Raw genomic sequence first — 56572 nt, forward strand, 5'->3', positions numbered from 1 at the left:
ATTTGGGATTGCTTATAGAGTTCTTGCACATGCGGTGCAGGTAAAAAATCTAATGGCAAGCGCAAATGCCTATCACCAAAATCCATATAATCAAAATCGATACCATAATCTGCAACATTCCAATTTGTGCGGACATTCTCGCCTGTAAAAAATATTCGCACACATTCATATCGCAAATGTGTGAAACCAAAGGGACCATAGAGCAAAAACTCCGGATCTTCACTATAACACACATCATATTTTTGAGATAGAATCTGCACAAAAGGATTGGCAAAAAAATTCTCTTTTGTATCAGATGAATGCCAATCTACCACACGCATATATACTATTGGTTTCATACTTCTCCTTATGTTGGCATAATATTATTTATTTTGCAAAATTTGCAAAAGCAAATCCCTATTGTGCAAAGATGCACGCACTCTCACTGCTGGAATCTCCAAAAGCGTACGCTCTCGCACAGCACTATCGCGCCATAGATTCTCATCGCGCAACAATACTTCATGAGCATATAGACAATCTAGCACTTGTTCTTTTTCTCGCCTCAAAAGCGCAATGATAAAAAACGCCATATCATCTGTAATATCATAATCTCCCACATTGATAGCACAGCTAAAAACAGGGGTATTTGGTTTAATCTGCATTGCCATAGCAACGCGATAGCGCTCCCCAACTGGGATAGAATCTCGCAATTCCAGCTTATAGGATACAATGGCTTCTACCTCTATCCCTTCAAGATTCTCATTATATTCTAATTCATCAAGGCTTTGTGCTGCCCACACATTTGTAGCAAGCAATAGCCAAAAAACACTAAGGCTTTTGCAAATCTTTAACATGCTGCTCAAGTTCTATGACACGATGACTAATCCCAGCACTCGCATCAATTTGTGTCATTATCATATAAAGATTAAGCACACTAAGCACCAAAACCAAACACACACAAAAAAGGCTAATTTTTACTGCCCTCTTGGCAATCTTTGATGAATCTTCCTCGCGTATGGACATATTTAAACCTCCTTTTGTAAAAGATATTTGCACCCTAGTGCAATAAGCATACCCACACACATCAAAAGCACGATACATGCACCAGGACTGATATTAAGCCAATACGCAAGAAAAAATCCAACCCACATAAACACCAAGGAAAGCACAAAACCAATAAACATCATCGCTCTAAGCGATCTCACAAATAATTGTGCAATATAGGCAGGAATACACAAAATTGCAAGTACAAGAATAAGCCCTGCCACACTCATACTCATCACAACCCCAATCGCGATAAGCACAAAAATTATCCGATTAAGCCACATCGTGCCCACACCCTGCACACGACAAAATGCCTCATCATACAAAAACCCAAGAATCTGCCTATAATACACGCCCACAAAACACAACAAAATCACATCATACACAGCGATAGCCTGTGCTTCTTCATCACTCACAGCGATAATTGAACCAAAAAGATAGCTTGAAATATCACTATTATATCCGGGTGTAAAGTCAATAAGCACCACGCCTAGCGCCATACCAAATGCCCAAATTGCCCCCATATATGAATCTAGACGATCTTGATAATGCCTATTTGCCCACGATAAAAACAATGCCAACAAAATTGCAAACAACATTGCACCCAATGTGGGTGAGAATCCACAAAATAATGCCAATCCAACACCACCAAATGCACTATGTGCCACACTTCCTGCAACAAATACCTTCTTATTTGCTACAGCAATAGATCCTATCACGCCACTTACAATACTTACCAAAAATGACACCAAAAGAGCCATCCACACAAATTTCAAGCTCATAATTTCAAGCAAAGATTCTATCATGGCTCAGCCTTGTTGTTTGTTGCCTGTGCATTTGTGAGCTGATAAAACAAATCAATTTCACAAAAATGCTCGCTAGAAGAATTTTCTGGGACTCCAATATTTGGGACATCATGAAGTGTCGCGGTTTTGTTGATATAAATAATTTTTGTAGCATAACGCAAAATCGATGACAAATCATGGCTAATCACGATGATACTCATACGCGAACGCAAATCTTGGAGAATCTTAAAAATCTCATCTTGTCCCTTCACATCAATACTTGCAGTAGGTTCATCAAGCAACAAGATATCGGGTTTGGCGCATAACGCCCTTGCAATCAGCACCCTTTGGCGCTCACCTCCGCTTAATTGTCCGATTTTTCGCTTGGCTAAATGCGCGATCCCAAGATTATGCATAATCTCCATTGCATACGCCTTTTGTTCTTTATTGGCGCGTAAAAAACCTTTTTGCAAAAATCCCATCATCACGACTTCATAGGCACTTATAGGAAAATCCAGATGCTCCATTGTGTTTTGCGCGACATAGCCTATGCGTGGATTTGGAGAAGTATAGCGGATATTGCCCATGTGTGGTGTGAGCAATCCAGCTAAAAGTTTGGCAAATGTGCTTTTGCCACCACCATTTGGACCTATGATAGCCACAAATTCGTGAGGCAAAAGTGTAAAATCCACAGATTCTAAAATAGGCTCACGCCCATAACAAAAACAAAGCTTTGAAACTTCAAGTAATGGTGTCATTGTTATTTTTGTGTAGCTATAGCCTTTGCATATCCCAACATAGCCTCCGCCCAATTCTCTTGCAATGAATCAAGCTCTACAATCTGCAAACCAAGCTCCGTGCTTAATGCCTGCACTTGTTTTTTTGCAAATTGTGGTTGCAAAAAAATAGTATGAATACCCTTTTGCTTAATTAGTGCAATCACTTCTTGTAAATGTGCACTCTTAGCTTCTTTGCCTTCAAATTCTATTGCAATCTCCTCTAACCCATATTCACTAGCAAAATAATGCCACGCAGGGTGATATACCACAAACACCTTTTTGGCATTAGGCTTAGCAAATATCGCCTTAATCTCAGAATCTAAGGCATCAATCTCGTGAAGAAGTTCCTCATAATTTTGTTTATAAAAATTTTTGTTTTTAAAATCAATACTTGCGATGGCACGAAAAATCTCCTTAGCTTGAATCTTCATAAATGTAGGAGAGAGCCAAATATGTGGATCATGTGCGACTTTAAAGCCGTATTTATTAAGGGCGCTTGGCATATCAAGAAAATACAATTTTGGATTTGTAGATTTAAAGCGATGAAGCCATTTTTTTTCAAACGGCATACCCACGCCGACATAGATTTGTGCTTCTTTGATATCGCGCATCTGCAATGGTAGCGGCTCATAAATCTCTGGAGATTTCCCATTTGGCACCATTACTTTAACCTCAACAAGATCTTTTGCAATTTTTTGCACCAAATAACTTTGTGGCAACACACTTACCATAACCGTAATCTTTGCCTGCGCAATAGATCCAAACAACAATACAAACAACACAAATATATATCTCACAACTATACTCCCTTAAAATTTTACTATTTTTGTATCTGTCCTTGCGCGATATTTTGAGATAATATTGTCATATCCGACATCGCACCTATACGCTCTAACAAGGTTTTAGAATGCCTAAACATACCATTATATTCTTCGCCAACATGCAAGGTAGTAATCACCACACCACCAAGCATATTTTCATATCTCTTACCGCTTGTAACACTCCACGCGCTGTGGGCAACAATCACTCTGCCTTGTGAATGCCCCAAATAAATCATAATATGTCCTTGTAACCACAAAATCGTGTAAAACGGCGTAGCGTTGGCGATAATATAAGCTTCCTTATCTGCGGGCGACATTTTACTTAAATCTACGCTGTTTTTTCCATAAAAAACCTGTGTCTTGGAATTGCGTGGCAAAAAAATGCCATTGTGCGCAAAAATATCTCGCACCAATGCTGAACAATCTCGCTCTTCATACATACCTCCCCAGCCATATGGTCTCCCCATAAGCTGCGTGAGAAAATCCGCTACAAGTGCTTGGTCAAGCTCTGAAGGAAATGGAATAAAATCTTGCTTTTTTACCTTGAGGGTGTGAATCTTTGCTCTGCCATCATCTTGACGCACAATATTGTATATCTCATAAAAATCTCCTACCTTAGCCTTGAGCGCAAAAATCTGCCCTATTCTTGCCTGTGTTACAAAATATTTTTTAGAATCTAGTAATGCGATTTTATCCCTATTTGGCGTGATATATGATCCCCAACTCATAATCTGCTTGACATCTGCATCACTTAGGGTTGCTACATCTTGTGCTTCCACCCACCCATACACAAAAGCAGATTCTATATGTGCAAAGCGCCGTGAGCTATCATAATGCGTAATGAGCACAGGTGTGCCACTAAAAATCAGTGAATTTTGCCATCTATCAAAAGGGTATCCATCGCGCTTAGAAAATTTTGGTAGCATACTAGGGACTGCTCGAACATGCGTATTTTTAGTAATGATAGCCTTTTGATTTGCACTCGGATAGAGATCAAGCTGCATAGAATCTAATATCTTTTGCCCATCGGCTAATGTATAAGGTTTTAGATTCTCGCCCCACCCATGTGATTTTAGCAATGAGGGACGAATCCAAAATACCTCATCAACATTTGGATTGGGTCCTTTTTGTAACCACGGAGAAAAAAACTTTTGAAGATAATCTTTTTGCAACGCCTTAGAATCTAGCTTAGTAAATTCTAGTGTATCTTGAGGGAGATAATAATTGGCATTTTGAGGAAGTGTGCTAAGATCCTTTGGTGTGAGAATCGTAACCTTTTTTTGCGAACATGCCCCAAGGATACACGCACACAGCGCCAAAACACAAAATTTGCCAACTCTATTTGCAAGATTCATCACTGCATATTACCACTACAATAAAACTTGCAAAACATTTTCATCATAACCCACGATGACTACATCGCCAGATTCTATCACAGGGCGTTTGATAAGCGTAGGATTTTGGAGCATAGCTTGGATTTTTTGCTCATCATTGAGATTTTGTTCTTTTAAGCCAAGTTTTTTGTATGTCGTGCCTTTGGTATTTAGCAAAACTTGCAAGGAAGTTTTTTGTATCCAATACACAATTTTATCTCTACTTGGTGGCGTTTTTTTGAAATCCACAAACACATATTCCACGCCATGAGATTCTAAAAAACTACGAGCCTTTTTGACACTGCCACAATTTGGTATACCATACACTTGCACCTGCATTGCCACTCCTTATAATCTTTAGTCTTTTTTGGTTTTTTTGTATTTCCAATACAATACATACGCCACACTTATAACACATACAAACACAAGCAATGAATATCCTGCAATCCTTGTCCAACTTTTAATCTCACTCTCTTGGGTTGTTACATCTTTGGAGGTAAAAGCGTGTATGATGTTTGTAATCTCAAAATCCGCCCCAAATGTCGCACCAATAGCATATCCAATCCACACAAGGATAATAACCCAAATCCCAGCACCAAGCGAAGTATAAAAACAAAATTTTGCAAGATTCATACGCGCAAGTCCTGCAGGTAGCGAGATGTATTGTCTCACACCCATAATAAGTCGCCCTACAAATGTACTAATCTCTCCATGTTTGGTAAAATACGCTTCCATTTTTTGCATACTTGATTCACCAAAGAAAAAATACTTCCCAAATCGGATCAAAAACTCGCGCCCAAATTGCAAAGCAAGCCAATAATTTAATAATGCCCCAACCAATGAACCAGCCACTCCAACAAGCGTAGCTATCACAGGATTCATATCACCTCTATATGCTAAGTATCCAGCGGGTATCATCACTACTTCTGAAGGAAAAGGGATAAAGCTAGATTCTATAAACATCATCACAAAAATCCCCAAATATCCCATATCACCAATAAAATTTACAATCGTTTCAATGATTTGCCCAAACATTACATTCCCTTACATCAAGCTAGAGCCAACTAGCCTTACAAAAATTAAAGCCAATATTATACTTGCTTTTGTTATAATCATCCCTTTAAAAAATCACAAAAATTTTAAGGAAAACATGAAAGAATTATTTGAGGGAGCTATCAAGTTCCAGGAAGAAGATTTTGTAGCTCACCAAGAGCTATATGAGAGTCTCAAAAAAGCACAAAATCCACATACATTATTTATCAGTTGCGCAGATTCACGCGTGGTGCCAAATCTCATCACAAATTCCGATCCAGGAGATCTCTTTGTTGTGCGCAATATTGGCAATATCATTCCACCATATACAGAATCTAATGGTATGCGTCAAGGCTATCTCGCTACCACATCTGCCATAGAATACGCTATCACCATTCTTGATGTGCAAAACATCATCATATGCGGGCATAGTAATTGTGGTGCTTGCACGGCAATCTATGAACCACCACAAAAACTAGAAAAAGCGCCATATGTGCAAAAATGGATCGAACTCCTAGAGCCCGTGAAACAAAAAGTGCTCGCACTCAAACCTAGCTCCAAATCCAAGCGTATGTGGCTGACTGAACAAATCAATGTCGAGCAACAACTTGAGAATCTTATGACATATCCATTTGTCGAGGAACGCTTTGATCGTGGTGAGCTAAATATTTATGGTTGGTATTACATTATCGAAACTGGGGAGATTCTCAACTACAATATGATTAAAAGAGAATTTAAGCCCATAATCCAAAAAGAAAAGGAAAAATAATGTCTGAAAAAATGATCCTTATGAGCGGACCTTGCGTTATTGAAAGCTATGAAAATCTTAGCCAAACCGCAAAAGCACTCGCACCTATCGCACAAAATCCTAATATTGATTTTTATTTCAAAGCAAGTTTTGATAAAGCAAATCGCACAAGTTTAGATTCCTACAGAGGACCGGGTTTGCAAGAGGGCTTAAAACTTTTAGCCCAAATAAAGCAAGAATTTGGATATAAAATCATTACTGATATTCACGAAAGCCACCAAGCCCAAGCTATCGCTGAAGTAGCCGACGTGATTCAAATACCGGCATTTTTATGTCGCCAAACCGATCTCATCGTAGCAGTGGCAAAGACTTCAAAAATTGTCAATGTCAAAAAAGGGCAATTTATGAATCCTGCTGATATGAAACACACGGTGCTAAAAGCTATAAAAACGCGTGGTGGTGATGCAGCCACATATGAGCAAAGCAAACATTATGGAATCTGGCTTACTGAACGCGGTAATAGCTTTGGGTATGGCAATCTCGTAGTAGATATGCGATCGCTTGTTATTATGCGTCAATTTGCACCTGTAATTTTTGATGCAACCCATAGTGTGCAAATGCCTGGAGGACTTGATGGCAAAAGCGGTGGTGATAGGCGTTTTGTCCCATACCTCGCGCGTGCAGCAGCAAGTATAGGAGTAGATGGATTTTTTGCAGAAACACATCTAAATCCAGAATCTGCTCTTAGCGATGGCGCAAATATGGTGCCCACACAAGAGCTTTTTGGATTGATAGAAGATTTATTACGCATACGATCGCTGCTTCCTAGCTTACAACCACTCACATTATCATAAAGGAGAATACGATGAATACGATAGAAGGTGTGCTACAACTACGCGGAGATGAAAAAGTAGCAATCATTAGCTCACGATTTAACCATATTATCACCGATAGACTTGTAGAAGGCGCTAGAGATTGTTTTTTGCGCCATGGAGGCAATGAGGATTTACTAGATTTGGTGTTGGTGCCTGGTGCATACGAAATACCCTTTGTCCTACAAAAACTTTTGACACAGGGAGATTATGATGGAATTTGCTGTCTTGGGGCAATTATCAGGGGCGATACACCACATTTTGATTATGTCGCTGCAGAAGCCACAAAAGGCATAGCAAATGTGACACTCAAATATGGCGCAGCAGTAACTTTTGGTGTGCTCACCACAGATTCACTTGATCAAGCCATTCAACGCGCTGGTAGCAAAGCAGGTAACAAGGGTTTTGAATCTATGAGCGGACTTATAGAACTCATCAACTTATATCAGAATCTAGGAGTGTGATATGGCGACACGCACACAAGCACGAAATGCAGTGCTTGGGATTTTATACGCGTATGACATTGGCAATCACACAGCCATAGAGGAAGCCACACAGATTCTAGAAGAAAAAAAGATTCGCCACAAACAACAAGATTTTGCACTAGGACTTATTCAGGGTGTGCTTACAAATCTCGAAAATCTTGATACGCTTATCAACACACATTTAAAAGAATGGGATATTAGTCGGCTTGGGCGGATTGAATGCTCAATTTTGCGGCTTGGTGCATATGAGCTTTGCTACACACAAACCGATGCACCCATTGTCATCAATGAAGCAATTGAGCTTGGCAAGATATATGGCGATGAAAACGCACCACGACTTATTAATGGTGTGCTAGATTCTATACAAAAAATAACCAAAACCACAAACATACAAAACCTAGAGGACACAAAATGAAAGCACCAAAGCTTTGTGTAGCGCTTGATTTACCAACAAAAGAATCTAACCTTGTCTTAGCACAATCCCTCAAAATCCATAGCACAAACTTGTGGCTCAAAGTGGGATTACGAAGTTTTGTGCGTGATGGCAAAGAATTCTTAGAAGAATTACGCAATATTGGGGATTTTAAACTTTTTTTGGATCTCAAGTTGTATGATATTCCAAATACTATGCTTGATACGCTCGATGAGATTCATAAACTTGGCATAGATATGCTGACAATCCACGCTAGTAGCGGTGTTAAGGCGATGAAGGCTTTAGCACAATACAAGCAAGAAACTCCCAACGCACCGCTTATTCTTGCGGTTACAGCACTTACAAGCTTTGATGAAGAAACCTTTATGCAAATCTATAACGCACCTATTCTCAATCATGCGCGTAATATGGCAGTTTTGGCATATACAAGTGGATGTGATGGTGTGGTGTGTTCGTGCTTTGAAAGTAAGGCGATAAAAGAAGCGACACACGAGTCATTTCTTACGCTTACACCTGGCATTCGTCCATTTGGAGAAGAAAGTAGCGACCAAAAACGCGTGGCAGACTTGGCATTTGCCAAAGAAGCTAAAAGTGATTTTATTGTCGTGGGACGCCCTATTTATAAAGCACAGGATCCAAAAGGCGTAGTTACAAAAATTTTAGAATCCCTCCAATCATAACCCAAAACAATGTAGTAACAAGGCATAGCAAATTTGCTATGCACACACCTTGTTATACTCCTGCTTCCTCTTTGCGTTGCAAATACTCCCAACGTGCATCGACATCTTTTTGGAATTGTTCGATAATATGTTCATTTTCTGGCTTGAAAAGATGTTTAAAGCGTCCTTGCGCACCTAGATAATCTCGCACTGGTATAATATTTTTTGGTCGATAGGTAATGTGTAATTCTGTTCCATTAATCACCTCAAAAAGTGGAAATACAAGTGAATCTACCGCTAAATCACTAATCTCCACGGTTTTATGTGAATCAAATCTCCATTCAGTCGTGCAAGCACTCATCGCATTAATAAATGTCGGTCCCTCTGTTTCAAGCGCAGTCTTAATCTTTTTGTTCATATCTTTCCATTTATTAGGTGCAACTTGCGCAACATAAGGCGATCCATGCGCTGCCATAATCATAAGGAGATCTTTTTTCTTCTCTTTTTTACCATAACTCGCGCTACCCGCTGGTGTCGTAGAAGTGCTAGATCCAATAGGCGTAGATCCACTTCTCTGCCCTCCTGTGTTGGCATATACTTCATTATCAAGACAAATATAAGTCATATCATGCCCACGCTCAAAGCACCCACTAATCCATTGAAACCCTATATCATAAGTCGCGCCATCACCACCAAAAGCGACAAATTTCGGCTTTTGGCCATTATATTTACCTTTTTTTACCAAAGCCTTATACATCGCTTCTGCACCTGCAACTGCTGTAGATCCATTTTCAAAACCAATATGAATCCAAGGCACATCCCAGCTTGTATGTGGATACACTGCTGTAGAAACTTCCACGCAACCAGTGGAATTTCCTATAAGAATAGGTCCATCAGCGGCATTAAGCACTTCACGGATAATCATACCATGCGCACAACCAGGGCACAAAAGATGCGCGCCTTCAAACTTTTCTGCAGATTTAGAAAATTGTTTAAGATTTTTAATTTCTTTTACCATAATGTATCCTTCCTAAAAAAAGCTTAGTTTAGGACCGCGAAGTCCGATAAATTGCTGTGTTGGGTGTGTAAGCTTACCTGCTTTGGCATTTTGATTAAGCTCTTCATACACTTCAGTTAAATGCGCCTGTGTCAAATCGCGTCCTCCCAAACCATAAATATAATTTGAAACGACTGCCTTGCCCCCTGCAGCATGAATAGCGCTTGTAGTTTCATTAAAGAGCATACCCATAGCACCTGCTGGCAAGCTCCTATCCAAACATGCTATAGCTTTGAGATGCTTAAGTTTTTCACCAAATTGATCAAATGGGAAAGGACGCAATGTGCGCAATGACACAACACCTGCCTTGATACCTTTTTTGCGCGCCTCTTTAGCAGCGATACGAGCAGATTCTACTGTGGTGCCTAGCGCTACAATCGCAACTTCTGCATCATCAAGATCATAAGTTTCTACAAAGTTATAAACGCGTCCTGTGAGTTTTGCAAATTCCTCAAAAACCTCTTTAATCACCTTGTGAGATTCCATAATAGCGTGGTGAAGTTGAGCTTTATGCTCAAAATGCCAATCCTCTTCAGTTTGAGAACCATAAGTCACAGGGCGATTAAAATCTAGCATAGGATTTTTGCTCTTATATTCTCCCACAAAAGCATATGCCTCTGCATCACTAAGCGGACGCACGGTTTGGGCAGTATGCGAACAAATAAAGCCATCTTGATTGACAATCACAGGCACACGCACACGCAAATCCTCCGCGATTCTAAATGCCATAAGATTGAAATCATACGCTTCTTGCGGATTATAGGTGCAAAGATTTATCCAACCAGTATCACGGCTAAGATACATATCAGAGTGATCACCATTAACATTGAGTGGACTTGCTAAGGCACGATTTACGAGATTAAGCACAATTGGCAAACGCATACCAGAAGCTTGATAGAGAACTTCAACCATTAATGCAAAACCTTGCGAACTTGTAGCAGTAGCCACACGACCACCAGCAGCAGCTGCACCCACACACGCACTCATAGCAGCGTGTTCTGATTCTACCATTACAAACTCTCCATCAATATAGCCATTACCCATAAATGTGCCGTAATTTTGCACAATAGGCGTAGAAGGGGTGATAGGATAGGCAGCTACCACATCGATTTGGGCTTGTCGCATCGCGTGAGATGCAGCCATATTACCATCCCATACCTCAATTTTTTGCAATTCCATAACTTTTGACATAGTTTCTCCTTAGCTTTTCTTTTTGTCTTCTTTTTGTGGCCATGCACTCAAAGCTTCTTGATTATCCTTATGATCTTCAAACATTAATAAGGATTTTGGATTCGTAGGGCAGACATCTACACACACACCACAACCCTTGCAATGCACATAATCCACACCGGCTAATTTTTCATCTCGTGCCAAAATAGCGCCATCAGGACAATACACCCAACAATTAAAGCAATTAATACATACTTGAGAATTATGCACAGGCTTTTCTACACGCCAATGTGCTACACTCGCGGTAAAAGAGCTATCTCGTGTATATTGTCGTTTGTCATTGTGTTCCTCGATTTGGACTTGCGCATCACTACCAAAAGGGAAAAGAGCCGATCCGATCTCTAATTCATTCCAGCCTCTATTATCCATACTGCCTCCTTATGCGTTATTGCACTTCATCATAAGCGCGTCTAATGGCTACCATATTGCCATCAATGACTTTTTGTGGAAGTTTTTTACCAAGCACTTTTGTAAAAGCTTTGAGAAAAAATTCCAACTCTAAAATCCCAGATACTTTCATTAATGCACCAAGCATAGGAGCATTAGGAATAGGTTTGCCAAGTTCTTGGAGAGAAATCTTGATACAATCAAGAGTGTGAATCTTTTTGCCCTGTAATTGTGGCTTTTTCTCTAACAATTCATCTTTAGAAAGGTGTGTTGTAATGATGTATTGTGTCGTAGGTTTTTCATGCTCACAAATATCAGTGATAAAAACAAGTCCAGGATCTATCACAAGCACATAATCAGGATTCATAAATTTCTCGTGGTTGAGTATAGGTTCTGAATCTATACGATTATAAGCTGTCATCGCAGCCCCTCGCTTAGCTGAGCCATAAAATGCAAATGCTTGCACTTCTTTGCCTGTCCCAGCAACCACATCGGCTAGACCTTTTGCTCCTGTCACCGCACCTTGACCAGCGCGCGAATGCCATCTAATCTCTAGCATTTTTACTCCTTATTTCTTAATAAAGTGCTTTGAGAGAATATCTTCTTTCAAGTAGCGTAATTATAAAGAAAAAGACTAAAGTAAAAGTAAAACTTTACTAAATTTTAAGTTTTTTATAGCAAAATGTGTGTATTTGTATCATCTGCACACTATATTCCTTCTTTTGGTAATATTTATTTTTAATTTTATACTCTAATGTATAGAAATGCAGCATACAGGGGAATTACATGATTTGTGGGATTGATGAGGCTGGTCGTGGATGTATATGTGGCAGTATGTTTATGTGTGGTGTGCTGGGCACAGAAGAAACCTTAGAGAATCTAGGTATCAAAGATAGTAAAAAACTCTCTGAATCTAAGCGTAAAGCCATTGCACAAGAGTTACAAATCCTTGCCAAACAACATCATATCGCATATCACATAGTCGAAAAAACTGCTACACAAATAGATTCACAGGGATTAAGCGCCTGCTTAAAAAGTGCGCTTACAGAAATCACAACATATTTTTCCTCACAAACTCATGCATTTATCTTTGATGGCAACACTACCTTTGGACTTACGCTCAAAGCCCCACAAACACTACAGACACTCATCAAAGGAGATTCTAAACATCTACTTATTGGTGCGGCATCTATCTTAGCCAAAGTGGCAAAGGATACGCAAATGCACCAACTCCACGAACAATACCCACATTATAATCTAGCTAGCAACAAAGGCTATGGCACCAAAGCTCATATACAAGCGATCTCGCGATATGGCTATACACCATTTCATCGGCGAAGTTTTGCAATCACGCCAACTCTTGATCTCTAAAACCACGCTCCAGCCACTAGCCTTAAAACCCTACACATGTCGATAGGAAAGTGCTTCCAAAATATGAGGCTTCATAATCATTTCACTTTTAGCTAAGTCCGCGATTGATCGCGCCACTTTTTTGAGTTTATTTTGCGCACGCATACTTAAACCAAAGCGCACGCTTGCTTGTTGCAAAAGTGCTTGACTTTCAGAATCTAACACACAAAACTGCTCAATCTCTCTTTCACTTAGCTTACCATTAAAGCCCTGTTGTCCTCTATTTTTGGCAAATACAAATGCCTCAAACACCATTTCTTGCATGCGCTTAGAATCTACACTGGATTCTGCGTGTGTTGCAGATTCTTCTGTCATTTGCACAAATATATCAATCCGATCCAAAAATGGCTCACTAAGGCGATTTTTATACGATTTAATCTCTTTTTCTTGGCAACGACATTCTTTTATAGAGCTTAGTAAATTACCGCAAGGACAAGGGTTTTGCGCTCCTATAAATAAAAATAGTGTCTCATATTCAAGCTTAGAATGCACCCTAGAAATACTAAGTTTATGATTTTCTAAAGGCTCACGCAGAGATTCTAAAATATCGCGCTTAAAATGTGGCAATTCATCAAAAAACAAGATTCCATTATGTGCAAGTGCCACCTCACCGGGCTTTGGCTCAAACTGCGTAGCAGATCCCAAAATACTTGCTTTTGAGGCACTTTGATGAGGATTTCTAAATGGACGCAATGGAGAATATGTGCATTCTTGCGCACTTAAAGATTGAAGTTTTAGCGTATGCATAATTTCTGTAAGACTCATGGGTGGAAGAATGTAGCGCATTCTTTGGGCAATCATACTCTTACCACAACCAGGACTACCTTCAAAAATAATATTATGCAACCCCACAGCAGATATAAGAGCCGCGCGTTTAGCTATCTCTTGTCCGCGAACTTGTGCGAAATCTAGCGCAAAATCCTGCATATAATAATACCGCTTGCCATCTATTTCAAGGTGCATAAAATCTAGATTCTTTGGTGCATTTGTGGGCTTTGTGTCTTTGGTATCTTGCATATTCCATGTAGAATCTTGAGCATCTAAAATTTCAAGTGCTTGTGACAAATCCTTGGCAAAATGCAAACAAAGATTAGGGATAACGCCTAAAATCTCTTGTGCGCATTCAGGGACAATGACATTGGCATTTGGCGATAACACGGCAAGATCAAAAAGCAATGGAAAAATACTTTGAGTATATTTAATCGTTCCATCAAGTCCCAACTCCCCAAAAGCAAACCACGGCTCCCTAAGCTCTAGATTCATAGAATGCAAAATAAGTGCAATAGGCAAATCAAAATAGCTACCACTTTTGGCAATATCTGATGGTGAAAGATTAATGGTAATTTTTAGCGGTGGGAGTGCAAAACCTGTCTTGACAAGTGCGGATTGAACGCGTTGTTTAGATTCTTGGATAGAGCTTGTCGCAAGCCCCGTGATACTAAAACTTGGCAATCCTCTTGTAAAAGCGGATTCTATCTCGATAATCTTTGTTTGGGTGCCAACCAAGCTTGCACAAAAAATTTTATTTGTCATGCTTAGAATCTAGCAACACTTATTTTGTCTTTTTATGCTCTTTCTCAAATTTCTTACGCTTGAGAATAGGAAGCTTATCGACAAAAAGCATACCATTGAGATGATCAATCTCATGCTGCAGTGCCACACTCAAAAAATCATCGGCTTGGAGGACTTTATCATTTCCAAAACGATCCTTATACGCGAGTGTAACATGTGAAAAACGCTTCGTTTCTTCATAATATTCTGGCACAGACAGACAGCCTTCATTCCATACAATCTCGCCCTCTTGTTTCAAAAACACAGGGTTAATAATCTCAAGCATATCTTCTTTGTGTTGCTCATTATCTTCTTGGCGTGGAATATTAATAACAAGAATCTGCTTATCCACACCCACTTGTATTGCCGCCAATCCCACGCCATTATGCTCAATCATCGTCTCATACATATCATCAAGTAATGTATGCAGAGCCTCATCAAACACCTCTACAGGCTTTGATTTCTTGCGGAGCCGCTTATCAGGGTATTTCAAAATTTCCAAAATCACTATCAAAATCCTCTTCTTGTGTATCCTCGCTAGAGATTGGCTTAAAGATCTCAAGTTTTTTGTTTTCTGATTTTGCGATTTCTAAAGCCGATCTAGCGTTTTGTATATTTTCTTGTGGCGTGCTATTTGGATCAAATTTTGTCGCACCTACGACCACATCTAAGGCAATTTGCACATCATCTAAAAATACCGTGCTTTTTTTGAGTGAATCAATAAGTTGTGTGCCCACATCACGAATATTAGCATAACTCACATTTTTCATAAAAATAGCAAGTTCTGTGTCATGTAGCGCACAAATACTATCTTCTTTCCCAATTTTATCAAGCAAGATTTTAGAAATCATCTTGATAGCACTGATAAGTGATTTTTTACTTTTTAGGCTATCTAAAAGTGTATTGCTAAGTGCCACGATAAAAAGCGCGTTTTCTCCAGCAAAATCTTTCCCAATAAGACACTCGCGATCAAGTTTTTGGAAAAAAAACTGCTTGTTATAGATACCAAGCACGACATCAAACATAGATTTTTTTTTGATATTCAAAAAATCCTCATACATTTTGGTGTAGTTTTCCACCACAACTTTTGTTTGATCAAAGATTCTTTTATATGTTGTATTGGTGCTATTGAGAAGAATCGTGACAGCATTTTTCACTGCAAGAGGGTTTTCAATCTTATCAATCTCTCCAAGCTGCGAAAACATCTTGGCTTCAAAACTTTCTAATTGTTTGCAAAGCACCCCAACTTGCTCAAAAATGCTCTTAAGATTTGTAAAACTTTTATTTATGGCGGTTTCAAGCGCAATCACATTCGCGTTGTTATGCCGAGATTCCAATACATTACGAATCTTATTTCTAACATCTTCGTTTTGCTCTTCATTGAGGTTGCGCTCAAAAATACTCTCAAAGTTTTCTGGAAATGGAAAGATATGCTCATCATCAAGCATTTGAAATGTTTTTCTAGAAATTTCGCTAAGTTTTTCTTTTGTAATATTATCAGTAGTATCTGCACTCTCATCAGCATACCCACTAGATACATCACTCTCTAGCTCTAATCCCAAACTTCCAAAAAAATCATTGTTGTTATCTGGCATATCTCACTCTACTTCAAACTTTTGTTTAAAATCTCATCAATGAGTCCATATTCCTTAGCCTGCGCGCTACTCATAAAAAAATCTCGCTCCGTATCTTGCGAAATTTTCTTGATATTTTGCCCAGTATTGTGTGCCATAATTTCATTAAGCGTTTTTTTAAGGCGCAAAATCTCTTGTGCTTGAATCTCAATATCCGTGGCTTGTCCCTGCGCTCCACCCAATGGTTGGTGAATCATAATGCGAGAATTTGGCAATGAATAGCGTTTGCCCTTTGTGCCACTACTAAGCAAAAAAGCTCCTGCACTTGCTGCTTGTCCGATACAAATTGTGCAAACATCAGGGCGAATATAATTCATCGTGTCATAAATACTAAAAGCACTTGTAATAACACCACCTGGAGAGTTAATATAAAAATTTATGTCCTTTTCTGGATCTTCTGCTTCCAAAAATAAAAGTTGCGCTACGATAGAAGACGCAACATAATCATTAATCTCGCCACTTAATAAAATAATGCGATCTTTTAGTAGGCGAGAATAAATATCATAACTTCGCTCACCGCGTCCTGTGCGCTCTATCACATAAGGAATATATCCACTCATAACTACCCTTTATGCTGAAGTGTCTGGTGTTTGTTTGCTAGACTTTGATTTCGAGGCTTTTGGTTCTTTGGTACTTGTGCTTTTTTTATCTGTGTTAGATTCTAATTTAGAATCTAGTAAAAAAGTTAGCACTCTATCTTCTATCATAGCCATTTTAATTGCTGGTAAAAGATTATTTTTTTGATAATACTCAATAGCCGCTCTTGGATCTTGCCCCATCATCATTGCTTCATAATAGATTGTTTGCAATGCTTCATTATCTTGAATCACAATATTATGTTTGCATGCTAAAGCGTCCATAATAAATGTGATTTGCACGCTCTTTTTTGCATCTTCTTTGAAACTATCGCGCTTTTGTCTTGCTTTTTGTTCATCATTTTTGAGCGATTCAAACTCTTCTTTTGACATAGTATTTAGTGCATTTCTAAATAAAATATCCATTTCTTGTTCAACAATCAATTCAGGAAGATCAAAAGTAATTTCTTTTAGCAAGGCTTGAAGCAATGTTTCTTTTAGCTCCTTGTTATAGAGATCTGTTTTGCGTTCCATCTCAAGCTGTTCTTTTATGGCATCTTTTAAGCTCTCAAGTGTCGCATCTTGACCCAACATACTTTTTGCAAACGCTTCATCAATTGCCACTGCATCTTTTTGCATAATTTTATGCAATGTGATAGCAAAAGTCGCTGGTTTCCCCGCCAAATGCGCAGCTTGATAGTCTTTTGGGAATGTTACTTCAATATCTCGTTTTTCGCCCTTTTTCATACCAATAAGCGCATCTTCAAAACCTGGAATAAATTGATTTGATCCAATAGTAAGATTAAAGTTTTGTGCTCTACCACCATCAAAAGCTTTCCCATCAACAAAGCCTTCAAAATCAATAACTGCCGTGTCATCTTTTTGCAATGCTCTATCTTGTGTTGCTTCAGAAAGTGGGGCACGAGATTTAGCAATCTCTGCTAAACGCTCATCAATTTCTTTAGCACTTACGGATTTAAGTTTTACTTCTGGCACACAACCTTCAACTTTATCAAGGCTAAATTCTGGTGTTGTGCTAATTTTTATCTCTACATCAATAGTGTTGTCCTTACTCTCAAATTTTGAAATAAGAGGATTCCCAAGCATTGCTTGAGGCTCTATACCAAGATCTTTTAAGCCTGCTTGCAAAAGGTCTTGCACCGCTTCTTGCTTAGAATCTTTATCTATTTGATCTTTATATCGTGATTGTATAAGATGTGCTGGAACCTTACCTTTTCTAAAGCCATCGATTTTCACGCTCTTGGCGATTTTTTTAATCACATCTTGTGTTTTTTGCTCCAACACATCTTGTGAAATCACACCACTTACCACAGCATTCGCACTATCTAGTCTTTTTGTTTGTAGATTCATACAATTCCTTAATTTAATATTTGCTCGAGTATAATTTGGCGATTGTAACTAAAAAAACCTTAAAAAATTTAGGATATTTATGTCATTACAAGAAATTCGCCAAAAGCTTAAAAACACTAACCTTTCTCCAAGCTATGGTAGTATCATAAAAATTATGCCAAATATGATTGTGGCAAGTGGTATACGTCCAAGCGTGGGAGATATTATCGAATTTTCTAACCCTCTAGATTCTCTATCAGAACGCAGCACCAAAGATTTGGGTATGGTGAGTGCAATCGAGAAAGATCATTTTTATATCAATCCTTTTTCGTTTGTCGAGGGGCGAAAAAGTGGGGATTATGTCCGCGTTATTACACAAGGTTTGCAGATTCCTGTTGGAAATGCCCTTTTGGGGCGTGTGATAAATCCACTTGGAATCCCTATAGATGACAAAGGAGCGCTACATGCAGAATCTAGCACTCCTCTTATGCGAGAGCCTATTAGCGCACTCAAACGAGGCGTTATTGATGAAGTCTTTAGTGTAGGTGTCAAAAGTATCGATGGCTTACTCACCTGTGGCAAAGGACAAAAAATGGGAATCTTTGCTGGGTCTGGTGTGGGTAAATCTACACTTATGGGCATGATTGTAAGTGGTTGCAAAGCGCCTATCAAGGTAATCGCTCTCATAGGTGAGCGTGGTAGAGAAGTGCCAGAATTTATCCAAAAAAATCTCAATAACAATATGGATAATACTATTATTGTTGTAGCCACAAGCGATGATTCACCGCTTATGCGTAAATATGGCGCATTTAGTGCTATGGCTATTGCCGAGTATTTTAAAGAGCAAGGGCATGATGTCTTGTTTATTATGGATTCTATCACACGCTTTGCTATGGCACAACGCGAAATAGGCTTGGCACTTGGTGAGCCACCTACAAGCAAGGGCTATCCACCTTCATCTCTCACGATTTTACCCCAACTCATGGAGCGTGCCGGAAAAGAAGAAGGCGTGGGATCTATCACGGCATTTTTTACCGTGCTCACTGAAGGCGATGACCTTAATGATCCTATCGCTGATCAAAGTCGCTCTATCCTCGATGGGCATATTGTGCTTTCACGCGAACTCACAGATTCTGGAATCTATCCACCAATCAATATCCTAAACTCCGCCTCAAGGGTCATTAATGATGTTATCACACCGCCACACTTACAAGCAGTAAGAAAGTTTCGACGACTCTATGCGTTATTAAAAGAAAATGAAGTTTTATTGCGCATTGGTGCTTACCAAAAGGGCAATGATCCTGAACTTGATGAAGCACTAGGAAAAAAACTTCTTATGGAGGAATTTTTAAGCCAAGAGTTTAAAGACATTTGGGAATATCAAAAAATCATAGAACAACTTCAAGTCATTATGAGCTAAGACTAATATATGCTACAATCTCAAAAGAAATTCTCTTATGTCTTTATAGAATCTAAATAAGCTTAAAGGATTGGTATGAAAAAATTTCTCTTTACTGGGGCAAGTGGCTATATAGGATCACATACAGCATTTTGGTTTCTCACTCAACAGCTAGATTCTCATATTGTGATTTATGATAATCTAAGCACAGGTTTTGAGGAAAATTACGCATACATTACAAAGGTTTTTGGGGATCGCGTGCGATTTGTAAAGGGTGATGTGGGTGATACACATACCCTCTCTAGCCTTATGGCGCAAGAACAATTCGATGCAATTGTGCATTTTGCTGCCTCGCTTATTGTTAGCGAATCTGTAACCCTGCCACTTACATATTACAAAAATAATACACTAAACACTACCCTACTTATCGAGCTTTGCATAAAACATAACATTAATACCTTTATCTTTAGCTCTACAGCAGCGGTATATGGCGAACCAGATGCAAGCCTTGTGCCTGTGCGAGAAAATGCTCCACTAGCTCCTATTAACCCATATGGTGCGAGCAAAATGATGAGTGAGCGTGTGCTTATGGATACACATCGCGCCTATCCACAATTTAATTATGCTATCTTGCGGTATTTTAATGTCGCAGGAGCAAGTAGCGCTAACACGCTAGAACTTTTAGAATCTGCGCAAGGTTTGGGACAAAGATCCAAAAACGCAACCCATCTCATCAAAGTTGCGTGTGAATGCGCGTGTGGTTTAAGAGAGATGATGCATATTTTTGGCAGGGATTATGCGACCAAAGATGGCACTTGTGTGCGAGATTATATCCATGTCGATGATTTAGCAAACGCCCATTTAAGCGCACTAAAATATCTCCAAACACATAATGAAAGTGAAATTTTTAATGTGGGTTATGGACAAGGCTATAGTGTGCTTGAGGTTATCCAAATGGTAAAAAAGGTAAGTGGCGTGGATTTTGCAGTCTTAGATTCTGATCGTAGAGCAGGAGATCCTGCTATTCTTGTTGCGGATAATACCAAAATCTGCACTCTTACAGATTGGAAACCGCAATTTAATGATCTCGCCTACATCATCAAAAGCGCATATGAGTGGGAAAGATTCAGTAAATAATGTTATGTGCCTAAACAATACAGGTGGGAGTATTTGGATACAAAAACAATAAGAATCTAATTTTTTAGACTATAGCTTTTTTAGCCACTTTTTGTAGTGTTTTTCTATTTTGCATGGCGTAAATGCTAGAATCTGTGGCACCTCATAGCTATGATGAGAGCGCAAAAATTTGCGAATTTTCTTATAATGCTTTTTGCGTGTCTTGATACTTAGGGCAATTTCAGATTCTGCGCATATAGCGCCCTGCCAATGATAATAGCTTTGTATTTTATGCGTTTGGACACAAGCAGCAAGGCGTCGCTTACAAAGCTTTTTGGCTAATCGTTTGGCTTCCTTTTTGTTTGGTGCGGTGCTTAAGACTACAAGCGCCATATTAATCCTTTGGCGTATAATTTTCTATCGCTATTTTTTTGATAAGTTTTGCAGGATTTCCGCCCACGATAGAATTTGGCGGGACATCTTTGGTAACGACTGCATTAGCACCCACGATAGAATTTTCACCAATCCTAACACCCGGACAAATAGTTGCTGCTACACCTATCCACACGCGCTTTTGGATATAAATAGGCTTGCAAATGGTAGTAGTGCGATTATAGGGATTAATGTCGTGGTTAATAGTGATGAGATTAACTTTTGGTCCGATAAACACCTCATCATCAATATAGATTCCGCCCCGATCCATAAATGTGCAAGCGGTGTTAACAAAAACATTTTTGCCAAAATATATATTACGACCAAAATCCGTATAAAAAGGTGGTAAAAGCCACAAACTAGAATCCACCTCTCTTCCCATAATTTGACTTAAAATCTCACGCACTTGCTCCTCGCTTTTTTCTCCATTATTAAGCTTGGCGATGAGTTTTTGTGTGTGCTTAATCACTTCGATGATAGGTGCGACTTCAGGATCTCTAGAATCTAGTGGCACACCAGCCAAATCTTTCTCAAAAACATTCATAATCCTATCCTTACTTTAACCAAACACTTTTTGCAAATGCGCTTTATACTCTTGTATGTATTGTTCTACTTGTGGGTTTTTGACCACATCATTGCAAATAAATGTTGGCAAAGCCTGCATACCCAAAAACTCGTGTGCCTTATGCAAATGCAAATACACGACATCTACACCCACGCCACCAAAAAACTCATCTTTGTCTGTAAATGCCTCAATGGGTGCATTCCAAGTAAGACTAAACATATATTTCTTATCGTGTAATAAGCCACCTTTGCCATAATTTTTGCTTGGATTATCGCGATGTCGCCCATCACTAGCACAAAACTTTCCAGCTCCTGCCATAAATACTTTATCTATATATTCTTTTACTATCCAAGGCTCACCCATCCACCAACCAGGCATTTGATAAATCCATACATCAGAATCTAATAACTTTTGCACTTCAGATTCTATATCATAGCCCTTATCTATATGTGTTTCTACGATATTGCACCCAAAAGATTGCAATGTTTCTTTAGCCACTTCTTGCAAAGTCGCAGAAAGCCTACCTTCACTACTACCAAACTTTTTGCTTCCATTAATCAGCAATATATTTTTCATGCATTCTCCTTTTTGCAGTCTTTTTTACAACCTCTGTATTGTTTGCTTTGTGGATTAAATCCATCGATATTATTATGCAACATTTCATCATAAACACCAAGCTTATAATCTAGCGTTTCAAGCACAGATTGTAGCTCCTCAATAGTATCTGTAACAATCTCTTTTTGCCTAGCAATCAATTCTCGTCGCTCTTTTGCTGTGCAATCGCCCTTATTTGCAAGCTCTATGTAATATTTAATCGTCGGAATATCCATTTGAGCTTTACGAAACCAATTAATCCAACGCACCCATTCCACATCGCGCTCACTAAAATATTTAACTTGATTGTCATCTTTTTCTACAAAAGGAAATAAGCCTTTCTTTGCCCAAAAACGCAAGGTATGTGAAGACACTCCTGTCTTTTTTTCTACCTCAATAATTGTATAAGCCACAATGCCTCCTTAGGATCACCTGCTGATAAAACCTAAATCCACAAAACATATGAAATTATAAAACATGAGAGTTACTCTAAGTCAAGACTTACCATAAAATTATGTATCACAAAATAGCAGAAAATACGAATCTAAAACCCCAATATCCTAAGAATCTACAGAGGCTAGTAAATGCCTAATAACCTCCCTATCATCAAAAGGCAAAACCTTATCACCAATAATCTGGTAATTCTCATCACCCTTGCCAAGCACAAGCAAAACCTCATCATCTTGCAATGATTGTATAGCAAGCTCTAACGCTTTTTGGCGATTAGATTCAATGATGAGCTTGGTAGTATCACGCACGCCTTGAGCAATTTGAGCGATTATAGAATCTGGATCTTCACTGCGAGGATTATCGCTTGTGAGATAGATTCTGTGCGTATAAGTATCTGCTATAGCTCCCATTTTTGGTCTTTTGCTTGTATCACGATCGCCACCCGCACCAAAGAGCACGACGAGCTTACGCCCTGTGAAGCTTTGAAAAATTTGCTCCATACCATCGTGAGTATGTGCAAAATCCACAATAATAAGCGGTTTGGTAGAAATAACTTCCATACGCCCACTCACACCGCCAAAATGCGCAATAACTTGCGTGAGTGAATCTAAAGGTGCATGTGTGAGAAGCTTTAGCGCACCAAGTGCTGCTAGTGCATTATAGAGATTATGTTTGCCAAAAAGCTTAGTTTGGAGTTGCGCAATCTCTAAGGGCGCATTTTCATCATTCCAAGCCACTTGTGCATGCACACTATGAGATACATCATAAGATACCGCATACAAATTTGCCTTAGATTCTATACTATAGGTATAAGCATTGGCAAGATTGTAGCGTGCCTTTGGCTCATCGGCATTAAGAAGCTTTATGCTATCGCAAGCAAAAAAACTATTTTTCACACGAATATATTCCTCTAAGCTTTTGTGAAAATCTAAATGATCGCTTGTGATATTGCTTAAAATCTTTAGTCCAAAATGCACGCCCGCGATGCGCTCTTGCACAATGGCATGTGAACTTACTTCCATAATAAAATATTGGCATTCCTTGGCAGATTCAAAGTTTTCATATAATTCTAAAACGCTTGGCGTTGTCAGCCCTTTTGGCTTTAGCGTTTTTCCATTTACAAAAAATCCACGCGTCCCTAGCAATGCTGTGCTATACCCAAGCTCACGAAGCGCCTCATAAATAACTGTCGCAGTCGTAGTTTTGCCATTTGTGCCTGTGATACCCACGATACATTTTGGCATAGCAAATATTTCCTTAAGATTTTGTGCCTCAATATATGGTGGCTTTATGTCTATGGTAGCAAAGTAGCGTTCATTTTGTTTTGTGTGGACAAAAAGCGTGTGTGAATCTATGCATGTCGTATCATCAGTGATCGCGCTAAAATGTTGATTATTATAAGTTATGTTTTTTGTTATGCGCATCAAGAGCCTTTTTTAAGATTGCATCTAGGCGTGCATCAAAGCGTGTATGCTTGAGTGCTTTAAAAGATTCTATATATTCTAGCCCTATTTCTGTAAAGCCGTTTTCAATAAGCTGCTCCAAGAAATCATAAAATTCTTGTGGCGAGGTAAAAGCTATTTTTGTGCTAAACATAATGTCTTCAAAGGCTTCCTTGAAACTAGAGCGATTTTTGATAGAAGCCAAAAAATCTTGATACAAAATGCCATCAAGCTCTTGGATTCTCTTTTTCTCAACTCCCTTAAACATATCTGAAAGACTAAAACTTGCCCTATCTACAGATTCTAAAATCTCAAGAATCTGCTTTTGGGCTTTTTGCTTAGAAATTTTGGAAGACAAAAGAATTTGATAATACTCAAAAAGCGAATACGCATTTTCTGGAAACTCACGCGCACTATCGCATAATAAGATTCCAATCTTGGCATCTTTGTTTTTTGGCGCTATGGCAAGGATACGCTCAAAACTCTTAAACGCACGCTCATATTGCTTGGTGCTAAAAAGTTCAAAAGCACTTTTTAAGGCTTTGTTAATTGCGTATCGTGTGTTTTGGGAGGTGAGCTTTGGCATATTTATCCTAATGGATTTGGCGTATCGTGCGCAACATTGATAATGGCAATATCTGGGTGAATCTCTTCTTTAAGCCTACGCTCAATGGCATATTTCAAAGTATTAGAGCTACTTGGACACCCATGACACGCACCCTCTAATCTCACATATACCTTTGCGTCTTTGATACCCAACACACTAATATCTCCACCATCAAGATGCAATGTCGGACGCACCTTTTCAATCACAATATTGACGGGATCTTTAAGCTCTTCATCACTAAAAGGAAAATTTTCCATTCTCACTCCTTATTTGTCTTTTTTAAAATAATCTCTATTGCGATATATAAGAAATATAAGATAACTCACCATCACCAAGGCAACGATAACTTTTTCTGATATGCTCATGAGTGCTCCTTATGCACAAGATGAGAGAGAATCTCGCCTTCTTGTAGCAATGTGTCATCATATTTGATGATTACAACGCCCTGTGTGGTATTGGTATACCATTCTATGATACCAGAAACAGCACTAAGGCTTTGCAAACTTTCTTGTGTATAAGAATCTATCGGCAAGTAAAGGTTTTTTTCATTATTTGGATTATGTAATCGCACCGCCATAAGTATAGCCCACAACACACACGCTACTACAACACACATACTTAAATCTACAAAACTAAGAGATTGATATAATACACCACCACACAAAGCCCCTAATGCTGAACCCACAAATCCAAGTGTGGTTAAAAATCCAAGTGCTGAACCTTTTTGATGTGCCTTTGGATAACGACTAGCTAGAGTTTGCATAATTGGCTCATGTATAGAAAACCCTACAAAAAAGATCATAACCCCAAGCACAAAAAGCCATAAACTCCCAATATAACTAGCATATGCAATAAGAATATACGCAAGTATAAAAGCAATCACCCCAACAAGCAAAACTTGTTTAAAGTATCCTTTTTTTTGTGCCAAAATCGAAGCAGGAGCAAGACTAAGGAATCCTAAAATTGCACCTGGTGTGTAAATCTTCCACAAGCTAGATTCATGAATATCAAATAAATCATTGAGCACCAAACCCACAATCACAAAGGTAAAAATCATCAAAAACTTTTGTAACAATGCGCTAAGGTTTAGCACCTGCAAACTTGGATTTTTAAGGATATTGATAAAATCCGTATTTTGATAGGTATAAATAATCTTTGGTGTAGATGGCACACGCACAAGTAATACAATCAATGCGATTGTATTAAGCAATGCGGTAAGTAAAAAAATCGCTTGTAAGCCTATATTTCCAGCGATCAATGGACCCAAAATCATCGCAAAAATAAAACTCATAAAAATCCCAGCACCCATCATCGCCATAGCTTTGCTGCGCTTCTCTTCTCTCACCAAATCCGCAATCTGTGCGCTAATAACCCCACCAATTGCTCCAGCACCCTGTAAAAACCGACCTATGATAAGCCAAATAATATCATTGCTAAATGCGCACACAAGCGACCCTATGATAAAAATCACAAGCCCTATAGCAATAACAAGTTTTTTATCAGATTTATCACTCCAAATTCCAAAAGGAGTTTGAAAAATGATTTGTGTGATAGCATAACCACCCGCAGCAATCCCTGCAAGAAACGCACTTGCACCAAAGGCATCTGTATAAAGCCCAATAGCAGGCAGCGCAACAAAAAGCCCAAAGAATCTAAAAGACGAAACAAGTGTGAGCGCAAAAACATCTTTAAACATAGTATTCCTTAATTGTGTTTGTAGGGGTGCAATTATATAGTGATTGTGTTACATTTGCAAAAATACATAATCCTATGATTTACAAACCTTTATACTGCGCGAGTATGTTTTGTAATGTATCAAACAACACCGACACATCACAATCCCCAATCAATCTCTGCAACACTTCAGCGTGTGAATCTATAATCACTAAAGTAGGCGTAGCTAGCACATTGTAGCGTGTCATAAGTTCGTTGGTTTTGAGTGTTTTGGGCAGATTTTGCACAGAATCTTTAGATGTTGAGACAAATTCATAAAGATGAGGATGTGCAATATCAATATAATGAGCTCTAAATTTTGTCTGCAAAAGCTCTTGGAGTGCTGTATGTGTATGCAAAGATTCTAAGAGTTTTTGGCAATGCACACACCCCTGTGATCCAAAACATAAAAAAAGTGGCTTATCCCCAATCTCTAATATAGTGGTATCTAAAAAATTCTCCATAAGTGCTTTTTTTGCAAGAGTAGTTGTAGTTTTTGGAGTGCTTAAACTTGTTAGTATAGTATGCAAAGATTCAAAGGTTGGATTTTCAAGAATACTATAAAACTTCCCCGTGCTATCAAAAAACGCTATATTTGAAGTATGTGCTATGGAGTATTGCATTGCCGAATTTGGAAGTGCTATCTTTTGGTATTTGAGTTTATACATTGGCGCAAGTTTTGCCAACTCATCTTCTGTAAGCCATAAACCATAAGAATGCGGAAAAAAATGTGCGATATACTCTTGTGTGTCTTGTGGGCTATCTCGCAACGGATCGAGTGTAACAAACATAAGCACAAAATCTGCCAAATCTATCTCGCCGTGCTCTTGAGCTTGTGTAAAAACATCTGAAATAAGCGAAAGCGTGATAGGGCATACATCAGGACAAAATGTGTAGCCAAAATACACAAGGACATTTTTCCCTTTAAAATCACTTACGCATACTTCGCCTTGTGGAGTTTTACCACATAAATCATATGTTGTATGTTGGGGTTTTAGATAGAGATATGCACTCATTGCGCCAAATCCAAGGAAAAACAACACAAAAAAACCTAAAATCTTAGATTTCATATATTATTGCTCCACATCAAAATCTATAAAAGCTCCCAAAGGTTTTGCGCCCTCATACAATGCGAGGCGATAGCGCATTGTTTGCAAGGAACATGTCCCAAGATTTATAGTCGCTTGATAGGTATCACCTTCCTTTGTGGCTTGTGTGATTATCGTGCCCATCTCCATATTTAATCCATATACTTTCAACACTAAATCATCGCTAAGATTAGAAAATCCCTTGATAAAAAATGTCACTGGGCGCATTGCTTGAATAGGGCGCATAGAAGATTCTATGCTAATTACTGAATCTTGATAGGTAATTGTGCAAACAGAAGCATTGAGTGAACAAGGCAATGGCGGAAGTGGTGTGTTAGATTCTTGATAGACAAGCTGTGAATCCTTTGGCTGCAAAACCATAAATACAATCCACGCACACGCCACCCCGCTTATCAACGCTATGCACAAAAGTATCAAGACTCGCATATTCATCTTAGCCTCTAATCGCACCAAGTGCACTAATCTTGTATTTGTATGTTGTTAGAGATTCTATACCCATAGGACCGCGCGCATGGAGCTTGTTTGTTGAGATTCCCACTTCCGCACCAAAGCCAAACTCCCCACCATCGCTAAAACGCGTGGAAGCATTAGCATACACACACGCACTTTGGACATTATTGAGAAATTCCTCCATTGCCAAAACATCATTTGTGATAATAGAATCTGAATGCTGTGAGCCAAATGTGTTGATATGCCTAATCGCTTCATTAAGATTCTCTACAATCTTTAGATTCAATGTATTAGTGCCATATTCTTTTGTGTAATCCGCCTCGCCATCAAGGCTAAGAATGCGCGCAACTTCTGTATCTCCCATAAGATTTGTGCCTGTTTGTTTCAAGGCATTGGCAATATTAGGCAAAAGATTACTTGCAATCTCACGATCAATAAGCAAAGTTTCTATTGTATTACACGCCGCAGGGTAGCGCACTTTAGAATCTAGCACGATTGGAATCACATAAGCAGGGTTATAATTGGTATGAATATACAGATGACACACGCCCTTATCATGCTTGATGATAGGAATTGTAGAGTGTTGTTGGACATATTTGATGAGATTTTCCCCACCTCGTGGAATAAGTAAATCAATATATGCGTCTTGTTGCAAAAATTCCGCAACCTCTTGATGTGTGGCAATCATATTGATACACTCTAGTGGCAAATCGTGTAGCTTTAGGGCTTCATGCAGAGCGCGTAAAATTGCAGTATTAGAATGCAAGGCTTCCTTGCCACCCTTTAGCACACAAACATTGCCACTTTTTAGACACAAAGCACTTACATCGCTTGTAACATTAGGGCGAGATTCATAAATCACACCCACCACGCCAAGTGGCACACTAACTTTTTCAATCCTAATGCCACTAGGCATTTCCCAACCATCTAAAATTCTATTCAGAGGATCTTTGAGTGTCGCAATGTGTCGCAATGAATCTGCCATAGATTCTATCTTTTCCCTGCTAAGCTCTAAGCGTTTTTGGAGCGATGAAGAAAGGTTAGTGGCATTTTGCATATCTTGTGTATTGGCGTCCAAAATCTCATTGGCATGTGCAAGAAGTGAATCTGCCATAGATTCTAAAAGTGCATTGCGTTTTGTGAGATTTAATCCCGCAAGAATATGCGTAGCGGACTTGGCGTTTTTAAGAGTTTGGATTAGAGACATATTATGCCCCTTTCGATTGTGCGTCTGCACGCTCCAGTGCAAGAGTTTCTACCTCTTTGATAAAAACTTCTAAAATCTCGCTCTCTTTGTATTTACCCAAGATCTTGCCTCCTTTGATAATGAGTCCATCTTTATTGCCAAATGCGATTGCAATATCAGCGTGTTTTGCCTCCCCTAACGCATTTACAGCACAGCCCATTACGCTCACTTGCAAAGGTGTGGTGATATGTGCTATTTTTTTCTCAACTTCTTTCACAGCACTTACCAAATCCACCTCTATTCTCCCACAAGTAGGACAAGAAATAAGCGTGATACCATTTTTTTGACGCCCACTATATTGCAAAATCTTACGCGCAAGATGAATCTCTTCTTCAAGCTCACCTGTGATAGAGCAACGCATTGTATCGCCAATGCCCTCCATAAGCAATCCACCTAATGCCATAGAAGACTTAATAGCAGAATGCATAAGTGTGCCAGCCTCTGTCACACCTAAATGAAAAGGATATTCCACAAGTGGGCGAAGCATTCTATATGCTTCCATGGTGCGCAACACATCACTTGCTTTGAGAGAAACTTTGATATTAGTAAAATCAAAATCCTCTAAAAGCTTGATATTATAGAGTGCAGATTCCACCATGCCTTTTGGTGTTGGACCATATTTGCTCTCAAATTCTTTTTCTAAACTCCCACCATTGACACCAATGCGAATAGGAATATTGCGCTCTTTACACGCGTTGGCTACAGCTTTTATACGATCTTTAGAACCGATATTTCCGGGATTTATGCGTATACAATCTACAGATTCTGCGGCAATAAGCGCAAATTTGTAGCGAAAATGAATATCAGCAACAAGTGGCAATGGAGAAACCGCCTTAAGGCTTTTTAATGCCTTGGCGTCCTTTTCATCACTCACTGCCACACGCACAATATCCGCTCCTGCAAGTGCTAGGCGATCAATTTGTGCTTTTGTCGCATCAATATCGCAAGTCTTGCTAAAAGTCATACTTTGTATAGAAATAGGTGCATCACCACCAATGGGGACATTACCGACAAAAATTTGTTTCGTTGGGTATCGTTGCATAGGGATTCCTTGCATACATAAAAAATCTTAAAAAGCAAGGATTATAACATACAAAGAGTGCATAAAATCTTATGGCACTCTAAAAACATACATTTGGGAAGGCAGTTTAAATGTATTACCAACATTACTTAAAGAATGATTAATGCCTAATTTTTGAAGAACATACGCCCCCAAACTCATAAGGTTATATGAAGGCATATAACCAAAGTTATTTGTTACAAACAATAATTCGTATTTTTGATGTAGAGCTTGAATATACTCTGGAGTAATAGGTTTATCACTAAAAAATGTTACAATTACCAAGTCTCCACTCTGTGGCTCACTCACTTCATCACTATTATAAAAGCTAAATTTTGCTTCTGGATTTGCCATAAAAGCCTTGCCATTTGGCTCTTTGGACTTGATATCAAAAATCTGTGTATTATAAAGATTAGGGAGTATAGAAAAAATCGCTCCATATGACGGAAAATAATAATACCTATCCAAGCCACGACCAAAGCCATCAAAATACAATGTTGTCTGAGGATATTCTGTAAGATAAGCTTGTAAAAATCCAAACATATGCTCAAAATTACGTATTTGAATCTTATTGATTGTGAAATAATGTATGCCTTGGGGAATTGCATTGGTTATTAAAATAAATCCAACCACTACGCTCACACACCAAAACACTACTCTTTTTATCAATAATTTTCCATAAAGTGATATAACATACAATGTATATATATATGCAAGAATATTTGCAGGCATAAAATAATTAAAACTTCCCATATCAAGTATAAGAAATGCCACAAAATATGCAAATGCAACAAGCCCAATGCTATCCCAAAATGGATTTGGAAACTGCCTATGTTTATAAAGCAACACAAATCGCACCACTAACATACAAGGCAATACAATACTCACAAATGGTGCAGCAAGCACAGAAACCACAAATGTTCGTAGAGGTGTAAAAAACAACTCCTGATTTGCATAGTTTGAATGTGCATTAGCGGTAACATACATATAAATGAGTAAAAACACTACACCACTTATCATTAGTGCAATATCAAAACCAATGAGCTTGGCATTCAGGGTTTTAAAGCTCTTGTTACTAGATAAAAAACTAAAGAAAAGATGGAAAAAGCCAAAACCACCAATAAGGATAAAAGAAACCTCTTTGAGATAAATAACACAATTCCCCATAAGCACCAACAAGAAGATATATATATATATATATTAATTCGGTGAGTGTCATTGGAGAGCTTCATATAAACATGATATGCGCCAAGGAAAAAGAGACACAAAAACATAATTTGTGTAAGCTCCGGATAAATAATTTGTGTTGTAATCTTAACATAGCCAACGGTGAGAGAAAATGTAACAAAAAATACAAAGACAAGTGCCCTATGAGCTTTTGTATGAATACTAAGTTTATAAAAACAAAAAGCAGTAACAACAAACACAAGAGCATTGCCTATCATAAACGCATAAGGACTAGTAGAAAACAAGGCGATAAGATTAAGATTCCAACCTGCAAGTGGGAAAAATCTTCTATTTTGAACATCAAGCCCATGCCAGGCATCTTTACCTTGCACCAAAGCTGTATAAAAATTTATATCATCGGTATTCATAAGTGGCATACTAGATTTATAAACGATACAAAATACATATACTCCAACAAAAAGCCAATACAATATGTCCCAAATATTACTACGTAAATACGAAGTACCTACTTGCGCCTGTTGTGTGTGTAGATTCATAATGTTCCCCTAAAAATACGATGTTTAAAAAAGCACGATTATACTTATAGATTTATAAAATCCTCATAAATCTCTATAATAGTGCGTTATAATGCTCATAGATAAAAACACATAAAAGAGGATAATATGCACGAATTATCTATCGTCAATGCACTTTTGGATCAAGCGTGTGAGATTGCCACGCAACATCAAGCAACCAAAGTGCATAAAATTGTCATTAGTGTGGGTGAGCGTAGTGGCGTAGATATTGGACTGCTGAGGCGCACTTTTGAGACTTTTAAAAGTGAGTTTGCCCTCTGCCAAAATACACTTTTAGAATCCACCTATGAGCCCGTGGAGATTCTATGCAAAGAATGTAATACCCAAAGTCTTGCGCAAGATATGCAATACGCAATATGTCCTAAGTGTCAATCACAAAATGTGGAGATTGTCAAAGGAAGGGAATTGCTTTTGCTAAGCTTGGAGTTAGATTCTTAGATTGTTGGAGCGTAAAATGAATCAAGACATTGATGCACGAATTTTCAAAGAGTTTTTGCAATACGACCTCACAAGCGGGAGTTTGTGGGAGATTGTAGAGATTTTTGAGCGACATCGCACAAATTTTAAACAAGAAATTAGCCAATACCAACAAGAAATTACACAAGCCAAACAAGAATTAAGCAGTTTGCGAGAAACTATTAACCAAATCAAAACAGCACAAGAACATAAAGATTCTATAAAGCCAAAACCCAAAAAATCCCCAAAACCACAGACCAAAAACAAAACCGCATTGGAAGATATACCAAAAGACTATAAGCAAAGAATCTTAGAGCTTGAGTTAGAAAATCGCCGCCTAGAAATCGAACTTAGAGATCTCAAGCAAGAAATAGAGTTAAACGCACGAGAATCACTATCTAATACGCTCGATAAAAAACCCACAAAAGATCGCGATTAAACGCCAAATATCTCTAAATAAAAGGCTTGCTATGGTTTCATCACGTACATTATTTATAAGCGCTATTGAACCAAGTGCAAATATCCACCTAAAAGCACTTGCACAAGAAATGGATTGTATAGCAAAGCAGCAACATATCACATTAGAGATTGTAGGGATTTTTGATAATGATGTTTTTAGTGGTTGTAGTAATATACAGGCACACTCTAGCTATGATTTACGAGCATTTTCAGCAATGGCTTTTATTGATGTGATAAAAAAAATATTTTTTTATAAGCGTGTGAATCTAGAGATGGTAGCCCTTGCTAAAACTTGCCAAAAAGCCTTACTTATCGATAGTTCAAGCTTTCATATCCCATTAGCAAAAGGGCTTAAGGGAAGTGGCGTGGAAGTAGTGTATTACATTTTGCCTCAAGTGTGGGCGTGGAAAAGCTGGAGAGCTAAAGAAATAGAGCGAATTTGTAATAGGCTTTGTGCAATTTTGCCCTTTGAGCTTAGTATGTATCCAAATGCTGTGCGACAAAATCGCGCGCAATATGTCGGACACCCACTTCTTGATGAATTACCCATAGATTCTCCACTGCCACGCACACAAGAAATTGTCTTTATGCCCGGAAGTCGCCAAGGAGAGATTAAAAAAATATTTCCGATCTTTGCACAAGTCGCCAAACAACTGCATGAACCAAAGATTTTAGTCGCACCATCACATTTTGCAAACCTTTCTAAAGAGGAATTACAAAATATCTATGGTGAAGAAATCAAAGAATTTACGCTTAGCTTTGATGCAACAAAGGCATTACAAACATGTAAATTTGCCTTTATTTGCTCTGGCACCGCTACCTTGCAAGCAGCGTTGCTGCAAGCACCATTTGTTCTTGCCTACACAATGCGTCCGATTGAATACCACATCGTGAAGTTTTTTGTTAAGCTTAAGGTCGTGGGATTAGCAAATATCTTATATCAAGGGGCTTGTAATCAACAAGCCGGAAAAAGTGATCAAAAGCTACATACAGAACTTATCCAAGATGATCTCACACCACAAAATCTTTTAGATTCTTATCATAATTTTGATTGTGCGACATACATAAAAAATGCACAAACACTACGCGCCTATCTTCAACATGGAAGCTCACACAATGTAGTTAGGATTTTATTGACAAACCTCACGCACTTAAGGTAGCACAAAAACGCGTATCTACACAACAAAATCTAAGGTATTAGTGCCTTTTAAGTTTTGATTGACTACAATTTAGGCACTTTAAAACAGCAGGAGATAAAGCGCGATGAAATACATAAAGTTTTTTAAAGAACTCAACAATAAAGATGTGCCTATCGTTGGTGGGAAAAATGCAAGTATTGGTGAAATGTTTCAAGAACTTGTATCAGAGGGCATAAAAGTCCCAAATGGTTTTGCAATTACAAGCGATGCATATTGGTATTTGCTAGATTCTGGCGGAATTAGACACACGATAGAAGAGTTACTAAAAGGCGTTGATGTAACTGAAATTGATGTCCTTAAAACACGCTCAAAAAAGATCAGAGAGCTCATTTTTGGCACGCCATTTCCTGATGATTTGCGCGAGGAGATTTTCCAAGCTTATAAGATTCTGAGTGAAGAATATGGTATGAAAGAAACAGATGTGGCAGTGCGTAGCTCCGCAACCGCCGAAGATCTCCCTGATGCGTCATTTGCTGGACAGCAAGACACTTACCTTAGCGTGAGAGGCAAAAGTGAACTTATACATTACATAAAGTCTTGTTTTGCGTCACTTTTTACTGATAGGGCGGTAAGCTATCGTGCTTCTAGGGGGTTTGATCACTTTAAAGTCGCTCTTTCTGTAGGTGTGCAAAAAATGGTGCGCGCAGATAAAGGTAGCGCTGGTGTGATGTTTAGTATCGACACAGAAACGGGATTTAAAGATGCTGTCTTTATCACGGCTGCTTGGGGGCTTGGAGAAAATGTTGTGGGTGGCACTGTGAATCCAGATGAATTTTATGTTTTTAAACCCACACTTAAGGATGGCAAAAGACCTATCATCAAACGCCAATTAGGGCATAAGCACCAAAAAATGGTATATGCTCCACGCGGTAGCGAACACCCTACAAAAAATATCAAAACTACACAAAAAGAACTCAAAACATTTGCAATCACAGATGAGGACATTCTCACTCTTGCGCGCTATGCTATTAGAATCGAGGAGCACTACACAAAAGAAGCCGGAGAATATCGCCCTATGGATATGGAATGGGCAAAAGATGGCGAGAGTGGAGAGATTTTTATCGTTCAAGCAAGACCAGAAACCGTGCAAAGCCAAAAGTTTAAAAACCAAACAGGCAACCGCCTAGAAGAATTTACATTCACTAACCCTAGTGAATCTCGAGAGGTAATCATTACAGGACGTGCCATTGGTAATAAAATCGGTGCTGGAAAAGTGCGCATCATCAATGATTTAGAGCATATGAATACCTTTAAAGAAGGGGAGATTCTCGTTACAGACAACACAGACCCAGATTGGGAACCTGTGATGAAAAAAGCAGCAGCGGTTATCACAAATCGTGGTGGTAGGACTTGTCATGCGGCTATTGTCGCGCGTGAAATTGGTGTGCCTGCAATCGTTGGTGCAGTAGGTGCGACTGATAGACTCTATACAGGTATGGAAATCACTGTTTCGTGTGCTGAAGGCGAGGAAGGCTATGTATATGCAGGTATTTGTGATTATGAAGTAAAAAGCGTAGAGCTAGATAATCTTGGCGAAACCAAAACAAAAATTTATATGAATGTGGGCAATCCAGAAAAAGCTTTTGGTTTTGCAAAACTTCCAAATAGTGGCGTGGGACTTGCTAGAATGGAACTTATTGTCCTTAACCAAATCAAAGCACACCCACTTGCACTTCTTGATATCCAAAATGGCAAAGACAAAGACATCAAAGAGCGTGCGGAGATTGAAAAGCTTATGGCAGGATATGAAAGTCCTAAAGATTTCTTTGTCAAGAAAATTGCTGAAGGGATTGGTATGATTTGTTCAGCATTTTATCCAAACCCTGTGATTGTCCGAACAAGTGATTTTAAATCAAATGAATATCGCGGTATGGTTGCAGGAACATATTATGAACCACAAGAAGAAAACCCTATGCTAGGTTATCGTGGAGCAAGTAGATATTATTCTGATTTATATCGCGTAGCATTTGAATGGGAGTGTGAAGCATTAGCCATGGTGCGTGATGAAATGGGACTTAACAATATGAAAGTTATGATACCATTTTTGCGCACACCAGAAGAGGGTAAAAAAGTGCTAGAAATTATGCGCCGCAATGGCTTAGAATCTGGGCGCAATGGCTTAGAAATTTATGTAATGTGCGAATTGCCTGTGAATGTAATTTTGGCAGATGAGTTTTTAAGTATGTTTGATGGTTATTCTATCGGCTCAAATGACTTGACACAGCTTACTCTGGGTGTGGATAGAGATGGGCAACTTGTAACACATATCTTTGATGAGCGAAACCCTGCTATGTTTGAAATGTTTAGACAAGCCATAGCAGCGTGTAAGCGACACAACAAATATTGCGGGATCTGCGGACAAGCCCCAAGTGATTATCCTGAAGTTACGGAATTTTTGGTCAAAGAGGGCATTAGCTCAATCTCACTCAATCCGGATTCTGTAGTCAAAACTTGGCGTTTTGTTGCTGAATTAGAAAAGAAATTAAATAAATAAAAGACACTAGGGGAATAATATATGGAATTTATTTTATTGCTTATAGGTGCTGGTGTAGCATATTTTTTATATGTTACACTCCAAGATTACCTCAAAAATCCATTGCATCAAGACATAGTCCCACAAAAGCAGGATTTTGGATTTACACAAATAGAATCTATAAGCGAAGAAGAAAGAGCACAAAACAAGATCCGAGAAAGCGAATATGGGATTTTAAGCGCAATTTTAGGGATTTTTGCTCGCAGTGATGGGAAGATGTGTGAATTTGAGCGTGTCCTCGTGGAGGATATGATCGAGGAAATGGCACGAGATTCTAAAAATTCCAAAATCACCAAAGAAGCATTGCTTGATATTTATGAACATGGCGATGATAGAAGCTTAGAGCAATTATGTATAGACTTTGATAATGCCACAAAAGGCGAATACAAAAAACGCCTCAAGGTCGTAGAATTTTTGTTTGTCCTAGCCTATGCTGATGGAGAATTTGACAAAAACGAAGAAGCAATGCTTATTGACATAGCAGCCTTTTTTGAACTTGATAATGAGGATTTTAATAAGCTTTATGATGAATTCTCCACTCTCTATAGCAACAACATAGAAATGACCAAACAAGAGGCTATGCAACTTTTGGGTGTAGAGGATACATATGATGCACAAACACTGCAAAATGCATATGAAAAAGCTATCAAAGAAGCTAAGGGCGCGATTTTGGATACGCAACACTTCAATAAATCTATGCTAGAATCTAACGCGCCAAACCTTCGTCGTATCAAACGCGCCTATGAGATCCTTAACCAAAACATATAGCAACAAGGAATACAATATGCTTCATAGCTAAAAAGTTACAAAAGGAGCATAATCATGAAAGTAGATGGGCAATCCTTGTTAAGCTCTGTCTATTACCAAAATCAAGCAGGTGCTAGAGAGGATGTTACTGATTCTAAATTACATAACATCAAACCTCTAGAGGAAATCTCCCAAACCCAAGTTGCTCACGATATTTCTAATCCCAATACCTCATTTCGTATCAAAGACTATTTTGAACCTTCCTCTATGCTTAAAAAAGCTAAAGAATTGCAAGAAGTGGCTACAGATGCTTTTGGCTCTCAAGAACATTTTGATCATCTTGCTAATACCTTACATAAAGCCTCTATCATTAACTACAATGAATTAAGCGCCATGCATTACTTACGCGATAATGCCCAAAAGCTTAGTTTTGATGAATTTGAAAAAATCGCTACTAATGACACCCATAGTATGCAAATGAAAGGTTTGCTCAATAGTGTAGTGCATAAACTACACTATATTGATAGTATTAATGGTGGTATTATGTAAGGCTTCTTAGCTCCTATTATTTTGCAATAAAGCTCTGCACACCAAATACTCTTGCATAACTTGTATTTGGCCATTGTGTAGGATCTGATCCGGGATTACCCCAGTCTGTATATCCTTTATAATATGACACAAAAGTTTGTTTATCTACTATTATTTGTGTGGCTCCCATTGCTTTTTGTGTCACAATAGATGCCAACATACGCTCCCATTTAAGTCGCATATCTACACAAGCCATCAAGACAAAAAAAGTATAAGTGTAATTGTTGCAAGATCTACAAGCACGATATTAGGAAATCTCCCAAAAATTAACACAAAAAAGAGGTAAAGAAACGTGGCACCAAACAATGTATTAATAAAAGGAAAATATGGTGTGTGTGCAAGATATGAACCAAACCAAACTTTGAGAAGCTCACCTATACGACCATTCCAATGCATGTATGAGCCAATCATGGAATCTAAATTACCAAGAGGAGCGCCAAGATCATCACTCTGAATAGGAAACATGGCATTAAGTGTAAAAAAGAAAATATAAAGACCAAAAAACAAGAGCAATGAAGCTTGTGAAAAGCCTAAAGAATAAATGCGCGAAGGACCACTGCGCGCTCCTATGTCACATATAGGGCTATTATGGGGGGGGGGTAAACATAAAAATCCTTAAATATTAGAAATAAAAACACATAAGGCAATACATCTACAATATATATGAGAGAATCCACAGCCTATCATCTGTAGATTCTAAAATATAGAGCTCCTATCACAAGAATGACATATTAATCAAAGCTTGCAAGGAGATTCTTTAAGAAGCGGGAATTACTGAAACTTTTTTATGCTCTTTGTCTTTTTGTTGAAACTTCACCACACCATCAATAAGTGCAAAAATTGTGTGATCTTTGCCCATACCTACATTATCACCAGGATGCACTTTTGTGCCTCTTTGGCGAATGATAATATTTCCAGCTCGCACAAATTGAGAACCAAATTTTTTCACACCTAAACGACGCCCTGCTGAATCTCTGTTATTCTGGGTACTACCCTGACCTTTTTTGTGTGCCATTGCAACTCCTTACAATTTAAAATTTATTTAGTGATTTTTAGGATTCTCACACGCGTGAAATCTCTTCTAAATCCGCGTTTAGTCTTGCTATCCTTGCGTCTGCGCTTTTTGAAAGTAATCACTTTTTTGCCTCGACCCTCGTTAATCACCTCAGCTTCAATCTTAGCACCACTTACAAATGGTGTGCCAACCGATAGATTAGCCCCATCATGTAGTGCCAAAACTTCGCTAAACTCCACTTTTGACTTTGGCTCAAGGCTTAGTTTATCAAGTAGCACGATACTACCTTCACTTACCTTGTATTGCTTGCCTCCATTCTTAAATACTGCATACATACGCATTCCTTAGTTTAGATTTGAAGTTTTGTAAAAAACAAGTGGGGATTGTATCTTAAAAAAAATTAAGATAAGCTTTGTGATATTTATTTTGCCTAAGAACAAAACCTCCCCCTACAACACAAATGGCGTGACTTGATACACCGAAAAATTTAACCAATTAGCAAAAAATATACTTGCACTCGAGCGCCACGACCACACTATATTGCCATTGGCATCATAATAATGCTGTGGAGCGTCAATAGCTACTCCCTTATTTTGATCGCGAATATATTCTTGCTGCAAAGTCTCACGCGCATACTCTAAATGCCCAAGCACAAACACATCTTGAGAATCTTTTAAAACACTTATACCACTCTCTTCTCCAGCCAAAAGAATTTTTAACTCTTTGGTTTGTTGCACTTGTGTTTCATTAATCCCGCTATATCGAGAATGCGGAATCCTTACAACATCATCAAGCCCCGTAAGCAACAAATCTGTCTGAACTATGCGATGATCAAAAACACCAAAAAGTTTTTTGTCCAATGAGGTTTTTGCTATATTGTGAAAATGATATAACCCCGCCATAGCTCCCCAACACAAATACAAAGTGCTTGTGCAATGACTCCTAAGATAATCCATAATCTCTACTAGCTCTTGCCAATACTTCACTTCCTCAAAAGGCATTTGCTCAATGGGCGCTCCCGTAACAATCGCTCCATCAAAGCGTCTCCCCAAAATATCACTAAAATTGACATAAAATTTATCTAAATGACTTTTAGGTGTGTTTTTACCTACATAACTAGAGGTCGCTAAAAGCGTGATATTCACCTGCAATGGTGAGTTAGCAAGCAAAGAGAGAATCTGGCATTCTGTCTCTATCTTTGTGGGCATAAGATTGATAAGCAACACTTCTTGCGGACGAATATCTTGATGTGTCGCACGATCCACGCCCATAATAAACGCATTGTTTTTGAGAAAACTATAAGCTGGAATATCTTCTGAAAGCACTAATGGCATATACCTATCCTTAAAATAATATTATCCCTCTATGGCTCGTTTCAAATCCGCTATCAAATCTTCCACAGATTCTAATCCAACACTTAAACGAATTGTTTCAGGCGTGATACCCGCTGCCCTCAATTCTTCATGGCTAAGTTGAGAGTGGGTCGTAGAAGCTGGATGAATAATAAGCGATTTAGAATCCCCAATATTTGCAGCAATAGCAAAAAGCTCCAAGGTATTGCAAATTTTTTGTGCTTCCTCAAAACTCTGTGCTTCAAAACTCAAAAGCCCACTAGAAAGAGAATCTCTATAATATTTTGTCAAAAGATGATGATATGGATTCTCACGCAACCCCGGATATTCGACATTTTTTATCTTAGGGTGTTGAGAGAGAAACTCCGCAATTTTTTGTGCATTTTGGCTATGTTTTTGGATTCGCAACTCTAGTGTTTCTAAGCCTTGCAAAATAACCCACGCATTTTGTGGCGAGAGTGTCGCGCCAATATTTCGCAACCATTCTGTAATAAGGCGAATGCAAAAAATTGGCAACGGCAATGAAGCATATACCAAGCCATGATAGCTTTCATCAGGTGTATTAAATGCTGGGTAGCGTGGATTATCCTTGATAAAATCATTTAATCCATTGCGTTCAATCACAGCGCCACCCAATGCGCTACCTTGTCCATTGACATATTTGCTGATACTATACACGCTAATATCCACACCAAAATCAAGTGGCTTATGCAAAAATGCAGTTGCCACAGTGTTATCACAAATCGTAATAACTTTGTGTTCTTTGGCTATTTTTGTGATAGCAAGGGTATCTGCGATAGATATTTGAGGATTTGAAATGCTTTCAAAAAAGATTGCTTTTGTATTTGAATCTATAGCTTGTGGCAAAGAGTTCTCTATATCATCAATATCAAATGTTCGAGCTTGTATGCCAAAACGCTTTAGTGTATGCACAAAAAGTGTCTGTGTGCCACCATAAATTTTATTGGCAAACACAATGTTATCACCTGCTTGGGCACAATTTACGATCGCATAAAAAATCGCTGCACTTCCGCTAGAAGTCACTACCCCAAAAGCTCCACCTTCTACAGCCGCTAAGCGAGCTGCCAAAACATCGGTTGTGGGATTTGTAAGACGCGTATAAATATTACCAAGTTCTTGCAAACTAAAACGCGCTGCGGCTTGTTGAAGATTCTCAAAACTATAGGCGGTATTTTGGTAAATAGGCACACTAATGGTGCGTTGTGAATCATATGTATAACCCGCATGTAAGGCAAGTGTTTCTTGCGCAAAATGTGTATGTGGTAAATTTGCCATATCTTACTCCTTTGAGTGAATAATAGAATTTCACGTTTATGATACACAAATTTTTTAAAACACAACATGTGTTTTTATAAATTTACATATCTTTTTTGTGCTATGTTACCTTTTTGCAAATTATGCAAGACATATCAAAAAAGCTTTTATATACACAAATACTAGATGTTGGCATATGAAATTTAAGAGAATCTAGTGCATAATACCAAATGTATTTCTAGATTCCATAGGGTTTTGATATGCGTTTAATATTAGCTTGTGTGTTTCTTTTTATCATTTTTTTACAAGCATCTGATATTACCATCACCCCTCCTCCATCTGCTGTCCAAAATCTTGAAATCCATAAAGATAAATTTGGGATACAAGGGGGTGGGTTTTCTTCATCAGGCTATTCAGAGCTAGAGCTTAATAATAAAACATTCCAACAAAATGAAATTGATACAAGCTTGTGGCGTGCTGTGGCTGAATATCGCGTGTTTTATGAGTTTCATCCATTTACACATACCTCTATAAATCTCTTTTTTGGCACTAGTCTTGAAATCACCCAATATCGCGCAGGTGGCAAGACAAAAACTTATAATGATGGAATCTATCATGAAGATAATTCCTATGATTGGGGTGGAAAATTCTACTATGGTGGGCGCGTCAATAAGCTTGGTATTACTATTAATATCAATGGGCTTCATAAATTTCACATTGTCATTAGACAAGCATTTATAGATGACTTCAATTTAGGGGCTGTTGGATTACCATTTGCAAATACACTTTGGGTCGATGCACAAAATGCACAGCTTTCTTTGGGTGGCAGTCGCACACTCCAAAACACGCAGATTCTGCTCACCTATGATTTTGTATTCTAGCGACTATATTTTTCTTGAAACGACAATACTCTTTTCCCATCGGCATTGAGGGTGTATTCTTTGTCATATCCTTCTTTTATGCGCTCATCAAAAGCTTGGAGTAAATGCGCAAACATAGGATCATCAAGAATATCAATCACCACACTATAAAGCTGAATATTTTGCAACACAATATCAAAAGCCTTGGATCTATCTTGAATATAATATTTTTCATCATTTTTATACTTCAATAAACGCATGATGATTCTATCAAGGATTCTGGGCAGCATATAGGTATTTTGTTTGAGATATTTTTTAAGCACTTCTTGAGTGCGCGCAAGCAAAATATCGATTCTAGCCTTGTCCGCATAAATCACACAAGGCAAAATCGCTATAAGCCTATCAATATCAGCACCTAGAGATCTTGTCTCCCATTTGATGATAAAACGCTTAATCCGACTAAAATGACAATCGGCAAATTTTGGTCTAGATATTTCCATGATTTTGGATTCCATTACCTTGTGCGTGGTTTGGCACATCGTGAGAATCTTGTGTGTTTTTTATTTCCCCACAAGGCGTGTCATTATGTTGGTGTAAGTCTTTTTTGGCAATAGCCACTTCTAAACTCATAGTAGAATCCAATCCATATACTTTCAGCATAGGCGTATCAAATTTAGAATCTGTATACAACATTTGTGTGCCATTGTGGTAGCTTGTGATATGTAGCACGACTTTATCATCTATGTGTCCTACCTCTTCACCTGCCAAACCCACAAATGCACTCCCAATAACAGATCGCCCCTCTTTATCATACACTGCTACATCATTTTCGCACACAACCAATGTCTTTGGAGTATCACTAGATTCTATACTAGGTGAAGTGGTAGCCACATCACTAGTTTGCGCTTGGGGTAAGGAATGTGAATGCGGATTAGAATCTGCGCTAGATTCCTCTTTAATCTCTAAAGCTTCAGGGGATTGCGCCTCGCTATCATTGCTCTCTTGCATAGATTCACTCACCGCCTCCTCTGTGAGTGTGCTTATAGTGCTAGATTCTTGTGTTTTTGGTTGGCTTAACACAAAAACTGCGCTTACCACAACAACTGCTACGACACCAAAAACCAATCGCTGAAAAATTTTATTTTGTGTTTTCATCAAAACTCCTGCAAAATGTTTGCAACTTCTTTAGCATGATAGGAAATGATAATATCTGCACCAGCACGCTTAAAGCAAAGCATAGTTTCCATAAGCACTTTTGGATAATCAATAACCCCTGCTTTTTGTGCTAGCTTAAGCATTGCGTATTCTCCACTCACATTATACACAGCCAATGGTAGCAGTGTGCGTTCGCGTATATCACGCACGACATCAAGATACGCCAAAGCAGGTTTTACCATTAAGATATCCGCACCCTCACTCTCATCATTAAGACTTTCTAAAATTGCCTCACGCCTATTAGCTGGGTCTTGTTGATAGGTTTTGCGATCCCCAAAACTTGGTGCGGATTGAGCGACATCACGAAATGGTCCATAATATGCACTAGCAAATTTTGTAGAATACGCCATAATCGGTATATGTGAAAATCCTGCCTTATCTAACCCAAAACGCAAAGCCTCCACACAACCATCCATCATACTGCTAGGAGCTATCATATCCGCGCCACTTACACAAAGCACGATAGCTTGTTGCACGAGAATCTCCAAAGTCGCATCATTATCTACAATGCCATTCTTATCCAAAATCCCACAATGTCCGTGATCTGTATATTCACAAAAGCACAAATCCACACTCACAAACATTTGCGGTGCGTGTTGCTTAATGGCACGCAAAGCCTTGGCAATAATGCCATTATCACTCAATGCTTCACTGCCACAAGAATCTTTGTGATCTGGAATCCCAAAAAGGATAATATGATAGATTCCAAGCTTACATAATACTTCGATTTCTTTAAGCACCTCATCAATACTCATCTGAAATACATCTGGCAATGAAGGCACTTCACGCTTTATACCGCTACCTTCTACAACAAAAAGTGGGTAAATAAAATCACTCACACTCACGCTATTCTCACGCACCAAATCTCGCAAATGCGCATGTAATCGTGTGCGTCTTAATCGTCTAAACATACTCTCTCCTTTATGTTAAAGTGTGCTTTGAGTAAGCTCTGGTTTTGCAGGGCGGTTTTTGAGATCACAAAAGTTTTCAACCACACAACCTTTGATAATAAAAATATTTTTACCTTCCTCATGGATATATTTTAGCCTAAAGTTTTGGTTATCCAAAATATTTTTAATAATATACATACCAAGTCCAAATCCTTGGATATTTTTTTTAGAATCTCGAAAATAAGGCTTAAAATACTCATCTAATCCAAACTTGAGAGGATTCCCAAGATTCTCTATGCACAAACCATCTGCTTGAGTATAAATGCACACCTTGCCATCATTGCCATACTTCATGGCATTATCAATCATATTTTTTATAGCAATAGCAAAAAGCTCAAAATCCGCTTTGATAAGGGCATAAGGAGATTGGAGTGTAATAGGATTTGGGAGTGTAGAATCTACAAGCAACATATGTCGCGTTTGTTCAATCAAATCCTCTAACACAAACTCGCTTTTTTTAATCGTATACATACGCGAAACAAGCTGCTCTATCTTAGCAAACTCCGAAATAAGCTCATTGAGACGACTAAAGACTGAACAAAGGCGATCTTTTTGTTGTGGATTCTCAACCATTTCAGCAGTAATACGCCCCTTAGTGATAGGAGTTTTAAGCTCATGCATAATAGATCGCAAAAACAAAAGGCGCGATTCATTAAGTGCCTTGACTTTATTGGAAAACTTATAAAATTCATTTGCCAAAAGCTCGATTTCATCTTTTGGATTGCGTTTGGTGCGAATATAATCCACTTGCATAGAATTAATGTTGGCAATTTTTGATCGCAATGTATTAAGTGGGATAAGCGCCTTTAATAAGAGCACATAGAGAAATGTTAGCATCAAAATCCCTGCAAGAGTGATAAGATAAAAACGATCATAAGAGCCTTGCGTCCCGTCCCGATACAGAATCGATTCTGTGTTATCTTGGATTAAAATATAAATTCCATTTTTGGTATTGCGAATCTTGGCTATCGTGCCCACAAAACCTTGTGGAATCTCATCTTCCTCATATAATTGCTCTCTAAAACTTTCTTGCACCTCGACAAAACCCAAATCATGCAGATATTTTTTCACGACATCACCGCCACCGCCAAGTTGCCCAATCTCATTAAGCATCATCACAATTTGGTTATATTTGATAGCATTAAGGTGTTGATCTTCTTCGATTTTATCTTTGATAAAAAAATATGAGAGTGCAAAAAACCCTAGTAATGCTGCACAAAACAAAAGTGTAATTTTAAAAAATATAGAATTCCAAAAATGCTTCATTTCTTAATACCTCAAGTTTTTAGGTTTTGTATTGTAACAAAATGCCTCTATTTCTCCCCTAAAAAATACCGAATCGATGCAAAACCATACAGATTGTGTATCTTTGTTAATTGCTTGACCTTAAGCGGAGTATCAATTCCTCCGAGTGCAAAAGTGCGAGAGAGCGTGTGTGAATCTAAAGTTTGCAATATATGCACACCAAGTGGCGTGCCTTTGTTGGGTGTAGCAAAAATAGGACTTAACATAGCATAGTGTGCGCCATTTTGCAAAGCATCTTGCACCTCTTGTGGCGTATGTGCGCTAAAACCCACCATACACCGCGAGCTAAAATGTTTGATAAGAAAAAAGGCGCTACTTTTTAAATGAATCCCATCAAAATAAGGCAACACAGAATCTAAAGCCTTATCATCAAAACCTTGTGAATTTATAAAACAAGTAATCTTTCGCGCACGACAAAGCAGGGCAAAATCTTTGGCAAATGCTCTATTGGTGCTACGATACATCGCATAATCAGGAGAAAAAGATTCTAAAATAGAAGGGAGAGTTTGAAAATAAGAAAGTGTAACCTCTGGCGTAATAAGATAGGTTTTCAAGGTAGAAACGACCATTAATGGTCAGAATCTACAATAACAGCTCCGTGCAAATACACATATGTGAGTATCATAAATACAAAAGCTTGTAAAAATGCCATAAATGTCAAAATTGCAAAAGGTAGCACAGGCACTACCCAAGGCACAAGCACAAGCATAATAAGCAAAAACATATCATCACCCTTGATATTCCCAAACAAACGAAACGAAAGTGAAACGATACGAGAGAAATGCGAAATAATCTCCACAGGTAACATAAGAGGAATAAGCCACCAAACAGGTCCGGCAAAATGTTTGAAATAATTTTCCACACCTTGTGCTTTAATTCCCTCGATGTGATAATACACAAACACAACAAGCGCTAAGACAAGCGTAAAGCTAAGACTTGATGAAGGTGCTTCAAAACCCGGAATAATCCCAATAAGGTTAGCCGCCAAAACAAATAATCCAATAGTTGCCGCAAGTGGGAAATATTTACGCGCAACCTCTTCACCTACAATATCCTTGGCAAAATTAATCACGCCACTTATAAGCGTTTCAAAAACATTTTGAATACCGCTAGGCACAAGCTGCATTTTACTAGTAGCTAGTGATGCACAAATGAGTAATATAAAAGTAATAAGCACAGTATAAGCTGCCACAACAAAATCATGATGTGAGAAAATGTGCTCCCAAGAATGTGGATACAATGTCCCTACAAAGGTAAAAACTCTCTCTGTTATATTTACACTCTCCATAATACTACCTTTCAGATGTATTTCAAAATCACGCTTATTATGCCTTGTTTTGAGTAAAAAAAATCTAAAAAGTTTTAATTTAGATAAACTTTGTATTGATTTTTCGTAAAAAATACATACTTACACAAAACAAAATAAAAAATGGGAGCAAAACACCAAGCTCTGGCTGCAAAATCCCACTGATACTTAACTCCGAAAATGAAAAAAACAATCCCCATATAATAAGTGCGCCTACGATACATGCAAAACTAATCAGCGCAAGATTCCCATAACGCGCAAGTGATGGAATAAAAGCCGCGATAATAAAAATACTTAGCGGCACAAAAAATGGCACAATCACAAGAGCATACAAAATAGCGCGCATTTTGATTGTGTTTGTGCCTTGTTCAAAAGAAATAAAAAGCGTATCAATCGCATCAAGAATAGAAACGGTGGGCTTATCTTGAGAAAATGTATCAAGAACCTTTGGACGGAAGCCTTTTAGCACTTCTAATTGAGGTAGGGCTATCTTGGTAAGTGCGGTGCTACCTAACTCAAGTTTGTCATTAATCACCAAATACGCCACATCATCAAGACGCCAAACATCATCTACAAAAAGAGCAGTTTTTGCCTCATAATAGCTACGCAATTCACGATTTTCTAGCTCAAAAATCTTGATTCGCTCGGCTTTTGCACCACCATTTTCTAAAGGATAAATCTTGCCCATAAAAATGTATTTGTTATCAAATTTTAACAATACATCTTGGCGTGTGTTGAGCACGGCTTGGTTACTAACAATAGATTCTGCACTCTCTTGAGCATACGCAAATGAAGTGCAATCAAGTCCAATATGCAAACAAGTAATCAAACTCGCAACCAACACAACAGGCTTTAGAATCTGTAATCGAGAATATCCTAATGCCAAAAGTGCGGTAAGCTGGTTGCTCTTTAGAAATGTAATAAGAAACATAATAGCACTAAGCACAAGCGATATAGGGAGTGTGTAGCTCATCGCATAGATACTATCATAAAACAAAAACAAAATAAAAAGATTCGCAGAATCTGGCAAATCATCGACATACTTCAGTGTGTCAATAGCCACAAAAAAAAGTTCCAAAGCAAGAAATATGATAAAAAAATACTTCAAATAATATGTGATGATAAAACGAAAAAACATATTGCTAAAAAGTCCTTGCTTGTGAAATTAACGCATTAAAAATTACATTATAGCATTTTTTGCACGATATTATCCCAACTGCTTATAGCAAGTCCAAGTCTCTTAAGCTAAGTATGGTTTTTTATGGCTATAATGTGAATCTATAAGTTTAGTTATCTCACTAAAACAAGGAGTTAAAATGCGATTATTGATGGTGTTATTTCTCGTTGGATTATCCGCAATGTCTGGTGCAACAAATGCACTCTCACAATATAAAAGCTATGAAAATTCTATGCTTTCAAACTTCGGCTCAGGGCGCGTGATACGAGCAAGTAGTGATGGCACTACGCGTTGGATTCTCTACAATGAAGGTATGCTTGGTTATTCATATGCTAGACTTGGTGAAACATTCTTGCATTCAGCCGACATTGGATATTCTAGCTACATTATGTCTGTCTCTAGTATGCGTGGCGTGTATCCTTATGTGGGTGTAGAAATTACCGTGCCTATCTATATCCGAGAAAAAGGTAATAGCAATGCATTTGCAACGGCACCTACTGATTTACCTGGTGGAAGCAAACTCCTAAGCGAAACAGGCTTTAATGGTTGGGGTGTGCAATTGCCAGTAGTCATTGGTTTGCAAACAAAATCTTTTTATATACAAGCTATGGGTGGATATGCCTATCATTCTATCAAAGATATATTTTACAAAAGTGCTACAGAAAATGATTGGTCACTCACAAACACCTATCAAGGTATCATCTATGGAGCAGGGCTTGGTATTCGTATGCGCAATACCTTTAGCTTTGGGTTACGCTTTGTGATGGGAGATCTTAATAGCACGCTACGCGATCCTGAACAACCAGGCTTACAAACATATATCCGCGCAAAAGATTTCCAAAGCCACTATTGGCGAGCTTCTGCCATATTTGGTGTTGTATTTTAGGCAAGGGTTGGTTTATACCACCCTATGATCTATACGACTTCTCACCAAAGTGTATTAGGAGAGATAAGACTTGCAAGCAAAGATCACAAACTCATAGGTTTGTGGTTTTTGGGACAAACAATACATCTACCAAAACTTCATACAGAATCTACAAATACAAAATCCATAACCCAGTGCATACAAGTCAAGCACGATGATGCGGTGCTTTTGCATACAAAGCAGTGGCTGCAACAATATTTTGCAAAGAAAAATCCAAGCATTAATGAACTTCCGCTTGATCCTCACGGCAGTGTGTTTGGGAAGCTTGTATGGAATCTCATCACACAGATTCCATATGGGGAAGTTTGTAGTTATGGAGAACTCGCAAAAGAAGTAGCAAAACAAACACACAAAAATGCGATGTCAGCCCAAGCCATTGGTGGAGCGCTCAAACGCAATCCTATTGCCATTATCATTCCTTGTCATAGAGTGATTGGAACAAACAAAAAGCTCACAGGGTATGCCGGTGGGATTGATAAAAAAACGATGTTGTTAGAACATGAACAATCAGACTTAGAGCGACTATACCGCTTCAAAAACTCTTAGCCTATATAAAAACTCACATTTCAAATATCCCTTAAGTATCTAGCACAAAATCCCAAAATCTAGCGCGATATTAAAAAATATTTTCTATAATCTTGCCTTTATATTTTCACTCTCAAAGGATTTTTATGATAAATCACGACTTTGGCAAACTAATCTTGCGCGTGTGCGTAGGTGGACTTATGTTATTTCATGGTATCTTTAAATTACAATATGGCATCGATGGCGTTACTGGACTCTTAGAATCTCGAGGCTTACCAACATTTATGGCATATGGTGTGTATGTTGGTGAGATTCTTGCACCGCTTTTGATTCTCATAGGGTATCAAGTGCGTTTAGCAGCACTTGTGGAGATTTTCACAATGCTTATAGCTATTTATAGCGTGTTTGGATTTAGTATCTTTGGTCTAGATAATACTGGAGGGTGGGTTATTGAACACCAACTTTTATATATCTTGCCTTGTCTTGCGCTCTTTTTTATGGGTGGGGGACGCTATGGCATACACATATTCCTCAAAAAATCATATTAAAGGATTATTATGTTGCAAGAAACTATCACAAATGCACTAAAAAGTGTCATTTATCCTAATTTTCAAAAAGACATTGTAAGCTTTGGCTTTCTTAAAGGGATTGATACAAAATCCACGCCGCCACGCGTCGATATTGCCATTCCTTCAAGTTCTGATGAAATCCTTGCGCAACTTGGCAATGCTATCAAACTTGCGTTAAAAAATGCAGGAGTAGAAGAAGTAAGTATCAATATCTCTACCCCACAACCAGCTCCAAAACCTGCCCCAAAAACTAAAAATCTTGCTCCGCAAATCAAATCATTTGTTATGGTGAGTTCAGGAAAAGGTGGCGTGGGCAAATCCACGACAAGCACAAATCTTGCTATCGCTCTAGCCCAAGAAGGCAAACGAGTAGGATTGCTTGATGCGGATATTTATGGACCAAATATCCCTCGTATGCTTGGCTTACACGCTAATAAAGCTATGGTTGATGAATCTAAAAAGAAAGTAATCCCACTCAAAGCCTATGGTGTGGAAATGATGAGTATAGGTGTGCTGTATGATGAGGGACAAAGTCTCATATGGCGTGGACCTATGGTAATGAGAGCAATTGAGCAAATGCTTACAGATGTTTTGTGGAGTGATCTTGATGTGCTTATTATTGATATGCCACCAGGCACAGGTGATGCGCAACTCACTCTTGCTCAAAGTGTGCCTGTAAGTGCAGGAATCGTAGTAACCACACCACAAAAAGTAAGTCTAGATGATAGTGCAAGAAGCTTAGATATGTTTAGCAAGCTCAATATTCCAATCGCTGGAATTATCGAAAATATGAGTGGTTTTATCTGTCCAAATTGTGGGCAAGAATATGATATTTTTGGTAAAGGCACAAGCCAAAGTATCGCAACACAATACAACACAACAACAATCACGCATATACCTCTAGAGCCAAAAGTCCGAGAAGGCGGAGATAATGGCAAGCCTATCGTGTTTTTTGAGCCACAAAGTCAAAGTGCCAAAGCATATCTACAAGCCGCACAAGCCCTCATCGCATTTTTGGATAAGGTGCAACGCGAACAACTTGCAGATAACAAGGACATACAACCCACAAACCGCTAAATGTTATGCTTGCTTGGTTTGAGCAATCCCCAAACCAAGCACATATAAGGAGTTTGTTTTGCACACCTATACAGCTGACGCCACATACTCCAACACACTCTCGCCTATCGCCATACTTGATACCAAAACACAATGGCTCGTATTTCTTGCATTTTGCTTGTGTATATTTGCCATAAATCTCACACTCCAATATTTACACTACAACACACTAGATTCAAAAACACCAATTACCATACGCGGACAAGTTATCGCACAATACCCAAAAATCTCACCCAAGACAAACTCCACCTATCAAGTCCTTAAAATCCGCACAGAATCTGGAGCAGTATTTTATACAACTTCCAAAGAAGCAATCAAAAATCTCTTGCATATGCACCTAAGAATCTATGGCAAACCTGCTCAATGTAGCTTTTGGCAATATCTGCAATCTTGCTTTATCACAAGTTTTAGCATTTCTTTAGAATCTACACAGGATTATCGCGATACTTTTCGTGCGTTTATAGATTCACAGCACACAGATTCTCTCCTTGGAGCATTTTACAAAACGCTATATATTGCTGATTTTCTCCCAAAAACCTTAAGAGACTTTAGCAACACTATTGGCATTGCGCATCTTATTGCAATTAGTGGCTTTCATCTAGGAATCTTAAGTCTTGTATTGGGTTTTATACTGCATCTTTTATACAAGCCATTGCATAGATTCTTCCCTTATCGTAATAAGTTTTTTGATATTGGCATATTGCTACTTGCAATGCTTTTTGCCTACCTTGTTGTACTTGATTTTTCTCCCTCATTTCTACGAGCGTGGGTTATGGCGTGCATAGGGTTTATGATGGTGTATTTTGGAGTTAGGATTTTGCAATTTAGATTTTTATTTATGATAGGGATTTTGTGTGTGAGTTTTTTCCCACGGCTTATATATAGCATTGGCTTTTTTCTCTCGTTTTTTGGAGTCTTTTATATTTATGTATTTTTGCACTACTTTAGATTCTCATCGCGCTCTTTTATATATAAATTTTTGCTTCTTCCACTTGTTTTTAATTTCACAATTTTTGTCAATATGCTAATTTTGGTGCATTTTTTCTTCCCATACTTTAGCTCTTATACTCTTATTTCTATCCCAATTACACTTATTTTTGTAATTTTTTTCCCCATAAGTGTTATTGCACATATGCTAGGAATTGGCTGGATTTTTGATACACCTTTGGCAGCATTGTTTCATCTTAAGTTAGATTCTATTGAGGTTTTTACACCGCTGTGGCTTTTTATAAACTATCTTATTATTTCACTTTTTGCTATACGCTCTTTTGTTGCTTATTGTATCTCTCTTGTGCTTGGTATTTTGTTTTTGGGATATTTGTATTATAGCCTATGGGTAGCATAAGGCAAAATGCCCTTCATATCAAAAATACTATGTTTTGTATGCACATACTCTCGCAAATCAATGTCCATAAATACACTATGAGCATTAAGTAGCACGATAATATCAAATTTCTTATGCCCCAAAGATTTTAAAGGCTTAAAACCAAACATTTGCTTTGCCTGTGCTCTATCAATCAATGGATCATATACCTTAACCTTAAAGCCATATTTTTTAAGTTTTTTACGCAAAATAGGGGTTTTAGAATTACGCATATCGCGACAATTTTCCTTAAATGCTAAGCCTAATAACAATACCTTGCTTTTTGATACCACAAGTCCGCATTCTTTGGCAATACTGCTAAGTTTTTTGGCAAGAAATGTCGGCATTTGCTCATTGACAAGGCGCCCCATACTAAGAACTTTTGGTTTATAATCACACATTTGTAAAATATATGAGAGATAATAAGGATCTACACTGATACAATGTCCCCCCACAAGTCCGGGCATAAATGGCAAAAAATTCCATTTACTTTTGGCAGCTTCAAGCACTGCATTAGCACTCAAACCCAATCTATCACACATCATTGCCACTTCATTCACAAAGGCGATATTCAAATCGCGTTGCGCATTTTCAATAAGTTTTGCCATCTCGGCTACCTCAATACTAGGAGCAACATACAAAGAATCTACCACGCTACCATACACTCTCTCCATTCTTTGTCTTGCTTGGGGTGTGCTTGCAGCAATAATTTTGGTAATGCTTTGGAGCGTGTGCGCATTATCACCGGGATTAATACGTTCAGGAGAATAACCGATGAAAAAATCCCTATCTAACACCAAAGAAGAAGTTTTTTGCAAAACCTTGCCACAATACTCTCGTGTGCAAAACGGATAGGTTGTAGATTCATACACCACCATATCGCCTTTTTTAAGCGCACCACCCACAATCTTAGAAGCCTCGTCCAAATATCTAAGATCTGGAGTTTTATCGGCAAAAATTGGCGTTGGCACGGCGATAATAAACATTGTGGCTTGTATGAGATCTTGTTGTGTATTGCTATAATGCAAAGATTTTAGTGGCACAAAATGCTCTTGTGTATGTTCATCAAACCCATGCTGCAAATCTTGTATGCGTTTAGGATTGGTATCAAATCCAATGACTCTAAAATGCTTAGCCAAAGCAAACGCTAAAGGTGCGCCAACATAGCCCAATCCTATGACCGCAATTGTAGTATCAAGTCTAGCTTTATGATTCAATTTGCACCACCACGCCATCACGCATTTCATACACACTGCAATCTAAGCTATCATACGCACGATTTTGCCTAAACTCTAGCTTCACACCGGCTTTATCCACCCAACCAACAATGCGCGCAGGATTGCCCACAACAAGCGCATGTGCTGGGACATTATGGCTCACAACCGCTCCAGCACCTATAAGCGCATATGCTCCTATGGTATTGCCACAAATAATCGTAGTATTTGCACCAACAGAACAGCCTTTCTCAAGCAAAGTGGGCATATATTGATGTTTGCGAGAAATAAATGCACGAGGATTTTTAATATTTGTAAAAACCACGCTTGGTGCGATAAAAACATCATCACAGATTCTCACACCCTCCACGATACTGACATTATTTTGGATTCTGACATTATTGCCTATATGCACATTTTGGGCGATCATACAATTTTGCCCTATCGAACAATGCGCACCAATCACACTTGAACCAAAAATATGACAAAAATGCCAAATCTTAGAATCTTTGCCAATCACCGCACCTTCATCGATGATACTGCTTGGGTGCACAAAATACTCCATCATGCCAACCCCTTAGCCAATGGGTGATAATCTCCTTTAAGGCCAATTGGCTCTAGCTCTCTTATACGCTCCATAAGCGCAAGGCTTGGCATAGCACTCTCCAAACCAAAACCTCTATTGGCAAGAATCTCTTCATAGCTTTTTGTATGCAAATCTTCAAAGCCTTGCGTAAATTCCACTTCTTGTGTATCCACTCGCATATAACGATATGTATTGCCTCTAGATTCTGGAAGCAATGCCCTATCAATGGATAAAAACCAACGCACACGCGCATGTTTTAGCCCCAAAAATCCACAGGCTGTGCTAGGGGAGCTATAGTGCAAAATATTTTCTTGACACTCTCCAAACAAAAAACATAGCATATCAAATAAATGTATGCCTATGTTACAGGCTAATCCGCCACTTTTATTTGCATCACCCTTCCATGATTCAAAATACCATAATCCTCGCGCAGTGATATAACTCAAATCCACTTCAAAAATATGATGAGGATTTTCCTCAAGGCGTGCGAGGATATTTTCTCTAAGGGATATAATCCGTGGATGAAGGCGAAGTTGCAAAATTGTGCTAATACTCTTGCCACTCTCACGCTCTAGCTTTATAAGCTCTAAGGCTTGGGTAGTATGTAATACTACTGGTTTTTCGCAAATTGCATGCATGCCGTGTGTAAGTGCGAATTCTATATGTGCTTTGTGCCAAAAATTAGGCGTGCAAATACTCATGTAATCAATAGATTGTGTTAATTTGTGAGTATGAAAAGATTCTAAAGAAAGAAAAAATCTAGCATTAGGAAAATAACTATCCAAAATCCCTACACAATCGTTTGTATCAATAGCCGCATACAAATCATTGTGTGTATCCCTAATGGCTCGCAAATGCCTAGGAGCAACGAATCCCGCTGCCCCAATCAAAACAAAAGAGCACATTGTTATGTATTACTTAACTTCGTAATAAAAAACTTGATCTCCCATATCTGTTTTTAATTTAAGCATATCGCGATTTGCATCTGTGCGAGATTGATAAGGACCAACAAGGTATTTTGTGGTATTTTGTGCGCCATAGACACGATAGCTATAATTATTGATTTTATTGAGAAACTCTTTGTTTGGAGTATTTTCAAAAGATCCTACTTGTATGTAATGTCCTTTTTGTGCGACTTGCCCATTTTTGCTTTTATCAACGCTCAAAGAAGATTGTGGTATTTGCGTAACAAGCGCTGGTTGAGTATTCACAACAGGTTGTGTGCTTTGTGCTGCCTGCTGGGGTTGTCTCTGTGGCTGTGTAGGCTGTGTAGATTGCGCAGGTTGTGTGCTTTGCACCACTTGTGTAGGTTTAGTCGTTGGCTGTGGAGTTTGTTGTTTTGGTGCAGATTGCACTACTTGTGTGGGTTTTGAAGGCGCAGTAGCAGGTGTGCTAGATTCTGGTTTAGAAGGCTTGGTAGGTTGTGTAGGTTGCACAGGCTGTGTGGGCTGGACTACCACAGGTGTGCTCAATGTCCCTTGAGATGCTGCTTCTAAAATTGGATCTTGAGAAACTTGAGGTGTAGATTCTACAGGTTGTGGTTCGGATTGTGTAGTTTGTCTATCCTGAATCTGCTTAACAATCTGTTCGAATCTATCATTCGCCGCAACATCTGTTGTTTGCACAGGTTGGAATTCTGTATTTTGTGTAGTTGCCTGTGTATCAGATTCTGGAGTTTGTTGTTGCA

Annotated in this window: 67 protein-coding genes and 1 pseudogene (1 of these 68 cut by a window edge); 20 read left to right on the forward strand and 48 right to left on the reverse strand. The window is 38.4% G+C overall.

Features of this window, described 5'->3' with window-relative positions; genetic code table 11:
- The 9 genes and pseudogenes from B9T66_RS00005 to B9T66_RS00045 form a co-directional block, all read right to left on the reverse strand.
- A pseudogene (locus B9T66_RS00005) lies at positions 1-338 on the reverse strand (hypothetical protein); the annotation flags it as partial.
- Between the two features lie 24 nt (positions 339-362).
- Positions 363-833, reverse strand: coding sequence for a hypothetical protein (locus B9T66_RS00010; RefSeq protein WP_095626944.1), 471 nt, complete (start codon positions 831-833; stop codon positions 363-365).
- Complete coding sequence (locus B9T66_RS00015) at positions 808-1002, reverse strand: DUF5408 family protein (RefSeq protein ID WP_257874545.1); 195 nt, start codon at positions 1000-1002, stop codon at positions 808-810. Before B9T66_RS00015 ends, B9T66_RS00010 begins: the two co-directional genes overlap by 26 nt.
- A 2-nt stretch (positions 1003-1004) precedes the next feature.
- Positions 1005-1829 (reverse strand): metal ABC transporter permease, encoded by an 825-nt coding sequence (locus B9T66_RS00020; RefSeq protein ID WP_257874546.1) that lies wholly within the window; start codon positions 1827-1829, stop codon positions 1005-1007.
- The gene (locus B9T66_RS00025; RefSeq protein WP_095626945.1) at positions 1826-2566 is read right to left on the reverse strand and encodes a metal ABC transporter ATP-binding protein; all 741 of its coding nucleotides are present in this window, start codon (positions 2564-2566) and stop codon (positions 1826-1828) included. Before B9T66_RS00025 ends, B9T66_RS00020 begins: the two co-directional genes overlap by 4 nt.
- 2 nt (positions 2567-2568) lie before the next feature.
- Positions 2569-3384, reverse strand: coding sequence for a metal ABC transporter solute-binding protein, Zn/Mn family (locus B9T66_RS00030; RefSeq protein WP_095626946.1), 816 nt, complete (start codon positions 3382-3384; stop codon positions 2569-2571).
- 23 nt (positions 3385-3407) lie between these two features.
- Complete coding sequence (locus B9T66_RS00035) at positions 3408-4763, reverse strand: NlpC/P60 family N-terminal domain-containing protein (RefSeq protein WP_095626947.1); 1356 nt, start codon at positions 4761-4763, stop codon at positions 3408-3410.
- Positions 4764-4778: 15 nt separating this feature from the next.
- Entirely contained in the window at positions 4779-5120 is a 342-nt protein-coding gene (locus B9T66_RS00040) for an arsenate reductase family protein (RefSeq protein WP_095626948.1), read from the reverse strand.
- An 18-nt stretch (positions 5121-5138) separates the two neighbouring features.
- Positions 5139-5816 carry a DedA family protein gene (locus B9T66_RS00045; RefSeq protein ID WP_095626949.1) on the reverse strand — a complete coding sequence of 226 codons (678 nt, stop codon included), beginning with the start codon at positions 5814-5816 and terminating at the stop codon, positions 5139-5141.
- Positions 5817-5931: 115 nt separating this feature from the next.
- Between B9T66_RS00045 and B9T66_RS00050 the strand changes: the two genes are divergently transcribed.
- Genes B9T66_RS00050 through pyrF form a run of 5 tightly spaced genes read left to right on the forward strand, consistent with a single transcriptional unit; the run spans position 5932 to position 9031 of the window.
- Entirely contained in the window at positions 5932-6582 is a 651-nt protein-coding gene (locus B9T66_RS00050; RefSeq protein WP_095626950.1) for a carbonic anhydrase, read from the forward strand.
- 11 nt (positions 6583-6593) lie between these two features.
- Positions 6594-7415, forward strand: a complete 822-nt coding sequence (gene kdsA / locus B9T66_RS00055) for a 3-deoxy-8-phosphooctulonate synthase (RefSeq protein WP_095627130.1) — start codon at positions 6594-6596, stop codon at positions 7413-7415.
- Between the two features lie 11 nt (positions 7416-7426).
- The gene (gene ribH, locus B9T66_RS00060) at positions 7427-7897 is read left to right on the forward strand and encodes a 6,7-dimethyl-8-ribityllumazine synthase (RefSeq protein WP_095626951.1); all 471 of its coding nucleotides are present in this window, start codon (positions 7427-7429) and stop codon (positions 7895-7897) included.
- Position 7898: 1 nt separating this feature from the next.
- Positions 7899-8333 (forward strand): transcription antitermination factor NusB, encoded by a 435-nt coding sequence (gene nusB / locus B9T66_RS00065; protein WP_095626952.1) that lies wholly within the window; start codon positions 7899-7901, stop codon positions 8331-8333.
- A complete protein-coding gene (pyrF, locus tag B9T66_RS00070) occupies positions 8330-9031 on the forward strand; it encodes an orotidine-5'-phosphate decarboxylase (protein ID WP_095626953.1) in 702 nt (233 codons plus the stop codon). Before nusB ends, pyrF begins: the two co-directional genes overlap by 4 nt.
- A 52-nt stretch (positions 9032-9083) precedes the next feature.
- Here pyrF and B9T66_RS00075 read toward each other — a convergent pair whose 3' ends face one another.
- From B9T66_RS00075 to B9T66_RS00090, 4 genes are read right to left on the reverse strand one after another with little or no spacing between them, the layout of a single operon-like run.
- On the reverse strand, positions 9084-10028 hold the full coding sequence (locus tag B9T66_RS00075) for a thiamine pyrophosphate-dependent enzyme (RefSeq protein WP_095626954.1): 945 nt from the start codon (positions 10026-10028) through the stop codon (positions 9084-9086).
- A gap of 12 nt (positions 10029-10040) precedes the next feature.
- Complete coding sequence (locus tag B9T66_RS00080; protein ID WP_095626955.1) at positions 10041-11258, reverse strand: 2-oxoacid:ferredoxin oxidoreductase subunit alpha; 1218 nt, start codon at positions 11256-11258, stop codon at positions 10041-10043.
- Positions 11259-11267: 9 nt separating this feature from the next.
- Positions 11268-11666 (reverse strand): 4Fe-4S dicluster domain-containing protein, encoded by a 399-nt coding sequence (locus tag B9T66_RS00085; RefSeq protein ID WP_095626956.1) that lies wholly within the window; start codon positions 11664-11666, stop codon positions 11268-11270.
- Positions 11667-11682: 16 nt separating this feature from the next.
- The gene (locus B9T66_RS00090) at positions 11683-12243 is read right to left on the reverse strand and encodes a pyruvate flavodoxin oxidoreductase subunit gamma (RefSeq protein WP_095626957.1); all 561 of its coding nucleotides are present in this window, start codon (positions 12241-12243) and stop codon (positions 11683-11685) included.
- A 227-nt stretch (positions 12244-12470) separates the two neighbouring features.
- Here B9T66_RS00090 and B9T66_RS00095 point away from each other — a divergent pair, with 227 nt between their 5' ends.
- Positions 12471-13055 (forward strand): ribonuclease HII, encoded by a 585-nt coding sequence (locus tag B9T66_RS00095; protein WP_095626958.1) that lies wholly within the window; start codon positions 12471-12473, stop codon positions 13053-13055.
- A 30-nt stretch (positions 13056-13085) separates the two neighbouring features.
- Here B9T66_RS00095 and B9T66_RS00100 read toward each other — a convergent pair whose 3' ends face one another.
- Genes B9T66_RS00100 through tig form a run of 5 tightly spaced genes read right to left on the reverse strand, consistent with a single transcriptional unit; the run spans position 13086 to position 18225 of the window.
- A complete protein-coding gene (locus tag B9T66_RS00100; protein ID WP_095626959.1) occupies positions 13086-14627 on the reverse strand; it encodes a YifB family Mg chelatase-like AAA ATPase in 1542 nt (513 codons plus the stop codon).
- A gap of 19 nt (positions 14628-14646) precedes the next feature.
- The gene (gene def, locus B9T66_RS00105) at positions 14647-15156 is read right to left on the reverse strand and encodes a peptide deformylase (protein ID WP_095627131.1); all 510 of its coding nucleotides are present in this window, start codon (positions 15154-15156) and stop codon (positions 14647-14649) included.
- Positions 15125-16240: a diguanylate cyclase gene (locus tag B9T66_RS00110; RefSeq protein WP_095626960.1), complete on the reverse strand. Its 1116-nt coding sequence runs from the start codon at positions 16238-16240 to the stop codon at positions 15125-15127. The genes def and B9T66_RS00110 overlap by 32 nt, the downstream gene beginning before the upstream one ends.
- An 8-nt stretch (positions 16241-16248) precedes the next feature.
- A complete protein-coding gene (gene clpP, locus B9T66_RS00115) occupies positions 16249-16839 on the reverse strand; it encodes an ATP-dependent Clp endopeptidase proteolytic subunit ClpP (protein WP_095626961.1) in 591 nt (196 codons plus the stop codon).
- A 9-nt stretch (positions 16840-16848) separates the two neighbouring features.
- A complete protein-coding gene (gene tig / locus B9T66_RS00120; RefSeq protein WP_095626962.1) occupies positions 16849-18225 on the reverse strand; it encodes a trigger factor in 1377 nt (458 codons plus the stop codon).
- Between the two features lie 79 nt (positions 18226-18304).
- On the opposite strand from tig, the gene fliI reads away from it, so the two are divergent.
- Positions 18305-19624, forward strand: a complete 1320-nt coding sequence (gene fliI, locus B9T66_RS00125) for a flagellar protein export ATPase FliI (RefSeq protein WP_095626963.1) — start codon at positions 18305-18307, stop codon at positions 19622-19624.
- Between the two features lie 75 nt (positions 19625-19699).
- On the forward strand, positions 19700-20740 hold the full coding sequence (gene galE / locus B9T66_RS00130) for a UDP-glucose 4-epimerase GalE (RefSeq protein WP_095626964.1): 1041 nt from the start codon (positions 19700-19702) through the stop codon (positions 20738-20740).
- Between the two features lie 69 nt (positions 20741-20809).
- Here the strand turns inward: galE and cutA are convergent, their stop codons facing one another.
- From cutA to B9T66_RS08740, 14 genes are all read right to left on the reverse strand, one after another.
- Complete coding sequence (gene cutA / locus B9T66_RS00135) at positions 20810-21112, reverse strand: divalent-cation tolerance protein CutA (protein ID WP_095626965.1); 303 nt, start codon at positions 21110-21112, stop codon at positions 20810-20812.
- Position 21113: 1 nt separating this feature from the next.
- A complete protein-coding gene (locus tag B9T66_RS00140; RefSeq protein WP_095626966.1) occupies positions 21114-21695 on the reverse strand; it encodes a sugar O-acetyltransferase in 582 nt (193 codons plus the stop codon).
- A gap of 15 nt (positions 21696-21710) precedes the next feature.
- Complete coding sequence (locus B9T66_RS00145; protein ID WP_095626967.1) at positions 21711-22292, reverse strand: NAD(P)H-dependent oxidoreductase; 582 nt, start codon at positions 22290-22292, stop codon at positions 21711-21713.
- Positions 22289-22723 carry a MerR family transcriptional regulator gene (locus tag B9T66_RS00150; RefSeq protein ID WP_095626968.1) on the reverse strand — a complete coding sequence of 145 codons (435 nt, stop codon included), beginning with the start codon at positions 22721-22723 and terminating at the stop codon, positions 22289-22291. Before B9T66_RS00150 ends, B9T66_RS00145 begins: the two co-directional genes overlap by 4 nt.
- Before the next feature lie 147 nt (positions 22724-22870).
- The gene (locus B9T66_RS00155) at positions 22871-24184 is read right to left on the reverse strand and encodes a UDP-N-acetylmuramoyl-L-alanyl-D-glutamate--2,6-diaminopimelate ligase (protein ID WP_095626969.1); all 1314 of its coding nucleotides are present in this window, start codon (positions 24182-24184) and stop codon (positions 22871-22873) included.
- Positions 24156-24788: a hypothetical protein gene (locus B9T66_RS00160; protein ID WP_095626970.1), complete on the reverse strand. Its 633-nt coding sequence runs from the start codon at positions 24786-24788 to the stop codon at positions 24156-24158. The genes B9T66_RS00155 and B9T66_RS00160 overlap by 29 nt, the downstream gene beginning before the upstream one ends.
- Before the next feature lie 2 nt (positions 24789-24790).
- On the reverse strand, positions 24791-25066 hold the full coding sequence (locus tag B9T66_RS00165; RefSeq protein WP_095626971.1) for a NifU family protein: 276 nt from the start codon (positions 25064-25066) through the stop codon (positions 24791-24793).
- Positions 25067-25170: 104 nt separating this feature from the next.
- Complete coding sequence (locus B9T66_RS00170) at positions 25171-26505, reverse strand: MFS transporter (protein WP_095626972.1); 1335 nt, start codon at positions 26503-26505, stop codon at positions 25171-25173.
- 79 nt (positions 26506-26584) lie between these two features.
- A complete protein-coding gene (locus B9T66_RS00175; RefSeq protein WP_095626973.1) occupies positions 26585-27592 on the reverse strand; it encodes an SCO family protein in 1008 nt (335 codons plus the stop codon).
- A 3-nt stretch (positions 27593-27595) separates the two neighbouring features.
- The gene (locus B9T66_RS00180; RefSeq protein ID WP_143429073.1) at positions 27596-28057 is read right to left on the reverse strand and encodes a hypothetical protein; all 462 of its coding nucleotides are present in this window, start codon (positions 28055-28057) and stop codon (positions 27596-27598) included.
- A gap of 7 nt (positions 28058-28064) precedes the next feature.
- Positions 28065-29288, reverse strand: coding sequence for a glutamate-5-semialdehyde dehydrogenase (locus tag B9T66_RS00185; protein ID WP_095626975.1), 1224 nt, complete (start codon positions 29286-29288; stop codon positions 28065-28067).
- A gap of 1 nt (position 29289) precedes the next feature.
- Positions 29290-30369, reverse strand: a complete 1080-nt coding sequence (gene ispG, locus B9T66_RS00190; protein WP_095626976.1) for a flavodoxin-dependent (E)-4-hydroxy-3-methylbut-2-enyl-diphosphate synthase — start codon at positions 30367-30369, stop codon at positions 29290-29292.
- A gap of 69 nt (positions 30370-30438) precedes the next feature.
- Complete coding sequence (locus tag B9T66_RS00195) at positions 30439-31392, reverse strand: hypothetical protein (protein ID WP_143429074.1); 954 nt, start codon at positions 31390-31392, stop codon at positions 30439-30441.
- A gap of 47 nt (positions 31393-31439) precedes the next feature.
- Entirely contained in the window at positions 31440-31982 is a 543-nt protein-coding gene (locus B9T66_RS08740) for a hypothetical protein (RefSeq protein WP_143429075.1), read from the reverse strand.
- A 255-nt stretch (positions 31983-32237) separates the two neighbouring features.
- On the opposite strand from B9T66_RS08740, the gene hypA reads away from it, so the two are divergent.
- The 6 genes from hypA (at position 32238) to B9T66_RS00225 (ending at position 38093) form a co-directional block, all read left to right on the forward strand.
- A complete protein-coding gene (gene hypA / locus B9T66_RS00200) occupies positions 32238-32588 on the forward strand; it encodes a hydrogenase/urease nickel incorporation protein HypA (RefSeq protein ID WP_095626978.1) in 351 nt (116 codons plus the stop codon).
- A gap of 16 nt (positions 32589-32604) precedes the next feature.
- Positions 32605-33045 carry a hypothetical protein gene (locus B9T66_RS00205; protein WP_095626979.1) on the forward strand — a complete coding sequence of 147 codons (441 nt, stop codon included), beginning with the start codon at positions 32605-32607 and terminating at the stop codon, positions 33043-33045.
- A gap of 31 nt (positions 33046-33076) precedes the next feature.
- Entirely contained in the window at positions 33077-34225 is a 1149-nt protein-coding gene (gene lpxB / locus B9T66_RS00210; RefSeq protein WP_095626980.1) for a lipid-A-disaccharide synthase, read from the forward strand.
- Between the two features lie 103 nt (positions 34226-34328).
- A complete protein-coding gene (gene ppsA / locus B9T66_RS00215; RefSeq protein ID WP_095626981.1) occupies positions 34329-36758 on the forward strand; it encodes a pyruvate, water dikinase in 2430 nt (809 codons plus the stop codon).
- A 21-nt stretch (positions 36759-36779) separates the two neighbouring features.
- The gene (locus tag B9T66_RS00220; protein ID WP_095626982.1) at positions 36780-37565 is read left to right on the forward strand and encodes a TerB family tellurite resistance protein; all 786 of its coding nucleotides are present in this window, start codon (positions 36780-36782) and stop codon (positions 37563-37565) included.
- 54 nt (positions 37566-37619) lie between these two features.
- Positions 37620-38093 carry a hypothetical protein gene (locus B9T66_RS00225; RefSeq protein WP_095626983.1) on the forward strand — a complete coding sequence of 158 codons (474 nt, stop codon included), beginning with the start codon at positions 37620-37622 and terminating at the stop codon, positions 38091-38093.
- A gap of 16 nt (positions 38094-38109) precedes the next feature.
- Here B9T66_RS00225 and B9T66_RS00230 read toward each other — a convergent pair whose 3' ends face one another.
- From B9T66_RS00230 to B9T66_RS00255, 5 genes are all read right to left on the reverse strand, one after another.
- Complete coding sequence (locus B9T66_RS00230; protein WP_143429076.1) at positions 38110-38313, reverse strand: hypothetical protein; 204 nt, start codon at positions 38311-38313, stop codon at positions 38110-38112.
- A 576-nt stretch (positions 38314-38889) separates the two neighbouring features.
- A complete protein-coding gene (rpmA, locus tag B9T66_RS00240) occupies positions 38890-39147 on the reverse strand; it encodes a 50S ribosomal protein L27 (protein ID WP_095626986.1) in 258 nt (85 codons plus the stop codon).
- A gap of 23 nt (positions 39148-39170) precedes the next feature.
- Positions 39171-39482 (reverse strand): 50S ribosomal protein L21, encoded by a 312-nt coding sequence (rplU, locus tag B9T66_RS00245; protein WP_095626987.1) that lies wholly within the window; start codon positions 39480-39482, stop codon positions 39171-39173.
- A gap of 114 nt (positions 39483-39596) precedes the next feature.
- Positions 39597-40481 (reverse strand): homoserine O-succinyltransferase, encoded by an 885-nt coding sequence (locus tag B9T66_RS00250; RefSeq protein ID WP_095626988.1) that lies wholly within the window; start codon positions 40479-40481, stop codon positions 39597-39599.
- A 21-nt stretch (positions 40482-40502) separates the two neighbouring features.
- Positions 40503-41795 carry an O-acetylhomoserine aminocarboxypropyltransferase/cysteine synthase family protein gene (locus B9T66_RS00255; protein ID WP_095626989.1) on the reverse strand — a complete coding sequence of 431 codons (1293 nt, stop codon included), beginning with the start codon at positions 41793-41795 and terminating at the stop codon, positions 40503-40505.
- Positions 41796-42034: 239 nt separating this feature from the next.
- Between B9T66_RS00255 and B9T66_RS00260 the strand changes: the two genes are divergently transcribed.
- Positions 42035-42655 carry a hypothetical protein gene (locus B9T66_RS00260; protein WP_095626990.1) on the forward strand — a complete coding sequence of 207 codons (621 nt, stop codon included), beginning with the start codon at positions 42035-42037 and terminating at the stop codon, positions 42653-42655.
- On the opposite strand, the gene B9T66_RS00265 is transcribed toward B9T66_RS00260, so the two are convergent.
- The 7 genes from B9T66_RS00265 to B9T66_RS00295 form a co-directional block, all read right to left on the reverse strand.
- Positions 42652-43134: a hypothetical protein gene (locus tag B9T66_RS00265; RefSeq protein ID WP_095626991.1), complete on the reverse strand. Its 483-nt coding sequence runs from the start codon at positions 43132-43134 to the stop codon at positions 42652-42654. The genes B9T66_RS00260 and B9T66_RS00265 overlap by 4 nt on opposite strands.
- Positions 43121-43789 carry a hypothetical protein gene (locus tag B9T66_RS00270; RefSeq protein WP_095626992.1) on the reverse strand — a complete coding sequence of 223 codons (669 nt, stop codon included), beginning with the start codon at positions 43787-43789 and terminating at the stop codon, positions 43121-43123. The genes B9T66_RS00265 and B9T66_RS00270 overlap by 14 nt, the downstream gene beginning before the upstream one ends.
- Positions 43789-44760, reverse strand: a complete 972-nt coding sequence (hemB, locus tag B9T66_RS00275) for a porphobilinogen synthase (protein WP_095626993.1) — start codon at positions 44758-44760, stop codon at positions 43789-43791. Before hemB ends, B9T66_RS00270 begins: the two co-directional genes overlap by 1 nt.
- Positions 44761-44775: 15 nt before the next feature.
- On the reverse strand, positions 44776-46065 hold the full coding sequence (locus tag B9T66_RS00280) for an ArsS family sensor histidine kinase (protein WP_095626994.1): 1290 nt from the start codon (positions 46063-46065) through the stop codon (positions 44776-44778).
- Between the two features lie 47 nt (positions 46066-46112).
- Entirely contained in the window at positions 46113-46673 is a 561-nt protein-coding gene (locus tag B9T66_RS00285; protein ID WP_095626995.1) for a thiamine phosphate synthase, read from the reverse strand.
- A complete protein-coding gene (locus tag B9T66_RS00290) occupies positions 46673-47377 on the reverse strand; it encodes a F0F1 ATP synthase subunit A (protein ID WP_374220117.1) in 705 nt (234 codons plus the stop codon). Before B9T66_RS00290 ends, B9T66_RS00285 begins: the two co-directional genes overlap by 1 nt.
- Positions 47378-47471: 94 nt before the next feature.
- Positions 47472-48548: an LptF/LptG family permease gene (locus tag B9T66_RS00295; protein ID WP_095626997.1), complete on the reverse strand. Its 1077-nt coding sequence runs from the start codon at positions 48546-48548 to the stop codon at positions 47472-47474.
- Positions 48549-48726: 178 nt separating this feature from the next.
- On the opposite strand from B9T66_RS00295, the gene B9T66_RS00300 reads away from it, so the two are divergent.
- The 5 genes from B9T66_RS00300 (at position 48727) to B9T66_RS00320 (ending at position 53067) form a co-directional block, all read left to right on the forward strand.
- Positions 48727-49473, forward strand: coding sequence for a hypothetical protein (locus tag B9T66_RS00300; protein ID WP_095626998.1), 747 nt, complete (start codon positions 48727-48729; stop codon positions 49471-49473).
- 24 nt (positions 49474-49497) lie between these two features.
- Complete coding sequence (locus B9T66_RS00305) at positions 49498-50058, forward strand: methylated-DNA--[protein]-cysteine S-methyltransferase (protein ID WP_095626999.1); 561 nt, start codon at positions 49498-49500, stop codon at positions 50056-50058.
- A gap of 125 nt (positions 50059-50183) precedes the next feature.
- Entirely contained in the window at positions 50184-50585 is a 402-nt protein-coding gene (locus B9T66_RS00310) for a DoxX family protein (protein ID WP_095627000.1), read from the forward strand.
- Positions 50586-50594: 9 nt separating this feature from the next.
- The gene (locus B9T66_RS00315; RefSeq protein ID WP_095627001.1) at positions 50595-51683 is read left to right on the forward strand and encodes an Mrp/NBP35 family ATP-binding protein; all 1089 of its coding nucleotides are present in this window, start codon (positions 50595-50597) and stop codon (positions 51681-51683) included.
- 58 nt (positions 51684-51741) lie between these two features.
- Entirely contained in the window at positions 51742-53067 is a 1326-nt protein-coding gene (locus B9T66_RS00320; protein WP_095627002.1) for a ComEC/Rec2 family competence protein, read from the forward strand.
- Here B9T66_RS00320 and B9T66_RS00325 read toward each other — a convergent pair.
- The 4 genes in view from B9T66_RS00325 to B9T66_RS00340 are tightly spaced (at most 9 nt apart) and all read right to left on the reverse strand, a layout consistent with a single transcriptional unit that may run on beyond the window.
- Positions 53046-54302 carry a nucleotide sugar dehydrogenase gene (locus tag B9T66_RS00325; protein ID WP_180763292.1) on the reverse strand — a complete coding sequence of 419 codons (1257 nt, stop codon included), beginning with the start codon at positions 54300-54302 and terminating at the stop codon, positions 53046-53048. The two genes, B9T66_RS00320 and B9T66_RS00325, sit on opposite strands and share 22 nt — an antisense overlap.
- A complete protein-coding gene (locus tag B9T66_RS00330; protein WP_095627132.1) occupies positions 54292-54864 on the reverse strand; it encodes an acyltransferase in 573 nt (190 codons plus the stop codon). Before B9T66_RS00330 ends, B9T66_RS00325 begins: the two co-directional genes overlap by 11 nt.
- Positions 54864-55790, reverse strand: coding sequence for a Gfo/Idh/MocA family oxidoreductase (locus B9T66_RS00335; RefSeq protein ID WP_095627004.1), 927 nt, complete (start codon positions 55788-55790; stop codon positions 54864-54866). Before B9T66_RS00335 ends, B9T66_RS00330 begins: the two co-directional genes overlap by 1 nt.
- A 9-nt stretch (positions 55791-55799) precedes the next feature.
- Positions 55800-56572, reverse strand: partial view of an SPOR domain-containing protein gene (locus B9T66_RS00340; RefSeq protein ID WP_095627005.1) — the 3' portion only. It continues 190 nt past the right edge of the window; only the last 773 of its 963 coding nucleotides appear in the window; its start codon lies beyond the right edge, outside the window — the gene reads right to left on this strand; its stop codon occupies positions 55800-55802.

This window comes from Helicobacter sp. TUL, assembly GCF_002287135.1.
In the GTDB taxonomy this organism is placed as follows: Bacteria; Campylobacterota; Campylobacteria; order Campylobacterales; family Helicobacteraceae; genus Helicobacter_F.

Excerpts from the sequence above, each read along its gene's own strand:
- B9T66_RS08740 (WP_143429075.1), bottom strand. The coding sequence starts at position 31,982 with ATGAATACCGATGATATAAATTTTTATACAGCTTTGGTGCAAGGTAAA.
- hemB (WP_095626993.1), bottom strand. The coding sequence starts at position 44,760 with ATGTTTAGACGATTAAGACGCACACGATTACATGCGCATTTGCGAGAT.
- ispG (WP_095626976.1), bottom strand. The coding sequence starts at position 30,369 with ATGCAACGATACCCAACGAAACAAATTTTTGTCGGTAATGTCCCCATT.
- tig (WP_095626962.1), bottom strand. The coding sequence starts at position 18,225 with ATGAATCTACAAACAAAAAGACTAGATAGTGCGAATGCTGTGGTAAGT.
- B9T66_RS00160 (WP_095626970.1), bottom strand. The coding sequence starts at position 24,788 with ATGCCAAAGCTCACCTCCCAAAACACACGATACGCAATTAACAAAGCC.
- B9T66_RS00035 (WP_095626947.1), bottom strand. The coding sequence starts at position 4,763 with ATGAATCTTGCAAATAGAGTTGGCAAATTTTGTGTTTTGGCGCTGTGT.
- B9T66_RS00230 (WP_143429076.1), bottom strand. The coding sequence starts at position 38,313 with ATGCGACTTAAATGGGAGCGTATGTTGGCATCTATTGTGACACAAAAA.
- ribH (WP_095626951.1), top strand. The coding sequence starts at position 7,427 with ATGAATACGATAGAAGGTGTGCTACAACTACGCGGAGATGAAAAAGTA.
- B9T66_RS00260 (WP_095626990.1), top strand. The coding sequence starts at position 42,035 with ATGCGTTTAATATTAGCTTGTGTGTTTCTTTTTATCATTTTTTTACAA.
- B9T66_RS00010 (WP_095626944.1), bottom strand. The coding sequence starts at position 833 with ATGTTAAAGATTTGCAAAAGCCTTAGTGTTTTTTGGCTATTGCTTGCT.
- B9T66_RS00110 (WP_095626960.1), bottom strand. The coding sequence starts at position 16,240 with ATGCCAGATAACAACAATGATTTTTTTGGAAGTTTGGGATTAGAGCTA.
- B9T66_RS00250 (WP_095626988.1), bottom strand. The coding sequence starts at position 40,481 with ATGCCATTAGTGCTTTCAGAAGATATTCCAGCTTATAGTTTTCTCAAA.
- B9T66_RS00075 (WP_095626954.1), bottom strand. The coding sequence starts at position 10,028 with ATGGTAAAAGAAATTAAAAATCTTAAACAATTTTCTAAATCTGCAGAA.
- B9T66_RS00045 (WP_095626949.1), bottom strand. The coding sequence starts at position 5,816 with ATGTTTGGGCAAATCATTGAAACGATTGTAAATTTTATTGGTGATATG.
- B9T66_RS00100 (WP_095626959.1), bottom strand. The coding sequence starts at position 14,627 with ATGACAAATAAAATTTTTTGTGCAAGCTTGGTTGGCACCCAAACAAAG.
- B9T66_RS00155 (WP_095626969.1), bottom strand. The coding sequence starts at position 24,184 with ATGCGCATAACAAAAAACATAACTTATAATAATCAACATTTTAGCGCG.
- B9T66_RS00175 (WP_095626973.1), bottom strand. The coding sequence starts at position 27,592 with ATGAAATCTAAGATTTTAGGTTTTTTTGTGTTGTTTTTCCTTGGATTT.
- B9T66_RS00185 (WP_095626975.1), bottom strand. The coding sequence starts at position 29,288 with ATGTCTCTAATCCAAACTCTTAAAAACGCCAAGTCCGCTACGCATATT.
- rplU (WP_095626987.1), bottom strand. The coding sequence starts at position 39,482 with ATGTATGCAGTATTTAAGAATGGAGGCAAGCAATACAAGGTAAGTGAA.
- B9T66_RS00090 (WP_095626957.1), bottom strand. The coding sequence starts at position 12,243 with ATGCTAGAGATTAGATGGCATTCGCGCGCTGGTCAAGGTGCGGTGACA.
- B9T66_RS00205 (WP_095626979.1), top strand. The coding sequence starts at position 32,605 with ATGAATCAAGACATTGATGCACGAATTTTCAAAGAGTTTTTGCAATAC.
- B9T66_RS00225 (WP_095626983.1), top strand. The coding sequence starts at position 37,620 with ATGAAAGTAGATGGGCAATCCTTGTTAAGCTCTGTCTATTACCAAAAT.
- cutA (WP_095626965.1), bottom strand. The coding sequence starts at position 21,112 with ATGGCGCTTGTAGTCTTAAGCACCGCACCAAACAAAAAGGAAGCCAAA.
- B9T66_RS00315 (WP_095627001.1), top strand. The coding sequence starts at position 50,595 with ATGTTGCAAGAAACTATCACAAATGCACTAAAAAGTGTCATTTATCCT.
- B9T66_RS00330 (WP_095627132.1), bottom strand. The coding sequence starts at position 54,864 with ATGGAGTATTTTGTGCACCCAAGCAGTATCATCGATGAAGGTGCGGTG.
- B9T66_RS00020 (WP_257874546.1), bottom strand. The coding sequence starts at position 1,829 with ATGATAGAATCTTTGCTTGAAATTATGAGCTTGAAATTTGTGTGGATG.
- hypA (WP_095626978.1), top strand. The coding sequence starts at position 32,238 with ATGCACGAATTATCTATCGTCAATGCACTTTTGGATCAAGCGTGTGAG.
- B9T66_RS00280 (WP_095626994.1), bottom strand. The coding sequence starts at position 46,065 with ATGAAGCATTTTTGGAATTCTATATTTTTTAAAATTACACTTTTGTTT.
- B9T66_RS00165 (WP_095626971.1), bottom strand. The coding sequence starts at position 25,066 with ATGGAAAATTTTCCTTTTAGTGATGAAGAGCTTAAAGATCCCGTCAAT.
- ppsA (WP_095626981.1), top strand. The coding sequence starts at position 34,329 with ATGAAATACATAAAGTTTTTTAAAGAACTCAACAATAAAGATGTGCCT.
- B9T66_RS00080 (WP_095626955.1), bottom strand. The coding sequence starts at position 11,258 with ATGTCAAAAGTTATGGAATTGCAAAAAATTGAGGTATGGGATGGTAAT.
- B9T66_RS00255 (WP_095626989.1), bottom strand. The coding sequence starts at position 41,795 with ATGGCAAATTTACCACATACACATTTTGCGCAAGAAACACTTGCCTTA.
- rpmA (WP_095626986.1), bottom strand. The coding sequence starts at position 39,147 with ATGGCACACAAAAAAGGTCAGGGTAGTACCCAGAATAACAGAGATTCA.
- B9T66_RS00140 (WP_095626966.1), bottom strand. The coding sequence starts at position 21,695 with ATGAATGTTTTTGAGAAAGATTTGGCTGGTGTGCCACTAGATTCTAGA.
- B9T66_RS00095 (WP_095626958.1), top strand. The coding sequence starts at position 12,471 with ATGATTTGTGGGATTGATGAGGCTGGTCGTGGATGTATATGTGGCAGT.
- kdsA (WP_095627130.1), top strand. The coding sequence starts at position 6,594 with ATGATCCTTATGAGCGGACCTTGCGTTATTGAAAGCTATGAAAATCTT.
- lpxB (WP_095626980.1), top strand. The coding sequence starts at position 33,077 with ATGGTTTCATCACGTACATTATTTATAAGCGCTATTGAACCAAGTGCA.
- B9T66_RS00270 (WP_095626992.1), bottom strand. The coding sequence starts at position 43,789 with ATGAAAACACAAAATAAAATTTTTCAGCGATTGGTTTTTGGTGTCGTA.
- B9T66_RS00300 (WP_095626998.1), top strand. The coding sequence starts at position 48,727 with ATGCGATTATTGATGGTGTTATTTCTCGTTGGATTATCCGCAATGTCT.
- B9T66_RS00295 (WP_095626997.1), bottom strand. The coding sequence starts at position 48,548 with ATGTTTTTTCGTTTTATCATCACATATTATTTGAAGTATTTTTTTATC.
- B9T66_RS00305 (WP_095626999.1), top strand. The coding sequence starts at position 49,498 with ATGATCTATACGACTTCTCACCAAAGTGTATTAGGAGAGATAAGACTT.
- B9T66_RS00285 (WP_095626995.1), bottom strand. The coding sequence starts at position 46,673 with ATGGTCGTTTCTACCTTGAAAACCTATCTTATTACGCCAGAGGTTACA.
- B9T66_RS00040 (WP_095626948.1), bottom strand. The coding sequence starts at position 5,120 with ATGCAGGTGCAAGTGTATGGTATACCAAATTGTGGCAGTGTCAAAAAG.
- fliI (WP_095626963.1), top strand. The coding sequence starts at position 18,305 with ATGTCATTACAAGAAATTCGCCAAAAGCTTAAAAACACTAACCTTTCT.
- nusB (WP_095626952.1), top strand. The coding sequence starts at position 7,899 with ATGGCGACACGCACACAAGCACGAAATGCAGTGCTTGGGATTTTATAC.
- B9T66_RS00310 (WP_095627000.1), top strand. The coding sequence starts at position 50,184 with ATGATAAATCACGACTTTGGCAAACTAATCTTGCGCGTGTGCGTAGGT.
- B9T66_RS00335 (WP_095627004.1), bottom strand. The coding sequence starts at position 55,790 with ATGTGCTCTTTTGTTTTGATTGGGGCAGCGGGATTCGTTGCTCCTAGG.
- galE (WP_095626964.1), top strand. The coding sequence starts at position 19,700 with ATGAAAAAATTTCTCTTTACTGGGGCAAGTGGCTATATAGGATCACAT.
- B9T66_RS00265 (WP_095626991.1), bottom strand. The coding sequence starts at position 43,134 with ATGGAAATATCTAGACCAAAATTTGCCGATTGTCATTTTAGTCGGATT.
- B9T66_RS00180 (WP_143429073.1), bottom strand. The coding sequence starts at position 28,057 with ATGCGAGTCTTGATACTTTTGTGCATAGCGTTGATAAGCGGGGTGGCG.
- B9T66_RS00015 (WP_257874545.1), bottom strand. The coding sequence starts at position 1,002 with ATGTCCATACGCGAGGAAGATTCATCAAAGATTGCCAAGAGGGCAGTA.
- B9T66_RS00170 (WP_095626972.1), bottom strand. The coding sequence starts at position 26,505 with ATGTTTAAAGATGTTTTTGCGCTCACACTTGTTTCGTCTTTTAGATTC.
- pyrF (WP_095626953.1), top strand. The coding sequence starts at position 8,330 with ATGAAAGCACCAAAGCTTTGTGTAGCGCTTGATTTACCAACAAAAGAA.
- B9T66_RS00085 (WP_095626956.1), bottom strand. The coding sequence starts at position 11,666 with ATGGATAATAGAGGCTGGAATGAATTAGAGATCGGATCGGCTCTTTTC.
- B9T66_RS00025 (WP_095626945.1), bottom strand. The coding sequence starts at position 2,566 with ATGACACCATTACTTGAAGTTTCAAAGCTTTGTTTTTGTTATGGGCGT.
- B9T66_RS00220 (WP_095626982.1), top strand. The coding sequence starts at position 36,780 with ATGGAATTTATTTTATTGCTTATAGGTGCTGGTGTAGCATATTTTTTA.
- clpP (WP_095626961.1), bottom strand. The coding sequence starts at position 16,839 with ATGAGTGGATATATTCCTTATGTGATAGAGCGCACAGGACGCGGTGAG.
- B9T66_RS00050 (WP_095626950.1), top strand. The coding sequence starts at position 5,932 with ATGAAAGAATTATTTGAGGGAGCTATCAAGTTCCAGGAAGAAGATTTT.
- B9T66_RS00145 (WP_095626967.1), bottom strand. The coding sequence starts at position 22,292 with ATGAAAAATATATTGCTGATTAATGGAAGCAAAAAGTTTGGTAGTAGT.